50 protein-coding genes are annotated in these 43,906 nt (G+C 42.0%); 38 read left to right on the top strand and 12 right to left on the bottom strand.

Annotation, left to right across the window (positions count from 1 at the left end):
• The 9 genes from PHF18_RS12480 to PHF18_RS12440 all read right to left on the bottom strand — a co-directional run.
• A partial coding sequence (locus tag PHF18_RS12480; RefSeq protein WP_300103343.1) for a helix-turn-helix domain-containing protein occupies positions 1 to 226 on the bottom strand: 226 nt, incomplete at its 3' end.
• Positions 171 to 1,064, bottom strand: coding sequence for a DUF1670 domain-containing protein (locus tag PHF18_RS12475; RefSeq protein WP_300103341.1), 894 nt, complete (start codon positions 1,062 to 1,064; stop codon positions 171 to 173). The genes PHF18_RS12480 and PHF18_RS12475, both read right to left, overlap by 56 nt.
• Positions 1,065 to 1,624: 560 nt before the next feature.
• A complete protein-coding gene (locus PHF18_RS12470; RefSeq protein WP_300103339.1) occupies positions 1,625 to 2,794 on the bottom strand; it encodes a glycosyltransferase family 4 protein in 1,170 nt (389 codons plus the stop codon).
• Positions 2,795 to 2,796: 2 nt separating this feature from the next.
• Entirely contained in the window at positions 2,797 to 4,125 is a 1,329-nt protein-coding gene (locus PHF18_RS12465) for a phenylacetate--CoA ligase family protein (protein ID WP_300103337.1), read from the bottom strand.
• Between the two features lie 37 nt (positions 4,126 to 4,162).
• Entirely contained in the window at positions 4,163 to 5,206 is a 1,044-nt protein-coding gene (locus PHF18_RS12460; protein ID WP_300103335.1) for a DUF354 domain-containing protein, read from the bottom strand.
• A 33-nt stretch (positions 5,207 to 5,239) separates the two neighbouring features.
• Positions 5,240 to 5,929 carry a class I SAM-dependent methyltransferase gene (locus PHF18_RS12455; RefSeq protein WP_300103333.1) on the bottom strand — a complete coding sequence of 230 codons (690 nt, stop codon included), beginning with the start codon at positions 5,927 to 5,929 and terminating at the stop codon, positions 5,240 to 5,242.
• Positions 5,926 to 6,702: a hypothetical protein gene (locus PHF18_RS12450; protein ID WP_300103331.1), complete on the bottom strand. Its 777-nt coding sequence runs from the start codon at positions 6,700 to 6,702 to the stop codon at positions 5,926 to 5,928. Before PHF18_RS12450 ends, PHF18_RS12455 begins: the two co-directional genes overlap by 4 nt.
• Positions 6,703 to 6,896: 194 nt before the next feature.
• Positions 6,897 to 8,648, bottom strand: a complete 1,752-nt coding sequence (locus tag PHF18_RS12445; protein ID WP_300103329.1) for a polysaccharide deacetylase family protein — start codon at positions 8,646 to 8,648, stop codon at positions 6,897 to 6,899.
• A gap of 158 nt (positions 8,649 to 8,806) precedes the next feature.
• The gene (locus PHF18_RS12440; RefSeq protein WP_300103327.1) at positions 8,807 to 10,339 is read right to left on the bottom strand and encodes a glycosyltransferase; all 1,533 of its coding nucleotides are present in this window, start codon (positions 10,337 to 10,339) and stop codon (positions 8,807 to 8,809) included.
• Between the two features lie 1,325 nt (positions 10,340 to 11,664).
• On the opposite strand from PHF18_RS12440, the gene PHF18_RS12435 reads away from it, so the two are divergent.
• The 34 genes from PHF18_RS12435 to PHF18_RS12270 all read left to right on the top strand — a co-directional run bounded on the left by PHF18_RS12435 (position 11,665) and on the right by PHF18_RS12270 (position 34,312).
• On the top strand, positions 11,665 to 12,552 hold the full coding sequence (locus PHF18_RS12435; protein WP_300103325.1) for a DUF1616 domain-containing protein: 888 nt from the start codon (positions 11,665 to 11,667) through the stop codon (positions 12,550 to 12,552).
• 17 nt (positions 12,553 to 12,569) lie between these two features.
• Positions 12,570 to 13,421, top strand: coding sequence for a CPBP family intramembrane glutamic endopeptidase (locus PHF18_RS12430; protein WP_300103323.1), 852 nt, complete (start codon positions 12,570 to 12,572; stop codon positions 13,419 to 13,421).
• A 1,061-nt stretch (positions 13,422 to 14,482) separates the two neighbouring features.
• Positions 14,483 to 14,638 (top strand): hypothetical protein, encoded by a 156-nt coding sequence (locus PHF18_RS12425; RefSeq protein WP_300103321.1) that lies wholly within the window; start codon positions 14,483 to 14,485, stop codon positions 14,636 to 14,638.
• A gap of 263 nt (positions 14,639 to 14,901) precedes the next feature.
• Positions 14,902 to 15,507, top strand: a complete 606-nt coding sequence (locus PHF18_RS12420; RefSeq protein ID WP_300103319.1) for a hypothetical protein — start codon at positions 14,902 to 14,904, stop codon at positions 15,505 to 15,507.
• Positions 15,508 to 15,698: 191 nt separating this feature from the next.
• On the top strand, positions 15,699 to 16,103 hold the full coding sequence (locus tag PHF18_RS12415; protein WP_300103317.1) for a hypothetical protein: 405 nt from the start codon (positions 15,699 to 15,701) through the stop codon (positions 16,101 to 16,103).
• Between the two features lie 37 nt (positions 16,104 to 16,140).
• A complete protein-coding gene (locus PHF18_RS12410; protein ID WP_300103315.1) occupies positions 16,141 to 17,688 on the top strand; it encodes a PASTA domain-containing protein in 1,548 nt (515 codons plus the stop codon).
• Between the two features lie 15 nt (positions 17,689 to 17,703).
• Complete coding sequence (locus tag PHF18_RS12405; protein ID WP_300103313.1) at positions 17,704 to 17,967, top strand: hypothetical protein; 264 nt, start codon at positions 17,704 to 17,706, stop codon at positions 17,965 to 17,967.
• Positions 17,968 to 19,159: 1,192 nt separating this feature from the next.
• Entirely contained in the window at positions 19,160 to 20,173 is a 1,014-nt protein-coding gene (gene rpl3p, locus PHF18_RS12400; protein WP_300103311.1) for a 50S ribosomal protein L3, read from the top strand.
• Positions 20,174 to 20,179: 6 nt separating this feature from the next.
• Positions 20,180 to 20,941, top strand: coding sequence for a 50S ribosomal protein L4 (gene rpl4p, locus PHF18_RS12395; RefSeq protein ID WP_300103309.1), 762 nt, complete (start codon positions 20,180 to 20,182; stop codon positions 20,939 to 20,941).
• Entirely contained in the window at positions 20,938 to 21,186 is a 249-nt protein-coding gene (locus PHF18_RS12390; protein ID WP_300103307.1) for a 50S ribosomal protein L23, read from the top strand. The genes rpl4p and PHF18_RS12390 overlap by 4 nt, the downstream gene beginning before the upstream one ends.
• Positions 21,187 to 21,196: 10 nt before the next feature.
• The gene (locus PHF18_RS12385) at positions 21,197 to 21,913 is read left to right on the top strand and encodes a 50S ribosomal protein L2 (protein WP_300103305.1); all 717 of its coding nucleotides are present in this window, start codon (positions 21,197 to 21,199) and stop codon (positions 21,911 to 21,913) included.
• 15 nt (positions 21,914 to 21,928) lie between these two features.
• Complete coding sequence (locus PHF18_RS12380) at positions 21,929 to 22,339, top strand: 30S ribosomal protein S19 (protein ID WP_300103303.1); 411 nt, start codon at positions 21,929 to 21,931, stop codon at positions 22,337 to 22,339.
• Positions 22,340 to 22,349: 10 nt separating this feature from the next.
• On the top strand, positions 22,350 to 22,805 hold the full coding sequence (locus PHF18_RS12375; RefSeq protein WP_300103301.1) for a 50S ribosomal protein L22: 456 nt from the start codon (positions 22,350 to 22,352) through the stop codon (positions 22,803 to 22,805).
• A complete protein-coding gene (locus PHF18_RS12370) occupies positions 22,806 to 23,732 on the top strand; it encodes a 30S ribosomal protein S3 (RefSeq protein WP_300103299.1) in 927 nt (308 codons plus the stop codon).
• On the top strand, positions 23,732 to 23,935 hold the full coding sequence (rpmC, locus tag PHF18_RS12365) for a 50S ribosomal protein L29 (protein WP_300103297.1): 204 nt from the start codon (positions 23,732 to 23,734) through the stop codon (positions 23,933 to 23,935). Before PHF18_RS12370 ends, rpmC begins: the two co-directional genes overlap by 1 nt.
• Positions 23,925 to 24,257, top strand: coding sequence for a ribonuclease P protein component 1 (gene rnp1, locus PHF18_RS12360; protein WP_300103295.1), 333 nt, complete (start codon positions 23,925 to 23,927; stop codon positions 24,255 to 24,257). The genes rpmC and rnp1 overlap by 11 nt, the downstream gene beginning before the upstream one ends.
• Positions 24,258 to 24,261: 4 nt before the next feature.
• Positions 24,262 to 24,591: a 30S ribosomal protein S17 gene (locus PHF18_RS12355; protein ID WP_300103293.1), complete on the top strand. Its 330-nt coding sequence runs from the start codon at positions 24,262 to 24,264 to the stop codon at positions 24,589 to 24,591.
• Positions 24,588 to 24,986: a 50S ribosomal protein L14 gene (gene rpl14p, locus PHF18_RS12350; protein ID WP_300103291.1), complete on the top strand. Its 399-nt coding sequence runs from the start codon at positions 24,588 to 24,590 to the stop codon at positions 24,984 to 24,986. Before PHF18_RS12355 ends, rpl14p begins: the two co-directional genes overlap by 4 nt.
• Before the next feature lie 10 nt (positions 24,987 to 24,996).
• Positions 24,997 to 25,347, top strand: a complete 351-nt coding sequence (rplX, locus tag PHF18_RS12345) for a 50S ribosomal protein L24 (protein ID WP_048161320.1) — start codon at positions 24,997 to 24,999, stop codon at positions 25,345 to 25,347.
• A 13-nt stretch (positions 25,348 to 25,360) separates the two neighbouring features.
• Complete coding sequence (locus tag PHF18_RS12340; RefSeq protein WP_300103286.1) at positions 25,361 to 26,068, top strand: 30S ribosomal protein S4e; 708 nt, start codon at positions 25,361 to 25,363, stop codon at positions 26,066 to 26,068.
• A 4-nt stretch (positions 26,069 to 26,072) separates the two neighbouring features.
• Entirely contained in the window at positions 26,073 to 26,570 is a 498-nt protein-coding gene (locus tag PHF18_RS12335; RefSeq protein WP_300103284.1) for a 50S ribosomal protein L5, read from the top strand.
• On the top strand, positions 26,571 to 26,723 hold the full coding sequence (locus PHF18_RS12330) for a 30S ribosomal protein S14 (RefSeq protein ID WP_048127632.1): 153 nt from the start codon (positions 26,571 to 26,573) through the stop codon (positions 26,721 to 26,723). It abuts the gene before it with no gap.
• Positions 26,724 to 26,733: 10 nt separating this feature from the next.
• Complete coding sequence (locus PHF18_RS12325; protein ID WP_300103278.1) at positions 26,734 to 27,126, top strand: 30S ribosomal protein S8; 393 nt, start codon at positions 26,734 to 26,736, stop codon at positions 27,124 to 27,126.
• A 14-nt stretch (positions 27,127 to 27,140) separates the two neighbouring features.
• The gene (rpl6p, locus tag PHF18_RS12320) at positions 27,141 to 27,671 is read left to right on the top strand and encodes a 50S ribosomal protein L6 (protein WP_300103276.1); all 531 of its coding nucleotides are present in this window, start codon (positions 27,141 to 27,143) and stop codon (positions 27,669 to 27,671) included.
• A 10-nt stretch (positions 27,672 to 27,681) separates the two neighbouring features.
• A complete protein-coding gene (locus PHF18_RS12315) occupies positions 27,682 to 28,122 on the top strand; it encodes a 50S ribosomal protein L32e (protein WP_300103345.1) in 441 nt (146 codons plus the stop codon).
• 1 nt (position 28,123) lies between these two features.
• Positions 28,124 to 28,579 carry a 50S ribosomal protein L19e gene (locus PHF18_RS12310; protein WP_300103274.1) on the top strand — a complete coding sequence of 152 codons (456 nt, stop codon included), beginning with the start codon at positions 28,124 to 28,126 and terminating at the stop codon, positions 28,577 to 28,579.
• A 16-nt stretch (positions 28,580 to 28,595) separates the two neighbouring features.
• Complete coding sequence (locus PHF18_RS12305) at positions 28,596 to 29,120, top strand: 50S ribosomal protein L18 (RefSeq protein WP_300103272.1); 525 nt, start codon at positions 28,596 to 28,598, stop codon at positions 29,118 to 29,120.
• Between the two features lie 9 nt (positions 29,121 to 29,129).
• Entirely contained in the window at positions 29,130 to 29,759 is a 630-nt protein-coding gene (locus tag PHF18_RS12300) for a 30S ribosomal protein S5 (protein WP_300103270.1), read from the top strand.
• 1 nt (position 29,760) lies between these two features.
• Complete coding sequence (locus PHF18_RS12295) at positions 29,761 to 30,222, top strand: 50S ribosomal protein L30 (protein WP_300103268.1); 462 nt, start codon at positions 29,761 to 29,763, stop codon at positions 30,220 to 30,222.
• Between the two features lie 10 nt (positions 30,223 to 30,232).
• Entirely contained in the window at positions 30,233 to 30,655 is a 423-nt protein-coding gene (locus PHF18_RS12290) for an uL15m family ribosomal protein (RefSeq protein ID WP_300103267.1), read from the top strand.
• Between the two features lie 157 nt (positions 30,656 to 30,812).
• Positions 30,813 to 32,288 (top strand): preprotein translocase subunit SecY, encoded by a 1,476-nt coding sequence (gene secY, locus PHF18_RS12285; protein WP_300103265.1) that lies wholly within the window; start codon positions 30,813 to 30,815, stop codon positions 32,286 to 32,288.
• A 91-nt stretch (positions 32,289 to 32,379) separates the two neighbouring features.
• The gene (locus tag PHF18_RS12280) at positions 32,380 to 33,027 is read left to right on the top strand and encodes an adenylate kinase (RefSeq protein WP_300103263.1); all 648 of its coding nucleotides are present in this window, start codon (positions 32,380 to 32,382) and stop codon (positions 33,025 to 33,027) included.
• Positions 33,028 to 33,229: 202 nt separating this feature from the next.
• Positions 33,230 to 33,742, top strand: coding sequence for a 5-(carboxyamino)imidazole ribonucleotide mutase (gene purE, locus PHF18_RS12275; RefSeq protein WP_300103261.1), 513 nt, complete (start codon positions 33,230 to 33,232; stop codon positions 33,740 to 33,742).
• A gap of 291 nt (positions 33,743 to 34,033) precedes the next feature.
• Complete coding sequence (locus PHF18_RS12270; protein WP_300103259.1) at positions 34,034 to 34,312, top strand: winged helix-turn-helix domain-containing protein; 279 nt, start codon at positions 34,034 to 34,036, stop codon at positions 34,310 to 34,312.
• A gap of 48 nt (positions 34,313 to 34,360) precedes the next feature.
• Here the strand turns inward: PHF18_RS12270 and PHF18_RS12265 are convergent, their stop codons facing one another.
• Together PHF18_RS12265 and hisI are read right to left on the bottom strand one after the other, a co-directional pair.
• The gene (locus PHF18_RS12265) at positions 34,361 to 34,960 is read right to left on the bottom strand and encodes a carbonate dehydratase (RefSeq protein ID WP_300103257.1); all 600 of its coding nucleotides are present in this window, start codon (positions 34,958 to 34,960) and stop codon (positions 34,361 to 34,363) included.
• A 371-nt stretch (positions 34,961 to 35,331) separates the two neighbouring features.
• Positions 35,332 to 35,694, bottom strand: coding sequence for a phosphoribosyl-AMP cyclohydrolase (gene hisI / locus PHF18_RS12260; RefSeq protein ID WP_300103255.1), 363 nt, complete (start codon positions 35,692 to 35,694; stop codon positions 35,332 to 35,334).
• Between the two features lie 720 nt (positions 35,695 to 36,414).
• Here hisI and PHF18_RS12255 point away from each other — a divergent pair.
• Positions 36,415 to 38,127: a S8 family serine peptidase gene (locus PHF18_RS12255; RefSeq protein ID WP_300103253.1), complete on the top strand. Its 1,713-nt coding sequence runs from the start codon at positions 36,415 to 36,417 to the stop codon at positions 38,125 to 38,127.
• Positions 38,128 to 38,234: 107 nt separating this feature from the next.
• On the opposite strand, the gene PHF18_RS12250 is transcribed toward PHF18_RS12255, so the two are convergent.
• Positions 38,235 to 40,214 carry an amylo-alpha-1,6-glucosidase gene (locus tag PHF18_RS12250; protein WP_300103251.1) on the bottom strand — a complete coding sequence of 660 codons (1,980 nt, stop codon included), beginning with the start codon at positions 40,212 to 40,214 and terminating at the stop codon, positions 38,235 to 38,237.
• A gap of 160 nt (positions 40,215 to 40,374) precedes the next feature.
• Between PHF18_RS12250 and PHF18_RS12245 the strand changes: the two genes are divergently transcribed.
• The 3 genes from PHF18_RS12245 (at position 40,375) to PHF18_RS12235 (ending at position 42,571) form a co-directional block, all read left to right on the top strand.
• Positions 40,375 to 41,520: a hypothetical protein gene (locus PHF18_RS12245; RefSeq protein WP_300103249.1), complete on the top strand. Its 1,146-nt coding sequence runs from the start codon at positions 40,375 to 40,377 to the stop codon at positions 41,518 to 41,520.
• A gap of 291 nt (positions 41,521 to 41,811) precedes the next feature.
• Positions 41,812 to 42,132: an iron-sulfur cluster assembly accessory protein gene (locus PHF18_RS12240; protein ID WP_300103247.1), complete on the top strand. Its 321-nt coding sequence runs from the start codon at positions 41,812 to 41,814 to the stop codon at positions 42,130 to 42,132.
• 85 nt (positions 42,133 to 42,217) lie between these two features.
• Positions 42,218 to 42,571, top strand: a complete 354-nt coding sequence (locus PHF18_RS12235; protein WP_300103244.1) for a nascent polypeptide-associated complex protein — start codon at positions 42,218 to 42,220, stop codon at positions 42,569 to 42,571.
• Positions 42,572 to 43,906: the final 1,335 nt, after the last annotated feature.

Raw genomic sequence — 43,906 nt, 5'->3', positions numbered from 1 at the left:
GAGAAGCAGTATAGGGACCTTCATTGAGTTTTTCAAGAATGTAAGGTTTGTAAGGATCAAGCTTGCTTTTTCTTCCGGGACGTTTCTGGGGTTCTGGGACGGTTTTCTTGTTAAGATATTTCCTCACAGTTTCCCTGGCATAACCTGTTTGTCTGGCGATTTTACTGATGCTAAAGCCTCGTGAATACAAATCTCGTATCAATAGCCATTCCTCCATTTTCAGCATTATCTACAATCCTCGAACTTTTCTCAAGGATTGTGAATTGGAAGGTTTTAAACCGCCGAAATTGGAAGATTCTTAACCGCCATTGACAGTGAAGCTGGTCTAAACGCTCTTGATATTCCTCAGTTGAATATGTTTCAATCAATTCCTTGTATTCTCGAATTGTTTTTTCAGAGAGACCTGTTATAATCCTGAGTTCTTGATCTTCATATCTCTCTTCGGTAAGCAGCAGTATTCTTGCAAAGTCCTTCACATAGCGCATGATGGATTCTCCGCTATGTTTTGTCTTTCTCTCGATCTCCGTATATTCATAACCTTTGAGATAAAGCTCCAGAATTTTCTTCTTGTGACTTACTCCGGGACCTATATCCTTCCACTTTCCTCTGGTTGGTACCAGTTCTCCCCTCTTTTCCAGCGCCATTGTATGCCGTGAAATTGTCTTTGTGCTCTCTCCAAGAAGGATTGCTATGTCAGCCTGGGTAAGTAGGGCACCTTGGGCATATGCTTCACTACTGATGCGCTTGATCCTTTTATCTAACAACTCCTGCTGATCTTTGACTGTACAGTCATCAGGGTCATAGATGGTGATTTTTACAGGAACCAGATTCATTTCGTCTACTGGTACGCCAGGAGGAACGTCTTTAGAAACTGCGTGGAAGATGATCTGGCCTTCTTTGCGCTGGCTGCTGAAATACAGGTCAAAATAAAAGATGAACAGTTCAGATAATGCTCTACAGACAGCACGAGGAAATGAATAATCATGCATGAGTTCATTGTAAAGCTGGGTCTGTAATTGACGATTAAAGGTTGAGAGATATTCTTTTGGAATTTCGACGAACATGAGAGCCACCAATATTGTTTTGGTGGCAAGAATAGATAAACAATTGGTCAAATGGAAGTATTTTCATAAAGTTATAAAAAGTTTTGCAGTTTAACAATAGACAGTTGTTATTTATTACTACCAGTAATTGTCGGACAGCCTGTTTAGGTTGGGGTGGCCGCAAGCAATTTGATTTCCTTGGAGGACTATGGATTTTCGATATAGAGCGGTGTATTCGTCCAACATCTTTGAAGCCACCAATATTGTTTTGGTGGCAAGAATAGATAAACAATTGGTCAAATGGAAGTATTTTCATAAAGTTATAAAAAGTTTTGCAGTTTAACAATAGACAGTTGTTATTTATTACTACCAGTAATTGTCGGACAGCCTGTTTAGGTTGGGGTGGCCGCAAGCAATTTGATTTCCTTGGAGGACTATGGATTTTCGATATAGAGCGGTGTATTCGTCCAACATCTTTGAAAGATGAGTTTGAAAAACGAAATCAACATTAAGCCGTTAAGATCAAGTTTTAGAATAATCTCATCAACAAAATAATTGCAAATGTAGAACTCTCACAGTTTTCAAACTCCTAATTTTTCATATATCTCTCGAATTTCTTCCACAACTATATCCCATTTAAAATTCTCAGCGTGTCTTTTTATTTGTTCGTTGTCCCATTCTTTATCTAAGGCGATCAATATTTTTTCTGCCAATTCTTTTGGTTTCGCTGGTTCAACTAAATAACCATAATTATCAGAAATCAAAACTTCTTCACTTCCACCGTTGTAAGTTGCAACAACAGGCTTTCCACATCCCATCGCCTCTATCTGAACGATTCCAAAGCTTTCGCTCAAGCTCGGCAAAACAAAAACATCGCAAGCACTCATCCATAAAGGAATTTCAGTGTATGGTCTGGTGCCAACAATTTTTATATAATCCTCCAGACCTGCAGATCTAATTTGCTTTTTTAACTTGTTCTCCAGTTTTCCCCCCCCAACTATGAAACACAGTACATCTTTTCTCTTCGATATAATTTCCCCCATAGCTTCGATGAGATACTTATGTCCTTTTACTTCACTATACAAATTTCCAACATTCAATATCACTTTATTATTCAAAGGCAATCCAAGCTTTTTTTTACAGTATTGGGAATCTGGACCAGGAAATGATATTTGATTATAGCCATTTGGAACATGGTATACTTTATCCAAGGAGACTCCTACACTTTCGAATAAAGGGATATCTCCTTTCCTGACGCGAATTATTGCATCACATAAGTTCCATGATCGAACAAATTGAGATTCTTTTTTTTCTATAGCGTTAGTGAATGTTTGAGAAGTATGTTCGGTAATCACTACAGGGACATTATAAGTTTCTTTTAATTTGACGGCGACTACTCCAGAACACCATGTAAAATGAGCATGAATCAAATCAAATTTTAAACTTTCTTTTTTAATTAGTTTTTGGATGGCTTTCTCTTCAAAATATGTCCACATATCTTTACCATATTTATAAAATAGGGGAAAATTAAGATATTTTGGAAAATAAACATGAACATTATCGATCATATAATTTTCATATCGAGTTTTCCTCAAAAACTCCATCCCTGCAGCAACTGGACATACCACATATATATTCTCAAAATATTTTTTCAGGGATAATACCTGTTCTTTTACAAAAATATTTCTTGCGTACTTGTTCTCGGCATCTGGAAAATCATTAGATATAATGAGTAAATTTTTAAACTTCATAATTATAGCTCATTAATAATATATTTATATTTGCCAGCCCTTGTCCTTTCAATCTTATCAACAAATCTAAATTCCACTTCCCATCCCTCAGATTTACTTCGAATGATTTCTCTGATTCCGTCCAGCTGTGCTTCATTTAATTTATTTTCTGCCACGATCTTGATAACAAGCTTATCAATCTTTTCTTGGATTACCTGATATTCCTTTATACCTTCCCCATAATCCCAGAAAATGTATAGGATGAAATATCCATGTACATGTTTCCCTTCAGGAGTTAATAAAATATCAGCACTCCTCCCAATAACTTCTTTCAAGAGTTTGGATCCCCTTCCACATCCACAAATGTCATCTACAATATGCCCCATATCGCCTGTATCATACCTTATGAAGGGCATTGCATAATTGTGAAGGCTCGTTGCTAGTATTTTTCCAACTCCATTTTCCAGTTGCAGACCCTCATCATCAACAATTTCCATAATACTTCGTTCAGTGTCTATATGCAGACCGTTGTGTTCTGAACACTCATAAGCCCCCAGGCCCCCATCGTTCAGTCCATATGCATCATACACATCACATCCGAATATATTTTTGATATTCTTCTGTATACTGGGGATTGATTTTTCGGCAGTAGTAAGAATTGCATGAGGGGTGATGATATCAATCTTGTTCTCATCAAGAAAGTTTGCAAAAAAATTGATTGAAGAAGGATAACCTCTTATGAATTCAGGTTTGAAAGAATTAATCACCTTTGCATATTGCTGCATATCCTGAGTACTCATATCAAATGAAGATAATTTCCGAATATTCCTTGAAATCTCATGAGCTTTTTTGACAATAAAAGATTTTGAGCCTACGTCTAGAGAGGAACCAGCCAGAAATACCATCTTATCCCCCAATTCATATCCTGCATATCCCCATCCACGATATAGAGAGACACCATTGAAAAATCTATCATATTTCAATAGCCTGAACTGAAGGGGGGTACCTGTTGATCCGCCTGTTGAATTTACGTAGTATTTCATTGAGTCCAGATTAACTGGTTTGAGGTCCTCAAAGTTTTGCTTGATGATATCCTTTGTTAGGATAGGAAGTTTTTCGAGATCTTCAGTAGTCCTGATATCATAGGAATCCAGCTTCAGTTTATTAAATAGTTTATGATAGTAGGGTACATTTTTATATGCAAAACTGATCATATGCTTCAGTTGGTTTTCCTGATCTTTTTTCTGGTCAGAGTAAGGTTTCCACTGAGAATCGACCAATTTTTTGTAGGTTGGATAGAATCCCCGCTCTCCCAATTGATGAGCGAATATGAACAAAGATTTTTGAAACATATTGTATCTCCCATAATTGCATCTTTTGAGGAGTTAATTACATGCCGCCGTATTTTTCTACAATATCTGTCATAAATTTAGTTACGTCTATTTTCTCAGCAATTAATTTCTCTCGTTTTTGTCTACCTTCTTGCTTTAGAAGAGGATTATTCAATAATTCCAGTGCTCTGGCTAAAGAGTCCTTGCCCATCGACTCTTCATTATAAAAGTTGTATACCAATCCATATCTTTTTTCTTCTTCATCTGTGTACCCCCTCCCTGCATAATCACAGAATATCGCATGTGTTCCCAGGACCGCGCATTCTGAAGCCATTGTTGCACTATCGCCATACAGTAACGTTGCATAATATAACAAATCATGCATCTTTTCTGGTGGAACATTAATCCGATACTTCTCAAACTCTTTCTGAAGAGGTTTTTCTGAAGTTATAAGAACACGTCCATATTTTTCAAATTCTCTTACTGCATTTATTTTATCTTCTAAAGTTAAGCCTGCATGCCCAACATCGTGAATTGCGCCCCAGGAGACAAATCTTAAGATTATGAAAGTATCGTCTTCCTTGATTCCAAGCTCTTTCAGAACTTCGGCGTCAGGTTTGAAATAGTTTGGATGAAGATAGGCAAGTTCATGATTTCCATCATACCGGATTTGCTTCGTACCTAGATTAATTCTATAACAGGAAGGTGTACAAATCACAGTCGCAAAGGGATCCATCAAAAAGTGTTCAATTTTTGAATGTTCGGTATCATCAAATACAATAGAAGTTTTCCCAATTAGTTTCCCGATATGTGAAATATATACGTTTCCCACGCCGCCAACCAGGACATCAGGTTTAAAAGATTTAGCAATATTATACAATATATATTCTATTTTTATCATTTCTGTTGCCTTTGAAAATAACGTGAATTTTGCACTTCCTACGATGTCGTATTCAAATCCGTAAGCATCCAGTAAATTCGATGAAACTTCTTTTTCAACAGCTGTAATTTTACATATGTGACCCTTTTTTTCCAGGTTCCAGAGTAAATTCTTGAATAAATGAACTTGAGCAGGATGACCTATATTGAAAAGTATTCTCATTTCCTCACCGTATCAAAATTATTTTTCCCTGACTTAAATACATGATCCTGTAGTTTGACCATGCTTTTTTACAATAAAGACTAAAGAACAGGGTAACTTTGTTATTTTCGATATTAATACATGCATTTTTGTTGAGAAGTTATTGAATGCTAAAGAATGCAATAATTTAATAATAATATGCCTGTCATAAAAATAAATTTCTTCAATTGTACAATCCAGGCTTTCAAAAAAGGATTTTAACTCTTCCATTTTATGGTTTCTCCAATGCGTCTTTCTAACATCCCCTGTTAGATTAGAACTATGGACAAATATCAATTTACCTCCTTCATCAAGCAACAATAGATATTTTTCCATCAGTTCTTTGTTCTGGTTAATACCAAATAATGCAAATCCAGAAAGAAATATAATCCCAAATTTATCAGTAAAATATTTTTCAGGGTATCTGCCATCAGCAATCATAAATTCCACGTTTGAGTTGATTTCCCTTTTTTCCTCATTCGCTTTTTTAATTAAAGTCTTATCATAATCAAAAGCAGTTACATTTGCCCCATATTTTTCAAACAGAAACGAGTAGTGCCCATTTCCACAACCAACATCAAGAACCTTTACATTTTTATTTTCCGAAAATTTCAAAACGTGCTTTATAAAGTATCTGTCTTCTGGATAATATTTAAAATTATTTTCAGAGATCAGTTTATTAATAATATCGTCAAGGAAATTCATTGTCTCACAGCCATCAAGACCTTCTTCCCTGAATTAAGTACAAAATCATATAACCAGAATAAACTCCAATTAACAATATTTGATTTCCATCGGTCCGGATGTAGTGAAATATAGAAATTGCTGATTTCGCAGTTATCAATCAACTGAATAAGATCATCAGTTGTTTCAGCAGAGATCTGTTCAATTTTACCGGGGATAAAATCTCTCAGGTTGCTCTTTGAATTCCAACCCCTTCCTGTATCAGTGAAATAATTGAGATTGTCTCCAGCAGATAAATACGCCTCTCCAAGAATTCCGAAATCACTTAAATTATATTCTTTCCAGAGGTCTCGGTTATCATATTTTGACAACACAGCTCCATGCATACAGACAGTTTTGAGGTTGCAGATCTCTCTGAATTTCTGCACATCATCCTCGAATAATTTGATGGCTTTTTCATAGTCTCCTTTTGCAGTGCTCAGTACCTCATAGTGATATCCGACCTCATGCCCCATCTTCTCAATTTCTTGTATTATTTCAGGAACAAAAGCCTTCTTATTGGTTCTAAAATAATAAGTTGCCTTTATTCCAAATTTTTTTTCTATAATTGCAGTTTGTAGTGCATTTTTAGCCCATCTATCAACATCATGACGCATTAATACAAAATGCTTTGGAAGCTTATCGCCTGCAGTCACATATTCACTCATGGTAATAAATGTGTACTTATCTGATACTGCAGAACAAAGTTGACTGAATTTATCAAGACTGAAGTCGCGATTTTTATATTTTATCATTTAAATTTTCCCCCTCGATTTAATGGATTTATTCCTGAGTGAGATATTTTGCTTCCTTGCAAATACGTCAGATAGCTATCGTTTTGTTCGCCATATTTTGCATCATAGTGGTTTTACAGATTTTATATGAAACAGGAGAGACATAATATAGAATAAAATGATTATTATTATGATTATTATTAGTGTTAGTATTATTAATTATGTGTTTCATTATTTAGTATTTGGTGATTTTTTATAGTCCTGTGCTGCACCCCCCAATTATTATCTACCTGATTTCGTAAAGGTACTTTCGTAATAGTTTCAAGCTCATTAAATACGTAACGAAGTTTTTCTTCTACGATTTTACCCTTTATAACCCAATATAAGGGCCTTCTATTCCCAATGGATGGAAAATTCTCCAGAGAAATATCAATAGGATGAAAATAAAAAATCGTATGACCTCTATTCAAACTCTGCTTTAACCCTTTGGATATCAAATGAGAACCTAAAAACCTCAGAGTAGGTCCACCATACGTAGGAATCTTAATGCCCATGTCGTAATAGGCCCATGGGAATTCAACAAAATTCCTTTTTCCACAGGCAGGTTCCAGACTGCCCGGAGCTGGATAATAAGGACACGAGGAAACAGCTCTTAGAGAAGAATCAGATTTATTATACAGTGAATTTACAGATACTGAAGAATCGTACTTAAATCCGATTTTTTCAAGTGAGTCAAGCATCCATCCTGTAACTGCTGCATTTGGTGCCCTGTATCCAACTACTTCTTGCCCGGATATTCTTTCAAGTAGTTTCTTTGCCTTTCTGGTTGTTGCCTCAAATTCTTCAATGGTCGTAAGAAGTTCTTTCGTTTTTGGATCGAGTACGCATGTATGATCCGCTCCGTGACATGCAATTTCATGCCCTCTCTCAGAGATGGATTCAATCAGACCTGGGTAATGCTCTGCAACGTCTGCAACAACAAAGAAAGTTGCAGTTATATTAAATTCATCCAGAAGATCCAATGTTCTTTTTGTCGGCTCACTCAAGTAATCATATCTTTCGTTCCATTTATCAAAAAATTCGCTTACATTTTTGTAAACCGAGAAACTTGACCCACAAACAGATGGGATATGATACCAGTCTTCAATATCAACTGTAACCGATAAATTATTGTTACTCCTAACATGAATCGGATTCTTTCCACGGTGCCTCATCAAAATTTTCTTTCCAAAATTGACTGAGAGATCTGTAGAATAATATAGGCCCCATCCAAGAATACTTGAAGGCCATCTTTCTGGATGCGTTAGAATATAAAGGTTATTTAATTCTCTTCTCTCTATTAATTCAATAAGTTCATCAGTCGTTTCAGCAAAAACTTGATCCGTTTTACCAGGGATAGAGTCTCTGATACTGTTTTTATAACCCCACGTCCTTCCAGTATCAGATAAATAGTTGAGATCATTTCCTATGGAAAGATAGGCTTCACCGGTTATTCCGAAATCCCTAAAATCGTGGGTCTTCCAGAGTTCGCGGTTGTCATATTTTGAAAGAGGCCTTCCGTGCATGCAGACTGTTTTTACCTCACAGATCTCTCTTATTTTTTCCAGATTTGATCGAAACAAATCCAGTGCCTTTTCGTGATCTCCGTTTGCTTCGCTTAAGGTCTCGTAGTGATAGCCGATCTCATGACCCATATCCTTTATCTGACTTATGATCTCAGATTTGAATACGCTTTTTATCGTCCTGAAATAATATGTTGATCTGATGCCAAGTTCTTGTTCTATCCTGGCAATGCCCAAGGCACGTTCCGGTATCCGATCAACATCGTGGCGCATTAATATAAAACGGTTAGGATGCTGGTTCTCCATATACTCGGCCATTGTTACTGTTGGGTAGGCACCGGATATTGCTTCACAGAGTCGAAGGAACTTATGACTCGTAAAATCGCGATTTTTAAAGTCTAGCATCAGAGATCACCATGAAAGTTTGAGCAAATATACAGGATATTAAACCTCCATCCCACTATGAAATTACCATTTTTATCCTCGATCATTTTGTCTCACATTCCCAACCTCTCTTTCTTGCAGACTTCCCAGTTATTTCAAGCAGACGCGATCTTCGTAAATTAGTTTAAGTTCGGATAATTCAAATTTGTCGCCTTATTCACTTGCATGTCAAAGAACATTGCAAAGAGAAGTAATTGCATACCCATAAGCGAAATAAACACATCCAGAAGGGGATAATTTGCCGAAACCTGACCGTGAAAGACTAACTTTTGCATAACGATCCATACTCCAAATAAAAACCCAATAGGTACCAGTAACATACTTGCAATATAAAACAGAACCAAAGGGTGGAAGTCAAGAACTATGTATTTCATCTTCAGCCTCCATAAAAAGCCTCTGAAAATCATGGGGGCAACTTTTCTAATGTATACACTGTACCTGATAGTGGATGTTTCCCTTCCATAACGTGCGGGCATTGATACGTCCATTGTTTGCAGGCCAAAAGCGTTGAGTTTTATCAGGAGATCGTTGCAGTAACCATAGTAAGTGTAAACTGAGTCCAGGTCAAGTGCTTCAAGTGCTTCTCGTGATATTACAGTGTAGCCGTTTTGAGGATCCGCAATATTCCAGTAACCACTGCCTATTTTTGTGATCAAGGTCAGGAGCCCATTACCAAAGGCTCTCCAGGCGCTCATCCCTTTTCTCAGATCCTTTGAAATGAGACGATTACCCTTGGTATAATCTGCTTTCCCTTCAATAATAGGGAACAACAGGCGAGGAAGATGAGTGGGATCCATCTGGTTATCTCCAGCCATAACCGCAACCAGATCCATTTCATCGGCGAGGGCTCTTTTGTAACCGTTTATGATGGCTGCTCCGACACCCTTGTTAACTTCGTGATGTATTGGCACTATTCGGGTGTCGACCATCTGGTCGACGATCTCTCCTGTACGGTCGGTACTACAGTCATTTATGACATAGATCTTATCTACGTAATCAGGAATCCCATCAATTGTTTCCTGGATCAAAAGTGCTTCGTTGTAGGCGGGAACCACGACTCCGATCTTGTAGGCTTTGAAAAGAGTTTTTTCGTGCTCTTCCTGCAGGTCAATGTGACAGACCTTGATTTTATTTATTTCACAGATGGATATGATGGAACGAATGGGATTAAAGTAGATCTCGGAAATATCAAGTTTCTCTAGACAGGCTTTTGAGAAGGCCATAAAACCCACTGGTCTGTCTCCTGTCTTTTTATTTTTTATCAAAAGAACATTTTCTGAATTTCTCTGATGTTTGGTTAAGCATGTCCCTACAATCAAGTCAAATTTTCCTTCTTTGATAGGCCTGATCATCTTCGGGATTAATTTTGGATCTCTGCAGACATCCATGTCCATCGTGACAAAGATATCGGCACCTTCTGCTGCCTCAATACCTTTTTTCAGAGAAAAATTTTTACTCGTGCTTACAAAATCCTGAATTACTTCGGCTCCTGCAAGTTCGGCCACTTCTGCACACTGATCTGAACTACCATTATTTACAACGATGACCCGGTCTGCATATCGTCTGGTGATCAACACGACTGTCCCGATTTCAATTTCTCGATTAAAAGCCGGAAGAATAACTGCAACCTCCGGTGAAACTATGCCCAACATATTCACTCACCCACAACTGAAATGCAATAATTTACTTGACTAGTGCCTGTAACTGATAAAATTTAACTCACAAATAAATTCGGAACAACTTGATCGAAATTATAGTAAACCTACTACCAACCATTTAAGAATAACACGCTTGCTAAAAAATCGCAAAGTGGTTTAAATAATTCATAACATTTAAGTATTAATTAGATTAATTTGCGAATAGAACTTATAAATATAAATAACTTTGGATACTACTTTGTTTCAGAAAGAATAAATACCAGGAACGATTAAGCCTATAAAAAACAGTTGAATGATATTGATTTTAAGGAAACAGACAAATAGATTACTAACTGATCTAAACCCCAATCTGACAGATTATGTTAATTAATACCGAATTTTCTCACAACAAACACGTTGCATTGACATATTACCGGTAGGTAAAATGATAAATGTCAAAAATCATAGACAAAAGATGTAAATTAGAATTATAGGAAGAAAACAAAATCATAAAGTCCATTTATACATTACAAAATGTATGCTTTTGTCAAATTAGAGCTAAATGAAAAAACGTAATCAATAACCAACAATTAAATAAAATAAACTTACAGAAATTTGCCCATTGAATAATAAAAAAGATGGCGATAGAGATTGTTTTTCCAAGCTGAATAATAATAAATATAAATTAAATTGAAATGCTTTTAAATTGAGAGATAATATTTATTATTTATTGAAGACAAATGTAAAAAACAAGATGTCCTACTAAATATTTAACATAATAATTTAGGAATTCTGTTTAAATTTTTTTTCAGGTTTTTTGAGGAATTCAATTAACTATAGAAGTTAAAACAAAAAAATAGTTTTAGAAACGATATTTTTCACACCCATTCTCTGAAAATATAACTATTCTGAACGGATGAAGGAAAACTTGATTTAAAATATAATCACAAAAAGGCAAGTATGAAAAGCAAGATTATTTAATGAAAAATTCGGACCTTAATGGAGAAATTATCATAAATTACATTCACAGAAAAATATTATAAGTGAAGATTATAATCAAATCACATATATATAAAGAAATTATAGTGCTTTATAGTGAAAGTAGATTGTTTTCGCAGTTTTTAAAAATAGGTCAATGGCTGAAATTATATGAATATTGGGCTAGTGTAGCGTCAACGGTAATATCTCATATAAAATCGGTTACAACTATTCAGAATTGTTCAATCCTTAAGTATTGACACGACACTAAAAATGACTAACATAAAATATTATATTTATAAAGTATACTCATGACTGTTTTCTAAAAAAATTTTCAGGATGCACTTATTTTAGGGATAATTATGTTAAAACGTAGGAAACTTTCTTCTGATCTGTTGCTCATAATAATCTTTATAATACTGGCCAATACATTCGTCCTTATTCCTTCACTTAGCGCAACTATTATCCGGGCAGTACTTGGGCTACCTCTTGTGCTTTTCCTTCCAGGGTATGCCCTGATTGCTGCACTCTTTCCTGCAAGATCCGACCTTGATGGAATCGAAAGAACCGCTCTTTCCTTCAGGCTTAGTATTGCAGTCATACCCCTCATAGGGCTTGGACTCAACTACACCCCCTGGGGAATTCGGCTTCTACCAATCCTGATCAGCCTGTCCGGACTCGCCTTTTTCATGTGCGTACTTACTTACTTGAGAAGAGCAAAACTCCCTGAAACCGATGCTTTCGAAGTGCCATTCAGGGAAATGACACTTTCCCTCAAAGACGAAATATTGGATAAGTCCGAGTCAAAGCTGGATAAAACTGTTACGATCATCCCGGGCCTCTCAATACTCCTCTCGGTCGCAACACTTTTTTATGTAGTTGTTACCCCAAAAGAGGAAGAGCACTGCACTGAGTTATATATTCTCGGTCCTGAAGGGATGGCTGACAATTACCCAACAAACTACACACTCGGAGAGAATGGTACAGTAATTGTTGGAATCGTAAACCACGAGTACAGGCTTGTAAACTACACAATGGAAGTAAGGCTTCAAAACCGATCTCTTCCTCTTCCGGAAAACCAAAGACAAGTAAGCCTTGACCATAACGAGACCTGGGAAGAACCAGTTACGATTGCCCCTTCGTTCGAAGGAAATAATATGAAACTCGGGTTCCTGCTTTACAATGAAAGCGAGAAGAATATCCCTTATCGAGACCTTCATCTCTGGATAAATGTATCAGAGGCAAAGTGAATATGGAGAAATTAAGTATGACAAACTTCGGGGAAAAAACCACAATTTTCGGGAAATCAGCAGAAAATCCAGAAGTACAACATAAAAATTCAAAGTATCAGAGTAGAGAAGCCCTTGCAGGCGTTCTTCTTCTTCTAGTTGTTCTTCCCGAATCGTTGATTTATTCTGGAGAAATTAAAATTGCTCTCTTGTTGTATGCAGGTATACTGGTAGCTTTATCTCTTATCTCCATATTCGTAAAAGAGAAAGAAATTCGAAACATCTGCCAAGTCTTCTTGTTACTCCCAATCTTCCGCATTATCAACTTTTCAGTGCCTACATTCCCTGATTATTCTCTTATCTCCTTTGAGTACATTTACATACCAATGATAATTCCTTTGACCGTCATTATAACTCGTCAACAGTTTACATATGAACAGTTAGGGCTGAGTTTCAAAAAAATATGGTATTATCTTCCTGTGTCAATTATTATTGGCTTTATCTTGGGGCAGGGTGAATCGTTTATCATGCAAACAACCCCACTTATCCCTGATCTTTCTTTCATAAATATCTTAAAGCTTACAGTTGTAATGGTTTTCTTTGTCGGGATTACTGAAGAACTCTTATTCAGGTCAATCCTCCAGACAAGACTTGAGGGAATATTCGGGTTACGGGGTGGTCTGGTCCTTTCAAGCCTGATTTTCGGGCTCATGAACTCCGGTTTTGGATCTCCATATGAAATATTATATGCATCCTTTACAGGATTTATAATTGGATATTTGTTCTATAGAACAAGAAGTCTTCCTTTCATTGCATTAGTACATGGCTTTATAAGCGTATTTTCCTTCGGAATTATCCCTTATTTGGGGCATGGCCTCGGAATATTCTAACTATACCCAATGTTTCTAAAAAGAAGTCAACATTCTCTTAAGTTGATCACTGTTCGTATAAACTAAAAAGCAGACTTAAATAGCAAACAAGCAGATTTCAGTTTGTATTCTGTATTTTCTTAAAGATGACTAATTTATTGTACATACCACTAACTATAATAAACGTTTAATTATAAAAGAGCTGAGATTTTATGTTTTCAAGCATAATCACTACTACATCATCAAGTACAATTATTATGAATATGGTATGCGGTCTCCCAGATTACTATAATATGGCTTTAGTCGGATTGGGTTTACTTCTTAGTTTTAAATATGTACTTTCAGGATCAGATCACTGGGAGGAATATCTAGAAAGTTCTTTAAATATGGGAATTTTGCCATTGTTGTTAGTATTCAGTTTGACAATTATTTATCATGTAATAAGTATTTTGTAATTCATTGAAAAGCTTCTGATAGGTACATGTTCACACAAGTAGAGATGAAATCTATGAATTGTTGACTTAGAACCATAGTTACAAGAAACACCTTTCACGTACAACCTGTTATAACGACATACAAAATTCATTCATTAACTTCCTCAAGCCTAAACGAGGAATTCCAGTATGTAGTTTCTGTGGAAAAAGATGCAGTTCTATGTTCCATAGAATGTCGCCAATTTCACAAAATAATATTACGTCGAATTTATAATTTCAGCGTAATATTCACTTTAGGATAAGCTCATTTATTAAATCAATTTTTAATTTTGTCTTTTTTGAAAACCCTGCAAATTCCCACAGAACTCCCTTACTTCTTCAGTACTAATTATCAGAAACTATCTTTCCTAAAGTTATTTACTCATCTAAAAACTAGCTATATACAATCGTAGTTACGATTAGTAACCTGGTTGGATTAAAATTAGGGAGACGTATTGAGATATCAGTATAATATAGTACATAATATATGCATTTAAATAATGGAATTCCTCTACGTATTTAATCCCATATCGTAGAATAAAACCCGTAGCTGTTACCTGTCAAAAAGCGTTACAGAAATTTGAAATTAAAACAAGTGGGTGATATTTAATGGAGTACGTGAAAAAAACATGTCCGATTTGTGGGAGTGAGTTTGTAGTCCTTAAAAAGGTCGAGGAAAAGGCAATCTACTGTACGCTTGAGTGCCTTTCATCATCTCAGGGGAAGATGAAGAGAGAGAAAATTTACTCTTTAATGCCTGTATAAACTTATATAGGTCCATCGCGAACAGTATAATTTATTTCTTATTATCTTTTTGATATTTTTAACTAATATTCTCTTTTTTTATTAATAAAATTTGCTCTTCATAACTTTATAGCTTCTGTTATTGAATATAATTTAGTGAATGTCAGGAAAGTTGTCTTAGAATAATTTTCAAAAATAACTACCATTTTTTTACAAAGTGTTTTATACCATTAATGCCTTAATTTTTTTATTAAGTTAGTGTTTAATTTAAGGGGATAAATAATATGGTAAGTGTTGGTCAGGAACTATTGAATGTTCCCTTTGGGGACATGATTCGAGAAATGGCCCTTGCGATTGCAGAGGGGCAGATGGCTCTGGACATGAATTCTGTGCAAGTTGCCCAGACTCTTGCAACAACCCAGCTTGATGCCGGAAGTGTTGTAATGTATATTGAAGAGACCACGGATGCTGATGGCAATGTCACAGCGAGCAGTGTGGTTACCAATGACAAGCCGATGTCTCTTCTTACCTACGGGCTTGAGCCTCGTTTCTACGAATTTACGGAATCGATTATCGAAGTTAAGATGACAATCACCATGATGCGAGAGTCTTCCACAGAGCTCACTTATGGCAATGAATTCAAGTTAAGCAATGAGTCAAAGGTCACTGGCAGTATGGAGTCCGGCGGGCTTGCAAAAATCCTCTTCGGAAAGAGCAAGGGGAGCTTTCAAAACACGACAAGCGTTGCCTATACCTCCACGTTTAATGCAAAATACAGTTCGAAGTATTCCTTTAAGGAAGAAGGTACAAGCCTGCTGAGGACAACCCTCAAGCCTGTCCCTGCTCCTGAGAGGACAATTCCAAAGGTGACGGTTAAGATCGGGGAATGAATACGTCTTGACTAAAGCCTTCAATAAAATATTCTTGCTACGGGAAGGGTCTCTTAAAATATCGGGGAACCTGACCGTAGTTGCGGCAGATAAAGCTCTAATTACCCTTTTTGCAGGCTAAATATTCTGCCGTATTTTTCTATACCCTTTAAAGGACTTATTTCAAGGACTTATTTCAAGGAGTTGTTATTATGGTTAATGACGGGGAAGAAATCGGAGAAGTACTTATTACCCCCCTTTCCAGGCTTCTGGGAGAAGTAGGGCGGTCCGTTGCTGAAACTCAGCGGACTCTTGACCTGAATTCCATAAAGACCCAGATAGAGATTGATGAAGAAAAAGCCCTCAGTGAGTATGATATTCAGGCTGCATGGTATCATATCCCTGAGGTTGACCTTGAGCTCAAAATGTCGCTTACTGTGAAACTTGAAGAAGAAAGGGACTCTAAAAATCGGGTAAGGGGCTACAGATCTGTCCTCAACGCCTCTCCCCTTAATGCCTCTTACAACTCTCTTTACAGTTACGATGTGCAGGGCTCAAGCTGCATCAAAGCAAAAATAGTGTCCATTCCTGCCTCTTCAAAGGTGAGGGAGGAATAAGGCTCTTTTCAGGAAATGCTCTTTCAGGAGGAACGGAATGAAGAATATAAGCGAACTCAGGAGCAGCCTGGACGTCTTCAGGAAAGCAGGGACAATAGATGCCAGCAGTTATTCAAGCATTATGACTAAACTGAAGGATACGGAAATCGAATTTGAATCCGTGGAAAAGGAAGTCCTTGTCTATAAAGAAAATCTGGACAAGCTTCTCGGGGAAAAACTCGTCCTTGAACGGGAAAAGAGCAGCCTTGCTGCGCAGGTGACAAAGCTCTCAAATGAGAAGGCAGACCTTGAATCTCGGATTTCCATTTTGCAGAAAAACAGGCCTGTCCTCTCGTCTTCAAATCTTGTTAGCTCTTTTGCATCCTCGCTTGCAGAAATGGACAAAGGTCTTAAGAAAGTGCAGTCCGGTCCAAAGTACCTTGTAAGTAATATGAATGTAACCTTAAAGACCAATATCGCTCTCGAGGGGGGGGAACTGAGGTTCCAGATGCCAAAAGCCGATGACATCATCAGCCCCGAAAACCTCAGCACAATAGAATTCTCTCTAAAAGCGGTGTCCGATAAGCCGGGTATTGGCTCTTATAAGGAAGTTCCGGACCTTATCGGGCTCTCAAAAGAAGAAGCCGAAAGCAAACTGCTTGAATCGGGCTTTAAGGCAGGAGACATCCTTGAAAAAGAAAGCAGGACGCCTCAGGGTACGGTCATAGCCCAGCTCCCCTCGGGAGGCTCCCTTGCAGAACCGAAGGCAGCTGTGGATCTTACAATTTCCAGGCTTCTTTCCGTAAAGGTCCCGGACCTTGTGGGACTCGGGCTTGAAACCGCAAAAGCCCTCCTTGAAAAATCACGGCTCCGGCTTGAAGGGGTCAAAGAAAAGCCTTCAGACAAAAACCCGGGTACAGTCCTTGCCCAGAACCTCAATCCGGATTCGGAAGTCGAAGTTAACTCTGCAATTGTCCTGACGGTTTCTACAAAGGTCTACAAAGTCCCAAACCTGCTCGGGCTTGAGTTTGAGAGTGCAAAGCAAGTCATAGAAAAGTCCGGGATCCAGCCGGGTGAGATAAAGGAGCAGCTCTCAAGTGGAAAACAGGGAATTGTACTTACTCAGAGCCTCAAACCCGGGCTTGAAGTTGAGGCAAATTCAAAGGTTGACCTTGTCGTTTCAGCTGGAGAAAAGGAAGTGGTGCCTGGAAAACCCTTGCGGACCTTTCCCGAAGCTGTTGTAAAAGAAACAGTAAATAAAGTTTCTTTCGAAACTCCCTCGAAGCTGCAGTCCGAAACCACATCTCAAGTATCCCGTGAAACTTCTGCCAGTGTACCTTCAGAACCATTTAAGCAGGAGTCTAAATTAGTTCCGGGTGTAACCGGGATGTATCTTGAAAAGGCGGTCGCTTTACTCGGGGCTCAGGGGATAAAGGTCGGAAAGGTTTCGGAAGCTATTTCGACGGGGGCTGCGGGAACAGTCATAAGCCAGAATCCGGGGGCCGGTTCTGCGGTAAACCTGTCGGTCCCGATCAATCTTGTGGTCTCAAAACAGGCGCCTGAAACTCAACTGCGCAGAAGTACTCTATCCAGGCTTAAACTTTGATCTGCAGGTTTTTCGATGCCAATTGAAACACATCTTATAAAGGTTGCAGAAAATGCTACTGCCCTTCAGGTCCAGAGGATCCTTAAAGTGGTTCTGGGGGCCGGAGGGCGAATTGAAATGGTGGCAGGAAGGACAATTATCGCCAGTCTTGACAGCAACTATGCCGAATTAGTCAAGAAAACTCCGGGTGTGGCCCTTGCAGGCGGGATAAACTTAAGGGGCAGGAAGATTCCTAAGATCGTAAAAAAGGTCTCTGATGAAAAACAGGCAGGCTCCTGAGATTTTTTCGGGATCTCTGCCCATCCGAAAGCTTTTGAGCTGTTTCTTTTCAAGGGTTTTGCTTCCTGAATTCTATCCTTTGCGCTGGTAAACAGGTCAGGTTTGTTTCCATGAACGTATTATATATGGTTTATTCCTCTGGTTTGTTGCCATGAATGTATTATATAGTGTACTTCACAATGGTGTATTCTCCGGGTTTGTTGTTATCAATGTATCAATGATGGACTGCATTCGACAAAATAGACTAAATATGCGATTTTCGTCTTTGTTTCATCTTTATCATATCAATCCTCAGTTGAAGTCCGGTTTTGCAGATCTTGCTGAAACTTCAACCATAATCCGGATTTTGCCGGGAATACCTGAGTTTTTTTTGTCGAGTAGGGGTAATCCTTGCGCCTTTAACTTTAAAATTGATTAGATTTTTTTCCCCCCTGTCATTGATTCTTCTTTCTTATTATTCCCATTCCCCTACAAAGGTTTTATATATTAGATGTGCTATTTAAAGGCAAAGTACATCAGAGATGTGAGGTTTCAGGCATTATGGTGCTTGGAACTGCTTTATCAGATCAATGTGATGCTTAATGCTAAACTCCCGGAAATCTCCGGAAGTAAGGGCTTTCTACCGTTTTTACGGTTGAATTTCCTGCATAGAATATAAACCAGTGAGAAAAGTCGGATCAACATAAGTGTCAAAGGGCCAATGCTTTGAAACGCCCGCTTTTGGCGCCGCAGAGGCGTCTAAAATCGCACGAAACTGTTCAGGTTTTCGATGAGTTGCGGTTGCAGTTGCTGAATACTGAAGTTTCAAATCAGGTTACTGAGTAAATCAGGTTACTGGGTTACGAGTCAGGTTACTGAATACTGAAGTTTCAAAATCAGATTGCTATATGTTTCAAATCAGGGCCGAGTGCCTGGATTTGGGTCTGCCAGGATCGTAAGGTCGGTTCTTAAATCAGATGTTTCCTGCTGAGGCAGGAGCAAAAGGGAACCGAATATCTGCAGATGCCTGAAGGAATGTAGGGTACCGGGAGCATAGAGCTCCGGTCTGCTCGAGGCTTTCCGCCGGCAGGTCTGAACGACATCCCTCCCCCACCTGGTAGCGTTCGGGGAATCCAGTGCACTTCTCTTTTGTCACTTGTGTTGTTTCGACCGGAGGGGCTGGTATTTCAATTGAAGTTTACGGAGTAGAAATATGGCAAGCATACACCGACCAAAACGAGGTTCCCTTGCATTCAGTCCGCGCAAGAGGGCTAAGAGCCACATTCCACGGTTCAGAGCCTGGCCGGAAGCTACGGGCGAACCAAAGCTACAGAGTTTTGCAGGTTATAAGGTGGGGATGACCCACGTGATTATGGTTGATGATATAAAGAATAGCATTACCCAGGGCATGGAAATCTCTGTACCCGTAACTATAATCGAAACTCCTGCAATAAGGGTCGCAGCTATCAGAGCTTACACAGAAGACACCACCGGGGAAAAGGCAATTGCCGAGGTATGGACATCAGACCTCGATCCTGAACTCAAACGCAGGATTCCAATTCCAGCAGTAGAGAACCAGGCTGAAGCCCTTGAAACTATCAGAAAACTGATAGAAGAAGGCAGAATTAGCGACATCAAGGCAGTCACCTACACTTTACCAAAGAACCTTACCGGTGTCCCCAAAAAGGTACCGGATATCATGGAAACCGGGATCAGTGCAAGAGACCTCAGCACCAAATTCGAATACGCAAAGTCAATCCTCGGCACCCTTGTAGGTTTTACCGATGTTTTCAAGAACGGAACACTTGTTGACACCGCCGCAATTACTATCGGTAAAGGAACACAGGGCCCTGTAAAGCGCTGGGGCATCCAACTGCAAAAAGGCAAGCACTCCCGGCAGGGAAGCCTCAGGCAGGTCGGTACCCTTGGTCCCTTCCACCCGGCTCGCGTTTCCTGGAGAGTTCCCCAGATGGGTCAGATGGGATACCACCAGAGGACTGAGTTTAACAAGCGCATCCTCAAGATCGGAGCCGACGGAACAGACATCACTCCTGAGGGCGGGTTCATTAACTACGGCCTTGTCCGCGGAGACTATGTGCTGATAAAAGGCAGTGTCCCAGGACCTTCCAAGAGGCTTATCAGGCTCAGAGATCCGATCAGAGCAAAAAAAGCCGACCTTGGCGAACCCAACATCCTGTACATAAGCAGGGAATCCAAACAGGGGTGATCTAAGATGGCTACAGCAAAAACCATAGACCTTACAGGAAAGGTTATCGGGGAAATCGAACTTCCATCAGTGTTTGATGCAGACTACCGTCCTGACCTTATTAAAAAGGCAGTACTTGCAGCACAGGCAAACAGGCTTCAGCCCTATGGTCCCCGCCTCTACGCAGGCATGGATACTTCAGCAAGAGGCTGGGGCTCCGGAAGGGGCGTATCCCAGATTCCCAGGCTCGTAAACAGCAGCAGAGCTGCAAGAGTCCCGCACGCAAAAGGCGGAAGGAGAGCGCACCCACCAAAACCGGAAGCTGACAGGAGTGAAAAGGTTAACACAAAAGAGCGCCGCTATGCAATCCGCTCTGCAATCGCAGCAACCACAGATCCCACCCTTGTAAGCCTGAGGGGTCATATCTTTGAAGCTGAACTTCCGATTGTTGCGGAAAATGCACTTGAAAACCTCGAAAGGACAAAGCAGGTAATAGAATTCCTTGAAGCTGCTGGTCTGTATGAGGATGTCCTCAGGGCAAAGTACGGAAGGCATATCAGAGCCGGTCGTGGAAAACTCAGAGGCAGGAAATACAAACATAAAAAGAGTGTCCTGATTGTCGCAGGAGAAAACTCTCCTATCCAGAAGGCTGCAAGAAACCTGTCGGGAGTAGACGTCGTAACGGTAGACTCACTGAATACCGAATTGCTCGCACCGGGTACGCACGCAGGTCGCCTTACTGTCTGGACAGAATCTGCAATTGGAAAACTGGAGGGCGCATTCCAATGAGTTCGATCAATTATCCTTTTGTTACTGAAAAAGCGATGATGCTGCTTGATGAAAACAAGCTTCAGTTTATCGTTGATACCAGATCAAACAAAAAGCAGATCGTGGAAGATGTTGAGAAGCTGTACGGCTTTAAAGTAAAATCCGTCCGGACCATGACCACAATGAAGGGTACAAAGAAAGCCGTTCTTGCATTTGAAGAGCCTGAATCGGCACATGAGATTGCAACCCGGATAGGACTTATGTGAGGTGTGATACATGGGTAAGAGAATCATATCACAGAACAGGGGTAGAGGTAGTCCGACCTACAGAGCTCCTTCTCACAAGTACAAGGCAGAACTGAGGCACCCCCGTGTGGATGAAAACTCCTCCCTTCAGGGAGAAGTCATAAGAATCGAGCACGACCCTGCCCGTTCAGCCCCTATCGCAAGAGTTGCCTTTGAAAACGGAGAGGAACTTTTCCTTCTTGCTTCCGAAGGCATTGCGGTAGGAAACATCATCGAGTGCGGAGACGATGCCGAGGTCAAGCCAGGGAACATTGTCCCTATCGGAAATGTGCCTGAAGGTTTCTTCATCTGCAACATCGAATCAAAGCCAAAAGACGGCGGCAAATTTGTCCGTTCCTCCGGAGTATATGCAACCGTTGTGACTCACGAACCGAACAGAACTGCGGTGGCTATGCCCTCCGGCAACATAAAGTGGCTTAACCCCAAATGCAGGGCAGTAGTCGGGATTGTTGCAGGCGGCGGCAGAGTGGACAGACCCTGGCTCAAAGCCGGGAAAAAGTACCACAAACTGAAAACCAGGGCTGCAAAGTATCCAAGGGTTTCTGGTGTTGCTATGAACCCACGTGACCACCCATTCGGTGGAGGTGCCTGGAAACACCCGGGAAAGCCCACAACTGTTAGCAGAAACGCCCCGCCTGGAAGAAAGGTAGGACTGATTGCAGCAAGAAGGACCGGAATGAAGCGCTGATGAGGGGTATTCGTTATGGTAAAAAAATCATCATCAAGGTTACCGAAGAGAAAGGGTGAATTCACCTACCGCGGGAAAACCGTCTCAGAACTTCAGGAACTGAGTATTGAAGAGTTTGCAGAACTTCTGCCTTCCAGAGAGCGCAGGAGCATCAAACGCGGATTCACAGAAGGGCAGAAAAAAGTCCTGCACGATTTCAAGGAAGGAAAGAGAGTCAGAACCCATCACAGGGACCTGATCATCCTTCCCGAAATGATTGGAACAGCTATCGAAATCCACAACGGGAAACAGTTTGTAGGTGTGGAACTTCAGCCTGAAATGATCGGGCACCGCTTCGGAGAATTCGCACCCACAAGACCAAAAGTTAACCACGGCAGTGCCGGTGTGGGAGCAACCCGTTCAAGCAAGTTCGTACCGCTGAAATGAGGTGAAGGGAATGGCAAGAATAAACTATTCAATCAATGGAGACCCTGAAACTACCTCTAAATCAATGGGTTCTGAACTTCATATTTCCCCGAAGAAGTCCCGTGAGGTTTGTTGCAAGATTAAGGGCATGAAAGCCACTGAAGCAAGGAAGTTCCTTGAGGACGTAATTGCCCTGAAGCAAGCAGTGCCCTTCAAGAGACACTCCGAAGGGGCCGGTCACAGGAAAGGTCCCATGGCTGGAGGGAGATACCCTGTCGGTGCTTCAAAAGAGATCTTAAAGGTTCTCAAAAATGCAGAGAGCAACGCCGAGTACAAGGGTCTTGAACCTGCAAACATGTACATCGTCCATGCTGCTATTCAGCGCGGAAGAGTAATTCATGGGTTCATGCCGAGGGCAAGAGGAAGAGCAACGCCCAAAGACACGGAAACTGTAAACATCGAGATGATCCTCTCCGAGGTGCGCTAAATGGCAATAGAGAGAAAGTTCGTAAATGACGGGTATGTTAAAGCCTCCATGGACGAGTATTTTGCAGAACAGCTGAACAGAGCTGGATACGGCGGCATGGAGCTGAACAGGACCCCCATGGGCACCCAGATTGTTATCTACTCCGAAAAGCCGGGAATGGTAATCGGGAAGGCCGGCAAGGTCATCAGAAAACTTACCCGTGACGTTGCAACCAAATACAACCTCGAAAACCCGCAGATTGACGCTCAGGAAGTCAAGAGACCTGAACTTAATGCCCAGATGATGGCATCCAGGCTTGCGTCTTCCATTGAAAGAGGATGGTACTTCAGAAAAGCTGGACACAACACCCTCAGAGCAGTCATGAGCGCAGGTGCCCTTGGCTGTGAAGTGGTAATCTCCGGAAAGCTTACCGGAGCAAGGTCAAGAGTCGAGAAATTCGTCAACGGGCACGTAAAACATTCCGGACACCCTGTACAGGAAGTAGTCGACGAAGGGTTCGCAGTAGCAATTAAAAAGCTAGGAACCCTTGGCTGCAAAGTCAGGATCATTCAACCTGACATTGTTCTGCCTGACTCATTCAGGGTGAAGGAACCAAGCGAAGTCATAGAGGAGCCCGTCGCTGAAAAGCCTGCCGAGAAACCGGTTGAAAAAACCGCTGAAGCCCCTAAAAAGGAAAGCGCGGCAAAACCCAAAGCTCCTGCAGCAGCACCCGCGAAAGCGGAAGAGGTAGTCGAAGTCGCAGAACCCGAAGAATCTGAGGAAGAAACTCAGCCTGAGGTATCCGAAGACTCTGAAGAAGCTGAACTTATCTATGTTGAGGGCTCAGAAGAAGTCCGAAGACAGGTCAATGGTGTCTGGCAGCACAAGCATGAGAGCTATGACTACTGGCATCCCATGGCAAGGGTCCACAAGGAGGCTAAGGAATAATGGCAATCCTCAGGACCAACGAAATCCGGACCATGACAATCGAAGAACGGGCTGACGAACTCGAAAACCTGAGCAACGAACTGATTAGGGAAAGAGCTCTTACCTCCGCAGGCGGAGCTCCTGACAATCCGGGAAGAATCGGAGAGATCAAGAGAACGATTGCCCGTATAAAGACTATTCAGCACGAGCTAAATGATATCTAAAGTGGAAATCCTGCCTTCGACCCTAATCTACCACGAATTGATAGGGCTCGATATTAAGGTAATTAACTCCACTAATCCATCATTAACAGGAATCCGGGGCAGAGTTATCAACGAGACGAAAAATATGTTAGTTGTAGAAAACTCTCAGTCCCGAGAACTGAAGATTCCCAAGGCGGATTCGGAATTAATCTTCCGAATCCCTGCCGAGCTCTCCGAAAAAGGCCGCAGATCCGATACATTCGTAAAAATTCAGGGAAACCTGCTGCTCTCACAGCCCGAAAATCGGATCAAGAACATCAAAAAGTTACGTAAATGGGGCTAAACTCATGGCAAGAGACATTGGATTGAATATACCGGCGCCATCAGAAGAATGTGAAGATGTATACTGTCCCTTCCACGGAACACTTCCTGTAAGAGGTCAGATCCTTGTGGGTACCGTGGTCAGCAGTAAGATGGACAATACGGTAGTCATTGAAAGGCAATACATGAAAATGGTGCCGAAATACCAGAGATACGAGAAGAGACGCTCGAAGGTTCACGCACACAACCCGCCTTGCATTTCCGCAAAAGTTGGCGATATCGTCACGATCGCAGAATGCAGGCGTATCAGCAAGACCAAGTCCTATGTGGTGGTCAAAGCGGAGGTGCCCAAATGAAAGGCATACGCTCAAGCATCCCAAGGGCTCTGAACGCAGGCGCCAAGATTCCATGTGTAGACAACACCGGAGCCAAGGTTGTTGAGATTATTTCTGTCAAGAAGTACAGAGGAGTCAAAAACAGAATGCCCTGCGCAGGAATTGGAGACATGTGCGTCGTTTCCGTAAAGAAAGGCACACCCGAAATGAGGAAACAGGTTCTCCTCGCAGTGGTGATTCGCCAGAAGCAGGAATTCTGCCGTCCTGACGGGCTGCACGTGTCCTTTGAGGACAACGCCATGGTAATCACGGACGAAGACGGAATTCCAAAAGGCACGGACATAAAAGGTCCGGTTGCAAGGGAAGTAGCTGAGAGGTTCCCCAAGATAGGAACTACAGCATCCATTATTGTCTGAGGTGATTGCAATGGTATCCAAACAGCCAAGAAAGCAGAGAAAGGCAAGATACACCGCACCTCTCCATATCAGGCAGAAATACATGGGTGCAAGACTCAGTGAAGGACTTACCAAACAGTACGGCACAAGAAGTGCTGCAGTCATCACTGGTGACACAGTAAAGGTCATGCGCGGAGACTTCAAGGGAACTGAAGGAAAAGTTCAGTCAGTATCCCTTATGGACGGCACAATCACAGTGGACGGAGTTATTTCCACAAAAGTGGATGGCACAGAAGTCCCAAGGCCCGTAAACCCCTCAAACGTCATGATCACAAAACTGGAAATGAAGGACGGGCGCAGAGCGTCAAGCATTAAGAAGTGAGGCAGGTGATTTTGTGACACACCAGAAAAGATTATCAGTTCCAAAGAGCTGGAAGATCGGGAAAAAAGGTAATAAGTGGATCTCCACTACCCACCCGGGGCCTCACAGCCAGGCACGCAGTCTTCCACTCGGAATCATCATCCGTGACATTCTCAAGCTTGTTGACAACAGCAGGGAAGGTAAAAGGATTCTCTCCGAAGGAAAAGTCCTTGTTGATGGAATTCCCAGAAAAGACCTCCGATTCCCGGTAGGGCTCTTTGATGTAGTTACACTCCCTCTCGTAAATGAAGCATACAGGATGCTCCAGGACGAAAAGGGACGTCTGAACCTTCACAAGCTCAACGAAACTAACGTAAACAAGCTGTGCAGGATCGACAACAAGGTAACCGTTAAAGGAGGAAAAGTACAGCTTAACCTCAATGACGGAACCAACATCATTGGCTCCAATGAATACGGGACAAAGGACTCCCTGATTCTTTCCATTCCAGACAAACAGGTAGTAAAACACCTGAAGTTTGAGGTCGGAAACCTTGCAATGGTTATTGGCGGCCAGCACTCTGGAGAAACCGGAAAGATTATGGAGATCCGGGAAGTTAAGAGTTCCAGGCACAACACAGTAATGATTTCCGGAGAAACCGATTTTGAAACAATCGCAGACTACGTGATCGTTATTGGCAAAGACAAACCTGAAATCCGGCTTGGCGGTGAGCTGCGTGAGTAACCCTATGCGCACACCGGTCGTCGAAAAGGTAATTGTCCACATGGGTGTTGGAGAAAGTGGCCAGCACCTGGTAAATGCCGAAGAAATCCTCCGGACCATCACAGGGCAGGGAGTCGTAAGGTGCTTTGCCAAAAGGACTCTTCCTGCTTTCGCGATCAAAAAAGGTGAACCCATCGGCTGCAAGGTAACCCTCAGGGGCCAGACAGCCCAGAAGTTCCTTGAGACCTCTCTCGGGATAATCGAGAAGACCCTGAGCAGGACCCAATTTGATTCCCTCGGAAACGTCTCTTTCGGAGTTGAAGAACATACTGACTTTCCGGGAATGAGATATGATCCTAACATTGGGGTTTTCGGAATGGATGTAACTGTTGTACTCAAGCGCCCGGGAGAAAGGATCTGCAAGAGAAGAATTGCACTCAGAAAGATCCCGACTGGCCACAGGGTCACGGTTGATGATGCGATCACCTTCCTTAACGAAAGTTATGGCGTGGAGGTCATGTAAATGACAGATACAATAAACAAGTCCGGAAGAGGAGTAAACGAATGCAAACGGTGTGGAAGAAAACAAGGTCTTGTCCGCAAATACGACATTTACCTCTGCAGGCACTGTTTCAGGGAGATTGCCCACGAGATGGGCTTTGAGAAGTATTCGTAAGGTGATTTAAATGGTATTACTTGATCCTCTTGCAAACGCCCTTTCCACAATCAAAAATGCAGAAGTCATTGGGAAGAGCTCCTGTATAATCAGGCCTGCTTCAAAAAACATTGGTAACGTCCTGAAGGTTATGCAGGATCTCGGCTACATTGGAGAATTCGAATTTATCGACGATGGAAAAGCCGGAATCTATAGCGTTGCCCTTGTGGGAAGAATTAACAAATGCGGTGCAATAAAGCCGCGTTATTCTGTCGGAACTGCCAGCTTTGAACGCTGGGAAAAGCAGTTTCTTCCAGCAAAGAACTTTGGTGCCCTTATAGTAACCACTTCAAACGGCGTCATGTCTCAGTACGAGGCCCGTGATAAGAAGATCGGTGGGCAACTTCTTGCTTATGTGTACTGAGGAGGGAACAGGAAATGGTTAAGGAAATTGCAAGAAAAATAGAGATTCCTGAAGGAGTTTCCGTATCTCTCTCTCGAGATGTCTTCACTGCCAGGGGTCCAAAGGGAACTGTTGAAAGAAAGTTTTGGTACCCCGGAATCAGGATAGAAGTCAGGGAAGAAGAAATCCTGGTGGATGCTGAGTCCTCCAGGAAAGAGCAGAAAGCTATGGTAGGAACTTTCACCTCTCACATCAAAAACCTGATCACAGGCGTGAATGAAGGTTTTGAGTGTAAGATGACCATTGTGTATGCTCACTTCCCGATGCAGGTAAAAGTTGAAGGTAAAACCTTCATAATCGGGAACTTCCTTGGAGAAAAGAAGCCAAGAGTTGCTAAAATCCTTGGCGAGACAAAGGTTAAGGTAAGCGGGAGCGAAGTTACCGTTACCGGAATCAACAAGGAAGATGTCGGGCAGACTGCCGCAAACATAGAACAGAAGACCAAGATTAAGAGATTCGATCCAAGGACTTTCCAGGATGGAATCTACATCGTGCAGAAGCCCTGAGGTGATTATGATGGCAGAAGAATTCAATGAAGTTGAAGGAACTTCCGTTTCTACCCTTGATATGGATCCTGAATCCAGGCGCTTATTCAATGTGAGAAAGGTTCAGAAGGGGAAGAAACCCCAGTTCAAGAGAACCTGCAGCCACAAGTTCAAAAGGCTTGACAGCAACTGGAGGCGTCCGAGAGGTTTGCAGGGCAAACAGCGCAGAAAGTATGTTTCAAAAGGTGCTCATGCCCAGGTAGGATACGGAAGCCCTAATGCGGTCAAAGGCCTGCACCCTTCGGGTTATTCTGATGTTCTAATTTCCAGCATTGCGGATCTTGAACTTGTTGACCCGTCTTTTGAGGCTATCAGGATAGCAAGGACAATAGGCGCACAAAAGAAAGCTATTATCCTCGCAAAAGCTGAAGAACTCGGGATTAAAGTACTTAACCCTGGAAGGAGTGAATAAAATGTCAGACCTGTTCAACCAGAGGAAGCTGGCTTCCAAAGTCCTTGAATGCGGGCTTGACAGGGTCTGGCTTAACCCAGAAGCATCCGAAGAAATCGCCTCCGCGATCACAAGAGAAGATATCCGCGGACTCATTGAGAAAGGCACCATTAAGGCAAAGCCTATAAAAGGAGTTAGTAGAGGCAGAGCCAGAGCTCGTGCTATCAAACGTAAGTATGGGCACTGCAAGGGACAGGGTTCCAGAAAGGGTAAGAAAGGAGCCCGTACTCCCAGGAAAGAGCAGTGGATCAAAAAGATCAGGGCTCTTAGAAACAGACTCAAGGAGCTGCGTGCAGACGGAGCACTTGATAAGTCAGTGTACTGCAGACTCTACAGAAAGGCAAAAGGCGGAGAATATAGAAGCGTTTCCCACCTTAACTCCCACCTTGAGTCCGAAAAACTGTTAAAGAAAGAATAACCAGGAGGAGCTGAAGATGGCAACAGGACCAAGATATAAGGTTCCTTTCAGAAGAAGAAGAGAAGGACGCACCAACTACCACCTCCGCCTTAAATTATTAATCTCAAAGCGGGACCGTGTGGTTGTCAGAAAGAGTGCAAGAAACGTTCAGATCCAGTTAATAGCCCCAACACAAGATGGGGACATAACGTATTCATCAGCTGTTTCGAGTGAACTTGCAAAGTACGGTTACACAGGAGCTACCGGAAACACAACGGCTGCATATCTTACAGGGCTCTTATTTGGGCTGAAAACTTTGCAGAAGGGATATGAAGGAGGCATTCTGGACATAGGACTCCAGGCTTCCTCTAAGGGTTCCAGAGTCTATGCCGCCCTCAAAGGGATTGTAGACGCTGGTTTCGACATTCCCTGCAGCCCGGAAGTGTTCCCATCGGACGAGAGGATCCGCGGAGAGCACATAGCCGAATACAGAGAAGAGAGCTCAGACCTGCCAGAGCAGTTTGAAGCAACCAAAGAGAAAATCTTTGCTGAGTTTAGTTAAGGTGATTAAATGGCATTCGATCAAGATTGGGTTCCGAAAACCAGGCTTGGAAAACTAGTCGTTGAAGGACAGGTTGCTTCCATGGATGAGGCAATCAAGTCAGGCCTGCCTATCAGGGAACCCCAAATAATTGATATGCTCCTTCCTGACCTGGAAGATGAGGTGCTCGATATCAACATGGTCCAGAGGATGACTGACTCCGGACGCCGTGTAAAGTTCAGAGCAACCGTAATCGTAGGAAACAGAAACGGCTATGTAGGGCTTGGACAGGCAAAGGACGTGCAGGTTGGGCCTGCGATCCGCAAGGCAATTGACGCTGCAAAGCTCAACATTACCTATATCCGCAGAGGCTGCGGGTCCTGGGAATGCGCCTGTGGGTTACAGCACACCGTACCTTACGAGGTAACAGGGAAGGCAGGTAGTGTAAGTGTGACCCTCATTCCCGCCCCAAGGGGACTCGGGATTGCTGCAGGAAGCACTGCAACCAAGGTACTGGAAAAAGCCGGCATTAAAGACGTATGGACCAAGACCTTCGGAACTACCAGGACAACCCTCAACTTCGCAAAGGCTACCTACAATGCCCTCAACCAGGTCAACATTATAAGGCTGCCTCTGTACTACGGTAAGGAGGAAGTCTGAGATGTATGCAGTTGTGAGAGTTAGAGGTCCGGTCAACGTACGCTATACAATTGAGGATACCATGAAGATGCTCCGCCTGCACAAAGTTAACCACTGTGTGTTTGTGCCGGAAAATCCTCATTACAAGGGCATGGTCCATAAGGTGAAGGACTACGTTGCATACGGAAAGATTGATGCAAAAATCCTTGCAGAAGTCCTCGAAAACCGTGGAAGGCTTGAAGGCGACACCCGCCTCACAGGAGAATACATCCGTGAAAACACGGACTATGATTCCATACAGGCCTTTGCCGAAGCCGTTGTCGAGGGAAAAGCCTCCCTTAAGGATGTCCCAAAACTGAAGCCTGTTTTCAGGCTTCACCCTGCCAGAAAAGGGCATGCAGGGATTAAAAGGACAGTACAGCAGGGTGGCGTACTCGGAAACCACGATGAGAATATCAACGTGCTTCTGCACAAGATGAGATAAGGTGGTTTAAATGGATACTAAGAAGTTCAGAGGGTCCAGGACCTGCGGAGGCGGGACCCATAAAAACAGGCGTGGAGCCGGAAACCGCGGAGGCCGTGGGAAAGCCGGTGGCTGTAAACACCACTTTGTAAGAGCTATGATGCGTGGGTACAGCTATGGCAAACATGGTTTCAAGCGCCCTGATGGAGTATCAAAGGACATTTCCATAGTAAATGTTGGAGAGCTCGACGAACTTGCCCCTTATCTTGTTGAAGAAGGGCTTGCGGAAATTAAGGACGGAGCATACCACATTAACCTTGAAACCCTCGGAATCGAGAAGGTACTTGGAAGCGGACGTGTCATGAAGAACCTCGTGGTCACTTCAGACGAATTTTCAGTGTCTGCCCGTGAAAAAATCGAAAATGCTGGTGGAAGCTGCATCGATGCCGAATAAGTAGTGTCATCCCGACCCTACTTATTTCATTCTTTTAGTAACTTTTTATATTAGATGTGCTATATACCAATTATACCATATACCATTATCTTACGGTAAAACACAATCTAATATTTATTATAGTCTAAATAAATGTATATTTTGAATGGTGTAATCGATGACTCTCAGGGATACATTAGAACCGTTTTTTAACAAGTTGCCCGCAGTAGCAAGTCCGGAAAAACACGTCCACTTTAAGGATAAACTCTGGTGGACTCTGGGAGTTCTGGTGCTGTACTTTGCTCTTGCAAATGTGCCGCTATTCGGGATGTCGCAGGATTCTGTTGACCTTTTTGAATCTTATCGCGCCTTCTTTGCCGGGGCTTCGGGATCTTTAGTCCTTCTCGGTATCGGGCCAATTGTCACGGCTTCTATTGTCCTGCAGCTTCTTGTTGGGGCAGACATAATTAAGATGGATCTTTCGAACCCCAAAGATCAGGCATTCTTTCAGGGGGCTCAGAAGTTCCTTGTTTTTGTCATGATTCTTCTGGAGGCTCTACCGCAGCTCCTCGGCGGATACATCCAGCCGGACCCGGGGCTTGCTTCGACTCTTGGTGTGGGTCCGGGAGTGGTCACTTTACTGCTCCTTGTCCAGATCTTTATCGGAGGCACGCTGATCCTCTTCATGGATGAAGTGATTTCCAAATGGGGTATTGGATCAGGAGTCGGGCTTTTCATAGTTGCGGGAATCTCCCAACAGATTGTTACAGGTATTTTTAACTGGCAACTTGAGGACGGACTTCCTGTGGGACTCATTCCCAAATGGATTTACATCGCCCAGAACACCGGGGCAGACTACCTCTTCTCCGGTGAAGGTCTGATGTTCCTGCTGGTCAGAGGAGGAATTCTCGCTCTCCTGAGCACGGTGATCATCTTCCTGCTTGTGGTATTTGTGGAGAGTACGAGAATTGAGATCCCTCTCGCCCACAGTGCGGTTAGAGGGGCAAGGGGACGTTTCCCTGTAAAGCTCATATACGCATCAGTCCTGCCCATGATCCTTGTAAGGGCTCTTCAGGCTAACATTCAGATGATCGGGATCATCCTTTCCGGCAGAGGAATAACCTTCCTCGGAGAATTTAGCGGATCAAAGCCACTGAACGGGATTATGTATTACCTGGCTCCCATACACAGCCCATATGACTGGATACCGTCCCTTGTGCGGGAATCCTTTGCAAGCTATGGGGCAGCTGCTCCAGCTATCTGGCAGATCTCACTTCACGTCTTTTCAGATGCCGTGATGTTGATCGGAGGCGGAATTATATTTGCCCTCTTCTGGATAGAAACTACAGGCATGGGCGCAAAGCCCACAGCCCAGAAGATATTCAATTCAGGAATGCAGATCCCTGGTTTCAGGCGGAACATCGGCAGTATTGAAAAAGTTATGCAGCGCTACATTCCAAAGGTTACTGTGATAGGTGGAGCTTTCATTGGGATTCTCACCCTGGTTGCAAGCCTACTCGGTACTCTCGGAAGTGCCGGAGGTACCGGACTGCTGCTTACAGTAAGCATTGTGTACCGTCTGTACGAAGATATTGCTTCCGAGCAGATGATGGAGATGCACCCGATGATCCGTTCCTTCTTCGGGGAGCAGTAAGGGCTGGTAAACCTCTAATTGCAGGGATACTGAAAAGATAGATCAGAAAGGAAAACAATCAAATAAAAGGACGTAAAAAGGGGATCTTCGAATGAACATAATACTCTTCGGGCCCCCGGGTGCTGGCAAAGGTACCCAGGCCAAAAAACTGGTTGATTTCTATGGAATCCCGCAGATCTCCACAGGAGATATCCTGCGGGCAAACGTCAGGGCAGAAACAGAACTGGGCCTTGCCGCCAAAGCATTCATGGACAGAGGAGACCTTGTCCCTGACGAAGTGCTTATAGGGATCATTAAGAACCGCCTGAACGAACCGGACTGCACGAAAGGTTTTATCCTTGACGGTTATCCCAGGACCCTTCCGCAGGCTAACGCCCTTGGCGTAATTCTGGAGGAAATCGAAAAACCCATTGACATCATCCTCAACTTCGAGGTGCCTGACGAAGAACTGGTCGAAAGGACAAGTGGTCGCCTTATGTGTAAGTGCGGTGCAAGCTACCACAAGACCTTCAACCCGCCTAAAAAAGCAGGTATCTGCGACATCTGCGGGGCTGAAGTCTACCAGCGCGCCGATGACACCGAAGAAGCTGTCAAAAACCGCCTTGAGGTCTACAAAAAACAGACCCAGCCCCTTATTGATTACTATAAGGAAACGGGCATCCTGGTAACTCTCGACGGCACAAAGGACATCAATGAAGTTTTTGAAGGCATCAAGGGAATTCTGACAAAATTTGCCTGAAATTTTTTACCATTTTCCCTTCTTTTTATTTTTTGTCTTAATCTCCCTGACGATTTCATGGATTCTGTTTTTCCTTTAACGGCTTTTTCCGTTTCTTCTCTGTTTTTTCTTATTGGCTATTGCTTTTCCTGGAAGCTGGGGAAAGTAAAGGTTTAAATAAGTTCTCATATATTGCCATATCTTCTGTATATGAGGTAAATCCATGATTGACGTCGTAGTAATACTTGGCAGCAAATCAGATAAGGAAATAGCGAAAAAAGCAATTGGAATCTTTGATCGGTTTGGTATTGAATATACTATTACAGTTGCATCTGCTCACAGGACCCCTGCAAGACTTGCCGAAATAATCGAAAATGCCCATAAAAACAATGTCAAGGTATTTATCGCAATTGCCGGACTCTCGGCCCACCTTCCCGGAGTTGTGGCTTCAAGTACGATAAGACCTGTGATAGGCGTTCCGGTTAACTCTGCTCTTGACGGTATTGATGCTCTTCTGTCAATTGCCCAGATGCCTACAGGGATTCCGGTTTCCTGTGTGGGAATAGGACGAGGGGACAACGCCGCAATTCTTGCTGTCCAGATAATGGCAATAGAAAACATGGAACTGGCGCAAAAGCTGGCAAATTATCGAAAAGAGTTGGTCGAGATGATTGAAAAGGATGCAGAAAGTTTGCTGGGCGAGCTTGTCCCGACCCAGGAGGCTGCGAGCATTTGATGCTGGTTTAATATGTTGAATTAATAAATTCGGGCTGTCTCCGTTTTCTTTTGGCTGTCCCGAATCCATATTTTTTCAACTTTTAATTCATACTTTCCTTATTAGCTGCTGGTTTCTGGCTACTGTTGTCACTTTGATACAGCCACTCTCTGGCTGTTATTCTTTGAAATTTCTTAAAATACAGAGGTTTCAGGCATTCAGGAGGGTTTTCTTAGCCACAGATTGATTAAATTTTAAATATTATGCGACTGCTTACTCACTAGGAAGCTTTGCTGGAGACTCTGAATTAACATGACTGAAAACTCAATAGATGAAATGATGAAGTGGGTTATCAGCGTTGACCGCCGCCTGATACTTATGGAATCAATGAAAAAGCACACTGCAGTCCGAGCTTCGGATATAGCTCATGAGACAAGCAGGTCTACGCAAAATATCAGTCGTGCTTTAAAAGAACTTGAGGAAAGGGGTTTAATCGAATGCCTGACTCCTGAAAAAACGACCTGGAAAAAATACATGCTTACGGATATGGGAAAAAAAGTTCTGGAAAAACTGGAAGGGAAATACCTGTAATTTAAAAAGCAGGTTGTGGGCCCAGAGCCCTGAGCTTCCTATTTTTATTCAGGCTTCATATTGTTGTATATATTTTTGCCCGTATATTACAGTGGGCTGTTTTTGGATCCCTTCTGCAAGTTTTTTATAGCCTTCCACAAGATCAATATTGGCCCTGACAACTGAGCTTTTGAAATCTGCCAGTTCTTTTGTGATTTCCTCAAGGGTTTCAAGATAATTCTGGTTGGTGATGATGTTCCCATCTGGCACCACCCTGTCTGAGGGGATTTCAACTCCGCGAACAATTGCTTTGTGGAGGACCAGCGTATCTTTTCCGATGCTGCAGTCAAAAACCACTGCCCCAAAACCGATAAAGCATCCTTCTCCTATCGTGCATGGGCCGTGTACAATGCAGCTGTGAGCAAGGGAAGTGTTTTTACCGATCAGTACTTCGGAATGTGAGAGAGAATGGACCACGACATTATCCTGTACATTGCAGCCGCTATGAACGGTTATGGATGATCCGGGTTCATCTGCCCTGAGGACTGCATTGGGCCCGACGAATACATCATCTGCAATACTTACATTTCCGATAATTACTGCAGTTTCGGATATCCACGCCTTTTTGCTGACTCTTGGGTGCTGATTATGGGGGTTTGGAAAATTCATTTTAAAAATCCTCGTTCATGCCTGGAAGATGCGCACGGAATCTTTTATTGGAGATATATATCCCGAATCCGACTCTCTGTTTTCAGGCTTCAATGTGTATTTATGATAAGTTATGATAAGTTATTTAAAACTATGTTTTGATTCAAAACCCCTGAAAATAAACCCCAATATTTATTCCCTGAAATAACTCATGAAAAGTATAGTTCCTCTGGCAAGAAATGAGAATCTGGCAAGAAATGAAAAGAAAAAAGAAAGTTAACGTATCACAAATATAAAAAAATTGAAAACTAAGAATATTACGGTTCAGTAAACATAATTGAGGTAATAGGATTGAAGTTCAGTAAACATAATTGAGGCAATAGGATTGAAGTTCAGTAAACATCCTCGGGCTCAAAGACCTTTTCTCCTATAACCTCTCCTTCGAGATTTCGGTAGAAACATGATCTGTAACCCATATGACAGGCTCCTCCAATCTGTTCCACCAGCAGGAGAATGGAATCCATATCGCAGTCAATCCTGATTTCCTTTACTTTTTGCAAATTTCCCGAAGTTTCCCCTTTTTTCCAGAGCTGCTTCCGGCTACGACTCCAGAAATGAGCAATGTTTGTTTCCACGGTCTTTTCAAGAGCTTCCCTATTCATATAGGCGCACATAAGAACCTCCCTGCTAACCTGGTCCTGAACTACTGCAAGGATCAGGCCGTTTTCATATTTAAGGGTATCAAAGTCAATCATGGGGGATAGATTACCAAACTAGTATAAAAAGAGAAGTTTAATAAAATATTTAGTAAGAAAAAGAAAAAGAAAAAGAATAAGCTATCCATCATTAAGTGATTGATCTTTAGTTAAAAAGTGGCTGAGAAAAACTGTGAGAAACTAATAAATCAAAATAACTGAAAATCCCTTAAAAATTTCAAACAGAACATAACTAAATTTTACCTGGAAAATACTTTTTTCCACGTATATTTTAAGTTATTTTACTACTTTTAAAGTTTTATCGCTCTTTTTCCTACTTCTTTTTTCTTTTTTGACGAGCCGCCAGACAAGCTGGCGGAGGCACCCTATAAACTATATTAAAATAAGATTTCCGGGACAGCGGGCGGTTCTAATCTGGATTGCAGGCTGGTTACAACCAGATAAAACGCAAGTAAAAAGGCTATGAAATATCGCTTATGGAGATATGGAGCAATATTAACCGATTAATAGAAAACCACGCTAAGGGGAGAGAACTTAGAAAAATACCCTGATTCTTAGGGTAAAAACACTAACGTTTTCTACCGGCAGCTGGTTTACTAACAGGATAAAAAAATGATCGGCTTTTAAATATACAAATCGTACTAATTATGTTAAAACTGTAGTACAAAGTAACAATCTTTATATTAAATAATGTGGTATTGAATTTTTATGGGAAAATGGACAATATTTTTTATTGCGTTAATTTTTGTTAGCGGTTTAATGGTCACCACCGCTGGAGCAGTACCGGTAATCATAGGCTTCAAGGACAAAGCTCATCCAGAGATGGTTCAGCCTTATGGAAAAGTAACACACAGCTACAAGTACATCCCTGCCGTAGCTGCTGATCTTCCGGAACAGGCGATTGAAAATCTGAAAAAGAACAAGAACATCGCATACATTGAGCCGGACTTTGAGGTTAAGGCTCTCGGGGAAACCTTGCCCTGGGGGATAGAAAGAATCGGGGCTCCACAGGTACACGCAAGTGACAACAAAGGTACGGGGGTCAATGTTGCTATCATAGACACCGGAATTGATCATACTCATCTAGACCTTAATGAAAATTACAAAGGCGGATACGATTTCGTAAATAACGACGCTGACCCTATGGATGATAATGGGCACGGAACCCACTGTGCAGGCATCATCGCTGCAGTAGATGATGATACAGGAGTTATCGGAGTGGCCCCAGAAGCAAATTTATATGCACTCAAAATACTCGATAGTACAGGAAGCGGTGATTCCAGTGACCTGATAGCAGCGATCGACTGGGCAATAGCTACTCATGGAGATGATGGGGACGATTTAAACGATATCCAGATAATTTCAATGAGTCTGGGCTCAGACAGTGGATTGGAATCGCTTAATTCGGTATGTACTGAAGCCTACTATACTCATGGAATCCTACTGGTTGCCGCTGCCGGAAATGATGGGAACAGAAGGGGAACAGGAGATTCTGTAGACTATCCAGGAGCATACAGTTCAGTAATAGCAGTTGCAGCAACCGATAGCAATGATGTAAGGGCTTCATTCTCGAGCACAGGTCCGGCCGTTGAGCTTGCAGCGCCCGGTGTAAATATCTTCTCAACCTATCTGGGAGGCTACGCCTCAGCAAGCGGAACCTCAATGGCCTGCCCACATGTTGCAGGAACCGCAGCTTTAGTTCTGTATGCAAACCCAACTTTTACCAATGAGAATGTAAGAGGGAAGCTTGCACAAACGACTACAGACCTTGGCACTTCAGGAAGAGACACCTTGTATGGCTTCGGCCTGGTAAATGCAGAAGCTGCTGCAATCGTTTCAGAGCCCGATGAAACAGATCCGGAAATATCAAACGTAGATGCAGAGGCTGCCGCTTATTCAGCTACAATTACCTGGACTACAGATGAAGCCAGCAACAGTACAGTCAGGTACAGCACGGACACAAGTTACTTTGAAGAGGAATCAAACCCGACGCAGGTCACATCCCATACTGTCGAACTTACCGGACTTGATCCCGCGACCATCTATTATTACGAAGTCCTGTCTTCAGATGCCGCAGGAAATACTGCAGTTGACAACAACGATGCACAATACTACAGTTTCACCACATCTGAAGAGAATGTAGAAAACCTAATTCATATCGATAGCGTGAAGGTAACAACTAGTAAGAGAGTAGCCGGGAAAAATATTTTTGTTTCTGCGAAAGCAGTCGTGACCATACTGAGTAGTAATGGCCCTGTTGAGGGAGCCATCGTCTCAGGCAAGTGGAGCGGGGCAACCTCTGATATAGATTCTGCCACTACAAACAACGAGGGAACTGTGACAGTATATTCAGATGAGGTAAAATACAAAAGCGGCACACTGACTTTCACTTTCACAGTCAACGATGTGAATTACACGATCCCATGGAACGAAAAAGAACTATCTGATACGGGAACATATACTTCTTCTTAATTTCAAAAAAATGAGCCTGAAAAGAAAGTAAGTTAAAATTTATGTCCCTTAAAGGGACAAAATATTTCCTTTTTTAAAAAAGAACCTCTGAAAACAAAGTTCTGTTCTCACGGTTTGATCCCAAGAACATCTTCAACATAAGCCCTTAAAATTTCTGCAACACTCCAGGCCTGGGCAATGCAGCCCCCGGGGGAATAAGGGAAATCCCCATCGAATACCTCGGAAATGGTGCCTATACCTGCCGTTTCAAGATGCATATCAAAGCCTCTGAGAAGGGAACGCATATCCTCAAGGCTCTCTTTTGAGTAGTTGTGTACTTTCCTGTAGGCTTTGACATATGGTCCAAGAAGCCAGGGCCAAACGGTTCCGTTGTGGTAGGCCAGGTCCCTTAGTTCAGGCCCTCCCTGATAACGCCCTATATAAGAAGGATTATCCATTGAAAGTGTCCTGAGCCCGAAAGGTGTGAGCAGATCCTTTTCCACACTGTCCACAATAGCCTTTTCTTTCTCAGAGGACAGCATTGTGTAGGGGAGCGCTACTGCAAAAATCTGGTTAGGGCGGATCGACGGATCTTTAATCTGATTTCCCGCCTCATCTTCAGAAACGATATCATAGAGGCAGTTAGTCTCCGGATTCCAGAAAACGTCTTCAAAGTTAGAGGCCACCCCGGCTGCAAGAGTTTCATATGAAGCAGTTTCTTTGCCAAGAAGGCTTCCGAATCTGGAAGCAGTTTTTAGAGCATTATACCAGAGGGCATTGATCTCACAGGCTTTACCTGCTCTTGGAGTGACCGGCTTACCCTCTATTTTAGCATCCATCCAGGTCAGTTGAGGGCCCTGCCGAATAAGATAATCAGAGTCCATGCCGATTCCAAAGTCTGTGCCCTTACTGTAATTATCTATGATACTTTCCACAGTATCCCAAACAGAAGAGAGAAATAGTAAATCTTTTGTGTATGCGAAATATCGGCCAAGGGCATGAATAAACCAGAGAGAAGCATCCACTGTATTATAGGCTGGCTCTCCTCCGAAAGACGGGAAATTGTTAGGGATCAATCCTCTCCGGCAGTGCCTTGCAAAGTTTTTGAGAGTAGACCTGGCTTCATCGAATCGGTGGGAAACTAAAAGAAGACCCGGTAGAGAAATCATAGTGTCCCGTCCCCAGTCAGCAAACCAGTGATATCCAGCAATCACCGACTTCTTGCCTGTAGCGGGATTCTTCACAATAAAAGAATCAGTTGCCCTGAGAAGCTTAAGAGCAAAAGGTTCGGTAAGCCTGGAATTAAAAGCAAGAAGATTCTGTCGATATACCTCCCTTGTATAGAGTTCCTCAACTTGCTCAAGAGTCAGAGAAGAAATATCTTCGGTTGAAGCAACAATAAAAAAATGGGAAGTTCCCAGTTTGAGTTTGCTTTCGAAATACCCGGGGTTAAAGTTGTCTTCCTGAAAGGCTAGTCCGCGTTCCTTTTCAGCATCATGCTCAAAATTGTAGTACCACGTCGGATCACGATGGTACTGGAGATTGGACAAAAGCGAGAAAGAAAAACCATTGGAACTTTCCAGTTTTAATCTTGTAGAATCAGCTTCCTGATAAAAAGAAAGGTATCCTGAGCGAGTAGTAGAATGGAAATCTCTTGAGTTTACCATAGGGAAAATTCTTAGCAACGCTCCCTCTTTTCTGGATTTGATATCATAAATAATACAGGTAGTATTATTATTATGAACCATAAAGACCTTTTTTTTCACGGTAAAAACGTCGGGCTGGTAAACCCAGAGGGGGAAAGGGGCAAGAATGAATTTGGAAAGGTAATTGAAGCCCGTTGGAGAAACAATTCCTGGATATTTATGGGTCGCAAGTCGATAGACTTCTTCATTGACAGAAATTTCCTCATCAAGGGAAGAAAGTAACAAGACCCTCCCTGGTGAATTCTCTGGAGCTGCTACGAGTAGGCCATGATAGGTCCTTGTTCCGGCCCCTATAACTGTAGAGGAGGCATATCCTCCGAGCCCGTTCCCTATAATCCATTCTTTGCTTATACCTTCTTCATAAGTAGAAAATGAATCTGCTCCAAGCCTGATCCCACTCATACATACATGACTAGGGTTTGATTTCTTATATAGTTGTATGTCTGAAAGGAGGGGTTTAAACATAGAAAGAAATATACAGTATAATAAGATTTAAGATAATTATATTTTAATTGTAAACATAAACTATTTTAGTTGTACAGGACATAAGAAAGTGAGAATCATGAATCAAAACCTTTTAGAAATCCTTGTTGACATCTTCAAATCATCCGGATACAATGTTATAATATCCAGCCAGTCTGATATCCGTGTAGAGAAAAATGGGCATCAAGCTTATGTCATGTGCGCCCTGAAACCAGACTATGAGGAGATAAAATCTTTTTCCGAAAAAATGGAAGCTTGTACCGGTATCTATGTGACGACTCAGAAAATTTCGGGAAAACTGAATGACTATGCAGCTGAACTCGGAATATACATATGGGACAGAGATGAACTGGCTCTCCAGATCGGAAGAGCGGTTCTGGCAAATATGGAAAGAAAATCGAGCGCTTATCAGACTGAATCTGAAATACCTTTAAAGGAATCTCAGACCCAGGTAGAAACTCCCCCTGAACTCCCTGGAGAAAACTGGGAGGAGGAATACTTCAAAAAGGAGTTTTACTCCGATGAGAGACTTGTACCACTTCAAGATATGCCTAGAGAAACAGAAAATATCTCTTTTGAACCCAGAACCCTGCGAAAGCCAGTTGAGGAAAGAAAACCTTTAAAAAGGCTTGAAAACGATGAGGTTTCCAGAATTGAGCCATATGATATGCTGAACATACAATCTGTAGAACCCAAGATATCTAAAGATCAAGCAATTATCATTGCAAAACCTTATCTCAGCAGCCCTAAAGACGTGATTTTGAAATTCGTACCTTTCTGGAAGTATTCTTACAATGTTGAGGCAGAAAAACGGTTCAGGTCAAAAGTTATGAGCATTACAGGAGAGGGAGAAGGCTATCTTAATGCTCTTAACAAGTCAAAAGAAAATATTGAGATAGAAGGTTTTGGAACGCCTACCAGGATTCCGGCAGTGCAATATGAGGTAAAGCGGCCGAATGTAGATAAAAAACAGGCAGAGAAGATCCTTCTTAATATAATAATACAGGAAAATACACGCGAAATGCGCTTTAACAATCTGGAAGGGCAGGCAATTATCTACGAACAGAAGAGTATCAGCCCAAAAGCCGATGAAATAGAACTCGACATGGACCTTGTATATATTCCTGTATGGGAAGTAAAGGGTAAACGAAATTCTCTTGAGATCAATGCTTATAATGCCAGTGTACTTGAAGAGCCTATAGATGAAGATGCAGAATTCCTTTAAGAGAAATCTGGAAAAATTATTGAAAGAAAAATATATAAGATAGAAAATATATTTACATATTGGGAGAAAGTGGTTTTCTAAGAAAAGAAATCCACAATCTGCCTTTGAAGACTTCTTTGATAAAACTTTTTCAGGAAAAAGAGATGCCATCTCGCATAAGCGTTATATGTATTAGATGCAAGATTATATAACGCTGAGGAGTTATCTAGTAAGCTGTAACGGATGGCTTTATATAGAAGATTAAGGTCTTCAGTGTTTTAAACTTATCAAAAATAAAAGAGGTATATATAAATGATTGAAGTAACAGAAAAAGCTGCTGTAGAGCTGAAAACACTGCTGGAACAGGAAGGGAAACCGGAACTTGCACTCAGGATCTTTGTTGCTGGAGTAGCCTGCAGTGGAGTCCAGTACGGACTCGCCCTCGATGAGGAAGTGAAGGAAGATGATGTGACGATAGAAAGCAACGGAATTAAGCTGGTAATGGCAAAAGACATTGAGAAAAGCTTCACTGACGGCAGCATTGATTACGTTGAAGATGAAAACGGAAAAGGCTTCCTTATCCGCAACCTCGGTGCCGGTGGCGGATGCGGTACCTGTGGCAGCTGCCATTAAATAAAAGCAAAACCGTGCAGGGACATGAAAAATACCCGAACCTGAAGAAGCAAATAAAAAGTGAAAAAAAAGGAGAAGGGGATCTATGATTCCAGGAATGGGAGGCCGGGGGACAAACCCGGCCAAAATGAAACAGATGATGAAGCAGATGGGGATTAATGTTAAGGAGCTTAAGGACATTGAAGAGGTAATTATAAAGACTGCGGACTCGAACATAATTATTGAGAACGCAAATGTCACTATAATGACAGTCCAGGGTTCGGATACATATCAGATTGTAGGCGATGCAAAGGAAGTCCCAAAATCTCTGGAAATCCCTGCCGAAGACATCAAACTCGTAATGGAGCAGACCGGCGTCTCCGAAGAAGAAGCTGGGAAAGCCCTGAAGAACTCAAACGGAGATCTGGCAGAAGCCATTGTGGCACTTTCTTCTGCCTGATTCCTTTTTTTCATTTTACTAACTGTTATCTTTTTAAAAATTCAAATTTGGATATTTCTGCCAAAACATTTTATTTAATGCACATTTCGAACCCCTGCCAATATCGGACAATAATGTATGACTATTGGACATTTTATTGACTTTATATTAACAAAATGATTTTTTAGTATAGCATAGTGGCACAAGAGTGCCAGGGTTCGAAATGTGCAATTTAGGCGTTATCCTGAGCATTAACTTCAAGATTTTTGAGTATTTTTCGGGACGCCTTATCCAGTTCACCCTTAATATCTTAACCTGCACTGAACACCTCAGTCTATTTTAAGGCATTATATTCCTCTAAGAGCACTTGTCTTTGTGTTCTTTTATACTGCAGAACATGGATGGGACTGGGAAATTTTATAGAAGAAGCTTACACAGAAAAAGGTATAAAATTCTCCAGATGGCTCAAGCCTTATGTAAGCTAGATCCTTCATCTGAGAATTCTCAGTGTACTGATTAAAGGCTGGATGAACGTATTTCAGAACTAAACAGAAATGCCATCAAAAGAAATTAAAGGAGAATTTCATTTTACGGTAAGCCCTGGATTTAATTATGAAGTCTCACGCGCCCTTCGGGACTTGGACAGAGTGCCAGAATAGGATACCAGTACATCAAAAGAGTTGAACCTGATTTTATAGAAAAGCAGAGCTAAAAAGGCGCCGGTACATAAAAAATCAAATAACAAAAACAACGGGATGAAAAAAAGGTAAGAATAATAAAACTTAGAAAATGGTTTCAAAAGAATAAAATGATTAAACAAATATAAGTAGTGTGTGTAAAAAAACAACGGCAGACAAGATAGACAAGAAAATAGACAAAGTAACAAGATCGAGAAGAATAGCAGGATTCAAAGAAGGAAAAACAACAGTAATATAAAAAAATCAGCATCATAAAAACATTTCAAAAAATCAGTATCAAAAAAACAATTTTAGAATAGAGTTAAAGTAGTATAGGGTGAAATTGGCAGCGATCCAGAGTTCCCGAAGGCTCGCACACCCGAGTTTCGCGTCGGGAGCACGAAGTCCGTTTCACTCGCTTCGCTCGCTCAAGCAGATAACGTAACAAGATATCAAAAAACAATATAGGAAAAACATTTCAAAAAAACATTTCAAAAAATCAATATCAAAAAAACATTTCAAAAAATCAATATCAAAAACAACAGTAATATCAAAAAACATTTCAAAAAAACAAGTTTAGAATAGAGTTAAAGTAGTATAGGGTGAAATTGGCAGCGATCCAGAGTTCCCGAAGGCTCGCACACTTCAGTACAGTAAGGAACGTGGACAGGCTTATCTT

It is taken from the genome of Methanosarcina sp., assembly GCF_028693135.1.
Classification (GTDB): domain Archaea; phylum Halobacteriota; class Methanosarcinia; order Methanosarcinales; family Methanosarcinaceae; genus Methanosarcina.
The sequence above is the reverse complement of the archived record's forward strand: the minus strand, read 5'-3'. Positions and strand labels throughout refer to the sequence as shown.

Bases quoted from the DNA above. Each gene is read 5' to 3' on its own strand.
- rpmC (WP_300103297.1), top strand. From the start codon at position 23,732: ATGGCAATCCTCAGGACCAACGAAATCCGGACCATGACAATCGAAGAA.
- PHF18_RS12430 (WP_300103323.1), top strand. From the start codon at position 12,570: ATGACAAACTTCGGGGAAAAAACCACAATTTTCGGGAAATCAGCAGAA.
- rpl3p (WP_300103311.1), top strand. From the start codon at position 19,160: ATGGCAAGCATACACCGACCAAAACGAGGTTCCCTTGCATTCAGTCCG.
- PHF18_RS12375 (WP_300103301.1), top strand. From the start codon at position 22,350: ATGGCAAGAATAAACTATTCAATCAATGGAGACCCTGAAACTACCTCT.
- PHF18_RS12235 (WP_300103244.1), top strand. From the start codon at position 42,218: ATGATTCCAGGAATGGGAGGCCGGGGGACAAACCCGGCCAAAATGAAA.
- PHF18_RS12465 (WP_300103337.1), bottom strand. From the start codon at position 4,125: ATGTTTCAAAAATCTTTGTTCATATTCGCTCATCAATTGGGAGAGCGG.
- PHF18_RS12435 (WP_300103325.1), top strand. From the start codon at position 11,665: ATGTTAAAACGTAGGAAACTTTCTTCTGATCTGTTGCTCATAATAATC.
- PHF18_RS12445 (WP_300103329.1), bottom strand. From the start codon at position 8,648: ATGCTAGACTTTAAAAATCGCGATTTTACGAGTCATAAGTTCCTTCGA.
- PHF18_RS12405 (WP_300103313.1), top strand. From the start codon at position 17,704: ATGCCAATTGAAACACATCTTATAAAGGTTGCAGAAAATGCTACTGCC.
- PHF18_RS12335 (WP_300103284.1), top strand. From the start codon at position 26,073: ATGCGCACACCGGTCGTCGAAAAGGTAATTGTCCACATGGGTGTTGGA.
- purE (WP_300103261.1), top strand. From the start codon at position 33,230: ATGATTGACGTCGTAGTAATACTTGGCAGCAAATCAGATAAGGAAATA.
- PHF18_RS12415 (WP_300103317.1), top strand. From the start codon at position 15,699: ATGGTTAATGACGGGGAAGAAATCGGAGAAGTACTTATTACCCCCCTT.
- secY (WP_300103265.1), top strand. From the start codon at position 30,813: ATGACTCTCAGGGATACATTAGAACCGTTTTTTAACAAGTTGCCCGCA.
- PHF18_RS12250 (WP_300103251.1), bottom strand. From the start codon at position 40,214: ATGAGTGGGATCAGGCTTGGAGCAGATTCATTTTCTACTTATGAAGAA.
- PHF18_RS12410 (WP_300103315.1), top strand. From the start codon at position 16,141: ATGAAGAATATAAGCGAACTCAGGAGCAGCCTGGACGTCTTCAGGAAA.
- rplX (WP_048161320.1), top strand. From the start codon at position 24,997: ATGGTATCCAAACAGCCAAGAAAGCAGAGAAAGGCAAGATACACCGCA.
- PHF18_RS12470 (WP_300103339.1), bottom strand. From the start codon at position 2,794: ATGAAGTTTAAAAATTTACTCATTATATCTAATGATTTTCCAGATGCC.
- PHF18_RS12265 (WP_300103257.1), bottom strand. From the start codon at position 34,960: ATGAATTTTCCAAACCCCCATAATCAGCACCCAAGAGTCAGCAAAAAG.
- rpl4p (WP_300103309.1), top strand. From the start codon at position 20,180: ATGGCTACAGCAAAAACCATAGACCTTACAGGAAAGGTTATCGGGGAA.
- PHF18_RS12475 (WP_300103341.1), bottom strand. From the start codon at position 1,064: ATGTTCGTCGAAATTCCAAAAGAATATCTCTCAACCTTTAATCGTCAA.
- PHF18_RS12380 (WP_300103303.1), top strand. From the start codon at position 21,929: ATGGTAAAAAAATCATCATCAAGGTTACCGAAGAGAAAGGGTGAATTC.
- PHF18_RS12305 (WP_300103272.1), top strand. From the start codon at position 28,596: ATGGCAACAGGACCAAGATATAAGGTTCCTTTCAGAAGAAGAAGAGAA.
- PHF18_RS12450 (WP_300103331.1), bottom strand. From the start codon at position 6,702: ATGATAAAATATAAAAATCGCGACTTCAGTCTTGATAAATTCAGTCAA.
- PHF18_RS12325 (WP_300103278.1), top strand. From the start codon at position 26,734: ATGGTATTACTTGATCCTCTTGCAAACGCCCTTTCCACAATCAAAAAT.
- PHF18_RS12425 (WP_300103321.1), top strand. From the start codon at position 14,483: ATGGAGTACGTGAAAAAAACATGTCCGATTTGTGGGAGTGAGTTTGTA.
- PHF18_RS12295 (WP_300103268.1), top strand. From the start codon at position 29,761: ATGTATGCAGTTGTGAGAGTTAGAGGTCCGGTCAACGTACGCTATACA.
- rnp1 (WP_300103295.1), top strand. From the start codon at position 23,925: ATGATATCTAAAGTGGAAATCCTGCCTTCGACCCTAATCTACCACGAA.
- PHF18_RS12390 (WP_300103307.1), top strand. From the start codon at position 20,938: ATGAGTTCGATCAATTATCCTTTTGTTACTGAAAAAGCGATGATGCTG.
- PHF18_RS12330 (WP_048127632.1), top strand. From the start codon at position 26,571: ATGACAGATACAATAAACAAGTCCGGAAGAGGAGTAAACGAATGCAAA.
- PHF18_RS12270 (WP_300103259.1), top strand. From the start codon at position 34,034: ATGACTGAAAACTCAATAGATGAAATGATGAAGTGGGTTATCAGCGTT.
- rpl14p (WP_300103291.1), top strand. From the start codon at position 24,588: ATGAAAGGCATACGCTCAAGCATCCCAAGGGCTCTGAACGCAGGCGCC.
- PHF18_RS12385 (WP_300103305.1), top strand. From the start codon at position 21,197: ATGGGTAAGAGAATCATATCACAGAACAGGGGTAGAGGTAGTCCGACC.
- PHF18_RS12300 (WP_300103270.1), top strand. From the start codon at position 29,130: ATGGCATTCGATCAAGATTGGGTTCCGAAAACCAGGCTTGGAAAACTA.
- PHF18_RS12355 (WP_300103293.1), top strand. From the start codon at position 24,262: ATGGCAAGAGACATTGGATTGAATATACCGGCGCCATCAGAAGAATGT.
- PHF18_RS12460 (WP_300103335.1), bottom strand. From the start codon at position 5,206: ATGAGAATACTTTTCAATATAGGTCATCCTGCTCAAGTTCATTTATTC.
- PHF18_RS12420 (WP_300103319.1), top strand. From the start codon at position 14,902: ATGGTAAGTGTTGGTCAGGAACTATTGAATGTTCCCTTTGGGGACATG.
- PHF18_RS12315 (WP_300103345.1), top strand. From the start codon at position 27,682: ATGGCAGAAGAATTCAATGAAGTTGAAGGAACTTCCGTTTCTACCCTT.
- PHF18_RS12240 (WP_300103247.1), top strand. From the start codon at position 41,812: ATGATTGAAGTAACAGAAAAAGCTGCTGTAGAGCTGAAAACACTGCTG.
- hisI (WP_300103255.1), bottom strand. From the start codon at position 35,694: ATGATTGACTTTGATACCCTTAAATATGAAAACGGCCTGATCCTTGCA.
- PHF18_RS12370 (WP_300103299.1), top strand. From the start codon at position 22,806: ATGGCAATAGAGAGAAAGTTCGTAAATGACGGGTATGTTAAAGCCTCC.
- PHF18_RS12245 (WP_300103249.1), top strand. From the start codon at position 40,375: ATGAATCAAAACCTTTTAGAAATCCTTGTTGACATCTTCAAATCATCC.
- rpl6p (WP_300103276.1), top strand. From the start codon at position 27,141: ATGGTTAAGGAAATTGCAAGAAAAATAGAGATTCCTGAAGGAGTTTCC.
- PHF18_RS12440 (WP_300103327.1), bottom strand. From the start codon at position 10,339: ATGTTGGGCATAGTTTCACCGGAGGTTGCAGTTATTCTTCCGGCTTTT.
- PHF18_RS12255 (WP_300103253.1), top strand. From the start codon at position 36,415: ATGGTCACCACCGCTGGAGCAGTACCGGTAATCATAGGCTTCAAGGAC.
- PHF18_RS12280 (WP_300103263.1), top strand. From the start codon at position 32,380: ATGAACATAATACTCTTCGGGCCCCCGGGTGCTGGCAAAGGTACCCAG.
- PHF18_RS12290 (WP_300103267.1), top strand. From the start codon at position 30,233: ATGGATACTAAGAAGTTCAGAGGGTCCAGGACCTGCGGAGGCGGGACC.
- PHF18_RS12455 (WP_300103333.1), bottom strand. From the start codon at position 5,929: ATGAATTTCCTTGACGATATTATTAATAAACTGATCTCTGAAAATAAT.
- PHF18_RS12310 (WP_300103274.1), top strand. From the start codon at position 28,124: ATGTCAGACCTGTTCAACCAGAGGAAGCTGGCTTCCAAAGTCCTTGAA.